The following is a 55,541-nucleotide window of genomic DNA, read 5'->3' as shown; positions in this document are numbered from 1 at the left end:
ACGGGGGAGAACAACAGCCAGGGGAGAGGACGGCGCGGGGGAGGGGCCATGCTGGACCATGTGAACGACGACCTACTGCCCATCGGCCGGTTCGCGCGGCTGTGCCGGCTCAGCGTCAAGCAGCTGCGCCACTACGCCGAGCTCGGCCTGCTGGTGCCCGCGTGGGTCGACCCCGACAGCGGTTACCGCTACTACCGGGCCGATCAGGCCAGAGAGGCGCTGTCCATCGGACTGCTGCGCTCACTGGACGTGCCGCTGAGCGCGATCGGCGAGGTGCTGTCGGGTACGGCTCCCGCCCAGGCGCTGGGACGGGTGCGCGACGACCTGGAGGCCGAGCTCGCCCGGCGCCACCGTACCCTCGCCACGCTGGAGCGGCTGCTGTCGCGAGGGCTGCCCGAGGTGGAGGTAAACCTGACCGGGGAACGGGCCCGCCACGTCGCGCTGGCGCGCGACGTGGCGGTCACCGAGCGGGACATCCCGCGGGCCGTCGCCGGATGCGTGGCCCGGCTGACGGCCTCGCCGACCGGGGCCCCCGGCGGGCGGCGCCCCCCGGGCACCCCGGACGACGCGGATGGCGTAGCCGGAGAGGTGCGGCTGACCGGCCTGTTCCCGGTGGAGCTGGGGGAGCGGATCCCCGTGGCCGTCGCCATCGAACTCGACGACCTAGACGATCCGGTGCCTCCGGGCAGCCGGCCGGGCGTGCTCCCCGGAGGCGTCTTCGCCTGTGCCACCCACGTGGGCCCCTACAACCAGATCAACCTCACCGCCCACGCGCTGCTGTCGTGGTGCGCCGAACGCGGCCACGCCCCCCGCGACCCGTTCCGCGAGGTCTACCTGTCCGACCCGGCGTCCACCCCGCCCGAGCGGCTGGTCACCCGGCTGATGATCAGACTGGAGAACCCTCTCGACCGGTAGCGCCGCCGTTCCCCGGGGTCTCCCCGCGCGTTCAGCCCGGCGGGGGCCGTCACGGCAGGGTGAGCACGCGCGGGCCGTCCTCGGTCACGGCCACCGTGTGCTCGACGTGGGCCGCGCGGCTGCCGTCGGCGCTGGACAGTGCCCAGCCGTCGGGTGCGGTCAGGTAAGCGCCCGCGCCTCCGGCGACGAACATCGGCTCGATCGCCAGCACCAGGCCGGGCCGCAGCACCATGCCCCGCCCGGGCCGGCCGTGGTTGGGCACGTGCGGGTCCTCGTGCATGGCGCGGCCGATGCCGTGGCCGCCGAAGTCGGCGAGGACGCCGTAGCCCGCCCGGCGGCCGGCCAGTGCCACCGCGTGGCCGACGTCGCCCAGCCGGTCGCCCGGCACGCACGCGGCGACGGCCGCGCCGAGTGCGGCCTCGGCCGTGGCGATCAGCTCCAGGTCCTGCGGGCGGGCCCGGCCGACGACGAGGCTGATGGCCGCGTCGCCGGCCCAGCCGTCCAGGTAGGCGCCGCAGTCGACGCTCAGCAGGTCGCCGGAGCGCAGCCGGTAGCCGTCGGGGATGCCGTGCACGATCACCTCGTTCACCGACGTGCAGATCACCGCGGGGAACGGGGTCGGCGCGAAGGCCGGACGGTAGTGCAGGAACGCGGACCGTGCGCCCGCGGCGGAGATCACCGCCGCGGCTGTCTCGTTCAGCTCCAGCAGGCTGACGCCCGCCGCCGCGTGCGCGCGGACCGCCGCCAGCGCGGCGGCCACCACCCGTCCGGCCTCGCGCATCGCCTCTCGCTCCGCCGCGGTCTTGATCTCCACCATGTGCCACACTCCCGAATACCAAATACTTATACCGGTATTGTTATCACGTTTGCTAAGCTCCCGCCCATGGTGAGACCTCCACTGACCGAACTCGACCACGAACGCGGCCACCGCCTGGGCGCGATCCTGCGCCAGGCGCGCGGCACCCGCAGCATGACCGAGGTGGCCGCCGCCGCGGGACTGTCCGCCGAGACCCTCCGCAAGATCGAAACCGGCCGGGTCCCCACCCCGGCCTTCTTCACCGTCGCCGCCCTGGCCCAGACCCTGGGCATCTCCCTGGACGTCCTGGTCGAGGTCTGCGCCGCCGAACGCGCCGCCTGATATCATCGAGACACGCCCTCCCCGCCAACACCGGACGGCCCCGCAGCCCCCGGCCACCCGGCGTCAACCCCGCCACCCCTCACCCGCCGCCGGCATCCCCGCGCAGCAGCGGATGGGACCGCATCGCCACCTCCAGCTCACCGGGCAACTCGTCACGGTAACGCCCCAGCGTCGCCAGGTCACTGTGCCCCAGCACCCGCCGCACCGCGTCCATGTCCACCGCGTCGGCCAGCAGATGAGTGGCGGTGGTATGCCGCAGGCCGTGCGGGGTGACCGAACGCCGCCGATCGGGATCCACCCACCGCTGCACCCGATCGATCACCGCCTGAACATCCCCCCGCGCCAGACGCCTGCCCCGCCACGACAGCAGCAGCGCCTTGTCCGCCGCCCCCTCCCGGCCCCGGGCCAGATACGCCTCCAGCACACGGGCGACATCACCGGGCAACGGCACATCACGGGTCTTGCCGCCCTTGCCGAAGATCCGCCAGTACCGCACCCCGTCGTTGGTGTAGAAATCCTCCACGTCGGCCCGCACCAGCTCCGACACCCGCGGCCCCATCGTCGACAGCAGCAGAACAATCAGCGCGTCACGCAACTCGGTACGCTGATCACGCCGCCGCGCCCGCCGCGGAACCGCCGCCGGCACCGCGCCGCCCTCATCGCGCCCGCCACCCAGCTCACGCGCCGCACCGATCAGCCCCTGAGCCTGCTCACGTGTCAGCGCCCGCCGCTGCGGGCGCAACCCCCCGCGCTCCCTGGCCGTCACCGTCGCCAGCGCCATCGGGTTGATCTGCACCCACCCCGTCAGCGCCGCATGCTTGAACAACGCCGAGATCGACCGCCGAAACCGCGCCTGCGACGAGGCCGACTGCATCCCGCCGCCGGGCTCGGACCTGCGCCCGTCAGGCTTACGCGCGAACGCCAGCAAAATCGCGTCCACATCCTCGCCGGTCAGATCGTCCAGAACCGTCTCCTCACCCGCCAGCCGCACGAACGTGGCCACGTCACGCGCGTAGACCTCCGCCGTCGACGACGACAACGCACCCGTCAGCGTCTTGGCCCGGATCAGCTCCACATAGCGATCACCCGACTCCGACACGGTGAGACGATTCAGATCAGCTGGCCGCATGACCGCACAGACACCCTTCCTCGATCAGCCCGACCGTACCGGCAGGCACCGACAACATCCCCGCCCCAGCCCCGGACGCCCCGCACCCGGACCCACCCCGCAGACACCCACCCGGGCGCCGCACCGGACCCCGGACTCAACCGGCCCCTCCCACCCCCCGGGAGACCTACATGTAGGAGCGGGTGACCGCGACCAGCTCGGGAACGGCGTCGGCCGTCCTGACCAAAACCACCGACGGGGGAGTCCGCTCCCGCACGTCCTCGGTCCGGATGGCCATCACCGCCGGAGGACTGCCCAGATCGCCGTACCGCACGGCCACCGCCCCACTGATCGCCCCACCCGCGTCGCACACCACGTCCTTGACCACCCCGTGCGCACCCGAAACCGACAGATAACCGATCAACGCGGCGAACCTCAGCTCATCGGCCGCCGTCGGATCGCCCTCATCCGGCGGTGGCCGCGGCGAATCCAACCAGAACACCCCACCGTACAGAAACCCCGCATAAGACACGTCACCCCGGCCCAGCGCCCGCACCGCGTCGGCCACCACCCGCCCGAACTCCACCAGATCACCGTCCGGTGGCAGATCGGTGGTGACCAGCAACGGCACTATCAGCGAATCCGCCATCGGCAAGCGTCCCTCCGTGAGTCGGCTCATCGTAGGGCCCGCCACCGACAATTCCGCGACTTCAGCACCACCCGGCGCGCCAGTACCGCGTGGACCGTCACACGCCCCCGACCCCGATCCCGGCACCGTCACCGATCCCGTGACAACGTCCTCCCGAGCCGAAATCCCGCCCGAAACCAGGACGCCGGTGAATCACGCCACATCCGCGGTCACGGCGGAGAGGCCCAGGCCAAGGCATGCGAAGATCGATCGACGGCGGCGGCACCGCAGGCGAGGAAACGTGATCATGCTGATCAGAGCGGCACGGGCAGACGAAGCCGAGATCCTGAGCGAGCTGGCGATCCGCTCCAAGGCGTACTGGGGCTACGACGAGACGTTCATGGCGACCTGCCGGCACGAACTCGTCGTCCCCGCCTCGGAGGTCGAGAACCTGCGAACCGCGGTGGCCGAGCACGACGGCCACATCCTGGGCTTCGCCACACTGGAGGGAGAACCACCGGAAGGCGCCCTGGGCATGCTCTTCGTCGACCCGCGGGCCATCGGGGAAGGCATCGGCCGCCGCCTGTTCGAGCACGTCACCTCCACCGCCAGAGGCCTCGGCTTCGCCCGCCTCACCATCGACGCCGACCCGAACGCCGAGCCCTTCTACCTGGCCATGGGCGCCACCCGCATCGCCTCGACCCCCTCGGACAGCATTCCCGGGCGGATGCTCCCGCTCCTGGTGATCACCGTCGCGGAACGCCGCGCCGGAGGGGAGGATCCGCACTCGCGGGATTAGACGCGGCAAACGCTCACGGTCGGGCAGGCCGCTTGAGACGGCCATGACCACGGACGGGTTAAGTGAGACGCCGGATCCGGCCTGTGCCCGCGAAGTGGTTTTCGCCGGGCGGGGATACACCGGGCGGGGCGTTTGACTCGGGGTGTGAGCCATCAGGCCATCCGGGGATTTAGGGGTTTCTGTTATGAAAAGTCTTTAACCAGACAGAATTCACCTTCTGTCTGGTTAGGGGTTTGATGGGGAAAACATGACCATCGGGCCGGAGGGTGACCGGACGGTTCTCCGGCCGGTACGGAGGAGATTCCCGTGGTCGGCCGGGGCCCGCCGGATGGCGCCCGGGGTGCGCGGGGGCCGCGGGTGCGGGCCGCGGAGTATGGAGCCTCTGCCGCGCGGGTGTTCGATTCAAGATCGCTTTACCCGGATGTTCGATCTACGCCGGTGTTCGATCATCGGAGGCGCCGCGGACGCCGGGGCCCGCAGTGGGTGTCCGCCGGTGCGCGTCCTCGGCTCGGCGCGGTGTCGGTGAGATCTCGGGGCCGGTGTGCGGCTGCTCGGCCGGTGCGCGTGACGGCTGCGGAGGGTTCGCGGTGCGACGCGTTTTCCCTGCCCTTCCGGCGTGTTTGATGCATAATTTTACTTATGCATCGCTTTGAGGCCACTCCCCGGAATCGGAGTCGATGGCGACGTGTCTCGACACGGCCTGGGCCGCGCGGTTCAAGAAGGCGGGCAGGCCGTTTAGCTGGCCCCGGATCCGGATCTACACCAAGCGGCGCGGCCACCGCAGTAAGCACTGGGCTGAGGAGCCTGATGTCGGACTGATGTCGGACTACCGTCCCCGGGACGGGATCGTCGTCCTCCTGCTCACCGCCCCGCTCGTCAAGAGCCCTCCAGGCTCTCCGGCCCCATGTCGATCGCCCATGAGTGAGGGCGCCTCTATCGCCTTCTGGCTGGTCAACGGCTTCACCCACGTCTCTCCGCGTTTCTGTAACACCTGGGTGGCAGACCCTTCGACGGTGGCGTAGCCGTCCGGGGCGGCGCCCGGCCCCGGTGAGGCGGTCCGCCGGCGGGGCCGGGTGTAACGCCGGCCGTCCGTCCGGCGGGGGTGCCGGCGCCCTCCCCCGCCGGATTGGGTCACCGTCCGTGTGCGGTGGGCGGGTCCGCGGTGGCCGGTGCGGTGTGTGCCGGCTCGGATGCGGTCCGCCGGACCGGGCCGGGAAGCCGCAGGGCGGCGAGGACGGCCGCGCCGAGCAGTACGGCGGCCACGGTCAGGGCGGGCACCATGCCGCGCGTGTAGTCCTGCGGGGCGATGGTGCCGCCGGCGGAGACGAACACGGTCGCCAGGACGGCGACGCCGAGTGCGCCGCCGGCTTCGCGGAGTGCGTTGAGCGCTCCGGACGCCTGTCCGGCCTCGTGGGGGTGTACCGCGCCGAGTACCACGCCGGCCGAGGCGGGGAAGACGAGTGCCATGCCGGCGCCGCCGAGTACGGCCGGGCCGAGCAGTGTGGTGAACGGCAGGCCGGGGGTGAGGACGGCGGCGAGCCAGCCGAAGGCGGTGGCCTGCAGGCCGAGTCCGGTGGCCACCAGGGTGCGGGGGCCGATCCGGTCCCCCGCTATTCCGGCGAGCGGGGAGACCAGGAGGGGCATGAGTGTCCAGGGCAGCATTCGCAGGCCCGCCTCCAGTGGTGAGTGGCCTTGGACGGTCTGCAGGAACGGGGCGATCAGGAAGATGCCGCCGAAGGTGCCGAAGTACATGGCGACGTTGGTGATGTTGATCGTGCGGAAGGCGGGGACGGTGAAGAAGCGCATCGGCAGCATCGGTTCGCGGGCCCGGTGTTCCCAGTGGACGAAGCCGGTCAGCAGTGCGGCCGCGGCGGTCAGCAGGGTGATGACGCCGGCTGACAGCCATCCTGTGGAGGGGGCGAGGAAGAGCGCCAGGAGCAGGGTCGTCAGTCCGGTGGTGACGAGTGCCGCTCCGGCCGGGTCGAGGCGGCGTGCGGGGCCTGCGCCGGGGGGCAGGATGTGGTGGGCCGCGAGGACGGCGATCGCGCCGATCGGCACGTTCAGCCAGAACACGTGCCGCCAGGACAGGGCGTTGACCACCAGGCCGCCGACGACCGGGCCGAGGGCGACGCCGAGGCCGTTGGCCGCGGCCCAGATGCCGAGGGCCAGTCCGCGGTCGCGGCCGGGGAAGGCCTCTCCTGTCAGGGTGAGGCTGAGCGGGAGCAGTACGGCGGCTCCGGTTCCCTGGAGGGCTCGGGCGGCGATGAGGAGGGTGGTGTCGGGGGCGAGTGCGGCGGCCGCCGAGGCGAGGGTGAAGGTGGTGAGGCCGAGGGTGAAGACGCGGCGTCTGCCGTAGCGGTCGCCGAGTGCGGAGCCGAGGAGGAGGAGTACGGCGAATGACATGGTGTAGGCGTTGAGCACCCATTCGAGGTGTGGCAGTGAGGTGTTCAGGCCTGTTCTGATGCGTGGCAGGGCGGTGGTCACGACGAGGTTGTCCAGGGTGGTCATGAACAGCGCGGTGCAGACGAGGGTGAGGGTCGGCCAGGGGCGGCCGGTCGTCTCCGGGCCGGGACCGGGTGCCGGTTGGGGTGTCACGGGGTCTGGCCCGGGTGTTCGATCCGTACGGCGCCCCAGAGCATCGAGCGGTCCCGGATCGCCCATTCGGTGGCGGTGGGGTCGTCGGTGGCGGTGAAGCTGCGGCTGACCGCGATGGCGCCGGGGGCGGCCGCCCGGTGTAGGGCGGCGCGGAGCCGGTGGGCGTATTCGGGGCCGGTGCCGTCGAGCACGTTGGACAGGCTGAAGCCGTCGTAGGAGGCCGGTGGCACCGATTCCAGGTGGTGGGCGACGTCGGTGTGGATCAGGGTGATGCGGGCCGGGTCGATGGGTGGGGTGGGGGTGGGGGTGCCGAGCAGGAGGCGGTGCAGGAAGGGGTTGTCGCGGTTGGGGTGGCGGGCGAGTCCTCGTTCGAGGCGGGTGCGGAGCAGGATGTCGAAGCGGGGCGTGGTGCGGGAGGTGAAGGCGGAGAATCCGGTGGCGCGTATTGAGGCCGGGGAGGTGAGCAGGGCGAGGATGGCGCGTAGCCGGCGGGTGTTGAACCGGTCGTGCCACTGTCGTATTTGTTCGGTGGGGTCGTCGAGTGAGCAGAAGCGGGTGAGGGCGGTGTGCCGCCAGCCCGCGAGGGTGAGGGCGGCGCGGGTGAGGCGCTGCATGTGTTCGACCGATCCGTCTTTGGGGGGTGCGCCGGTGATGCGGTCGCGGACGTGGGTGAGTTGGGCGGGGTTGGAGTCGACCGCGGTGACGTCCGCTCCCTGTGCGGCGAGGTGCAGGGCGATGTCGCCGCCGGAGGCGATGACGAGGAGTCGTCCGGTGGCGGGGAGTACGGCTGTTTCGACCGCGTGGTCTTCGTTGACCGTTCCGTAGATCAGCCGGTGGCGTCGGGTTGGGCGGGGTGTGGTGCGGTTGCGGGGTGGTGGTGTGGCCGGTGTGTGGTTGTGGGGGGCTGCGGTCATCTCTGTTCCTCTGGTCGTGGTCTGGCCGGGGGCTCGGAGGGGACGGCGGGCCGGGGGTCAGGGGGTGGGCCGGTGGAATCTCCATGGGGAGCGGACGAAGGCGGCTCGGTCGTGGTGCAGCAGCGGGGCCATTTCCGGGTCGCGGCCCAGGTCGGCGAGGTCGGTGCAGACGGGGGTGGCGGCTATGTCGGCCGCTCGCAGTCGTTGCGCCCATGTGGTCGCGGAGTCGGTGGTCAGCAGTGCGGTCAGGTCGTCGGTGCCGGTGGTTCCGGTTGCCCGGTGCAGGTGGGTGGCCGTGGTGGCGGAGGGTATGGCCAGCCAGCCGTCGGCGGTGCGCAGTGGCCGGTCGAGTGCGGTCCATGCCGGGCGGCCGGCGCGGCGGCCGTGTTCCCGGCCGGTGGCCAGTGCTTCGAGGATCGGGGCCTGCAGGACGTCGGCGGCGGGCAGCAGGCCGGATTCGACGCGGCGGCCGTGGCCGTCGTGTTCGCGGGCGAGGAGTGCGGCCAGTACGCCTTCGGCGGTGAGGAGGCCGCCGAGGAAGTCCAGCAGTGTCATCAGTGACGGGGCCGGTGGTTCGCCGGGTGGGCGGAGGGTCTCCCCCAGGCCCGCGTAGGCCTGCACGATGAAGTCGGTTCCGTGGAGGGGGGCGGGTCCTGGTGTGCCGTTCCAGGCGGAGGCCTGGGCGTATACCAGGCGGGGGTTGAGGGTGGTCAGGGTGCTCTCCCCCAGTCCGAGTTCGGCGGGTTTGCCGGGGGCGAGGTTGTGGAGGAACACGTCGGTGGTGCGGATGAGGTCCATGACGGTGTCGCGGCCGTGTGGGGTGCGCAGGTCGGCGTGTGCGACGTGTTTGCCGCGGTTGAGTGCGAGGAAGGGGGCGGAGCAGTCGCCGGCCATGGGGGGGAAGCCGCGGTGGGGGTCGCCGCCGGGGGGTTCGATCCGGGTCACCGTGGCGCCCAGGCGGTGCAGCACCATGCCGGTTACCGGTCCTTGGATCCGGCGGCCCAGTTCGACGACGTGGAGCCCGGCCAGGGGGTGTTCGCCGGCGGGGGGCGGGTGCCGGTCCGTGGTGGTGGGGGGTGGCCGGTGGCCGGTGAGGGGGGTGATCGACCAGGGTGGGCCGACGCGTGCGCCGGTCCGGCGCAGTCCGAGTTCGGTGATCCGGTCCTGGTGGTCGCGTAGCCGGCTCACGGCGGCTCCCGCCTGCAGGGCCGCGGAGGTTATCTCGGTGAAGGGGTGTGTCCGGGTGGTGGTGTGCAGTTCGTCGGGGAGCAGGGCTTCGGCGCGGGGGAAGCGGATGTCGAAGGTGAGCCAGCTGCGGGCGGCGGCGCGGGCGGGGGCGCCCAGGAGGGTCCAGAGCCGGTGCCAGGAGTCGGGGGTGAGGCATTCGATCTCGAATCGGATGCCGTCGGCGGATTGGAAGGGTGGGGGTGTTCCCCGGGTGATCAGGGCGGGCAGGGGGTGTGGGTCGTCGTCTTGGGCGGTGGCGGTGGCCAGGTAGTGGGAGACGCACAGGAGGGCGGCCTCGGTGACCGAGGTGGCGACGTGGGTCGTCCGCCGGCCGCGGGTCCGGGCGAGGAGGGCGGCGAGGGCCGCGGTGGTGGCGAGTACTCCGGCGGCGGTGGTGGCGTAGTCGACGCCGATGCGTCGTGGTCCGGTGCCTTCGCGGCGGCCGTGTACGGCCATCAGGCCGCAGCGTGCCTGGGTGGTGACCTCGTCCACGGGGCCGGGCCGGAGTGGTCCGGCCCAGTCCACGCCGATGGTGAGCGGGTCGGTGTCGCCGGTGGTCAGGGTCAGGTCCCGGTGGTCGCCCGGGTGGGGTTGGGCTCCCAGGTCGGTGAGGTGGCGGTGGCACAGCCGTTCTGCGGGGGTGCCGGTTCCGCCGCTGATCCGGTGGCCGGTGAGTATGGTGGCGGCGTTGTGCGGGCTGCCGGTGGGGGGTGTTTTCATCGGGTTTTCCGGGGGGTGCGGGGTGTGGGGCGGGTGGTGATGTGGGCGGCCAGCAGGGCGGCGTCGCGGCCGACGCCGGTGAGGAGGGCGGAGGCGCGGTGGGTCTGCCAGGGCAGGCCGAGCACGTAGAGGCCGGGTAGTGGGGTTCTGCCTCGGGTGTGGCGTGGTCTGCCGTCTGTGTGCAGGAGGCCGGGGTCCAGCCAGGGCAGGTGGTGGCGGTAGCCGGTGGCCCAGATCACGGTGTTGACGTCGAGGTGGGTGCCGCCGGTGAAGGTCACCCGGTGGCCGTCGGTGGCGGTGATCGGGCCGAGCCGGGTGAGGAGGCCGCGGCGGGCCGGGGTGCGCAGGTCGGTGCCGATCACGGCTTCGCGGTTGCGTATCCGCCGGCCCAGGGCCGAGTCGGTGTCGAGGGTGAGGAGTCCGAGGCGGTCGAACAGGTGGAAGAGGTCGCCGCCCAGGATGCGCTGGGGCAGGTGGGGCAGGGTTCTGCCGGACAGGAGGACGTGGCGGCCGTGCAGGGTGAGTTCGGCGGCGATCTGCGCGCCGGAGTTGCCGGATCCGACGACGAGTACGGGGCCGTCGGGCAGGGAGGCGGGGTTGCGGTAGTGGGCGCTGTGCACCGTGGTCACCTGGGGGGACAGGCCGGTGGCCGTGGCCGGGATGTGGGGGGTCTGGAAGGGGCCGGTGGCCATGACCACGTGGTGGGCGCGCAGGGGGTGGCCGGTGGTGGTGAGGGTGAGGGTTCCGTTGTCGGTGTGCAGGCCGGTGACGCGGGTGCCGAGTCGTATGGGTAGGTCGAACGTGGCGGCGTAGTGGGTGAGGTAGTCGGCGACGGCGTTTTTGCCGGGGTGGTGGCCGGGGGGGCCGGGGAAGGGCAGGCCGGGCAGGCCGTTGTGGCGTGCGGGGGTGAAGAGCCGTAGTGAGTCCCAGCGGCCGCGCCATGAGGCGCCCAGTTCCGTTGCGGCGTCCAGGAGGAGGAAGTCGCAGCCCAGCCGGGTCAGGTGGTGTCCCATGGCGAGTCCGGCCTGGCCGGCTCCGATCACGGCGACGTGTGTGTCGGTGCTCATCTCGTCGGCGGCGCGGGCCGGCTCTGTGGGAGGGCCGGGGTGCCGCTCCTCCTTCCGGGCGGGGGTGCCGGGTGGGGTGCTGGCGGGAATTTGTCCGTGGTGAACCATCAGAGGTTGGTTGAGGGGAATTGTCGAGCCTCTGTCGTGTTCTCGACATTCTGTGGCGCGGGTCTTATTTCCGGGGATTCCATGGGGGTATGGATACGCCGCTGGATGGTCGGTACTGGCCGCCTGGTCTGCCGTTTTCGCTGGATTATCCCGATGTTCCGGTGACGGCGATTCTGGCGGGTTCGGCGGGGCGCTGGCCGGGGCGTGTCGCGTTCCGGCAGGCGGGGCGGGAAATGCGGTATGGGGAGTTGTGGAGGCAGGCGTGCCGTTTCGGTAATGGTCTGCGCGCGCTGGGGGTCGGCCGGGGTGACGTGGTGGTGTGCCGGTTGCCGAATGTGCTGGAGTTCCCGGTCGTGTATTACGGGGTGCTGCTGGCCGGGGCGGTCTTCTGCCCGGTGAATCCGCTGCTGCCCGGTGGTGACCTCGCCGTTCAGCTCGGTGAGTGCGGGGCTGTGGCGCTGGTGACGGCGGATCTGGGCCCGGCGGTGCTGGAGGCCGTGGAGGAGGCGGGGACGCGGCACGTCGTCGTGGCCGGGGACGGGGCGGGTGCCGTCGTGCCGGGTGGCCGGGCGGTGGGTCTGGCGGCCGTGGGCGCGGGGCGGGGGTGCGATCCGCCGTCGGCGGGGCTGGTCCCCCGGGCCGATCTGGCGCACATCGTCTACACCGGCGGGACCACCGGGCACCCCAAGGGCGCCATGCTGACGCACCGTAACGTGGTGGCCAACACGCTGCAGAACGCCTGCTGGTTCACCGGGACGGTGCCGGGGGCCGGCGCGGGGGCGGGCGGTCATCAGGGGGTGGTGCTGGAGGCGGCCGGTCCGGCGGCGGAGTACGCCCAGCGGCCGGGTGAGACGAGCATCGTGACCGTCGCCCCGTGGTTTCACGCGCTGGGCCTGATCGCCTATCTGGGGTTGCAGGTCGCGGCCGGCTCGACCGTGGTAGTCCATTCGAGGTTCGACGTCGCCGCGTTCGTCGCGGACGCGCGGCGGTTCGGGGTGACCCAGGTGGGGGGTGCGCCCGCGATGTTGCGCGCGCTGCTGGCCGATCCGTCGTGCCGGGCGGGTGCTCTGCCGTCGGTGCGCACGGTGACCTGCGGGGCGGCGCCGCTGCCCGGGGAGACCTTCGCCGGGCTGCGGGAGCGGTTTCCCGGGGCGGCGATCGTGGAGGGGTACGGCATGGCGGAGGTGACGATGGGGGTGAGTGCGAATCCGGTGAACGGTTCGGGGCCGCGTAAGGCGGGCAGTGTCGGCCTGCCGCTCTTCGACACCGAGGTGAAGGTCGTCGGCGCGGGTGGCGCGGTGGTGACCGGTGGCACCCCCGGGGTGGGTGCCGGGCGGGAGGGGGAGATCTGTGTGCGGGGCCCGCAGGTGATGGCCGGCTACCGGAACCGTCCTGAGGAGACCGCGGCGGTGCTCAGCGCCGACGGGTGGCTGCGGACCGGCGACGTGGGGGTGGTGGACGGGGACGGTTACCTGTCTGTGGTCGGCCGGGTGAAGGACCTGCTCATCTACAAGGGTTACAACGTCTATCCCCGGGAGTTGGAGGAGATTTTGCTGGCCCATCCGGCGGTGCGGAACGCCGCCGTGGTCGGCCGTCCCGACGCGGAGGCGGGTGAGGTGCCGGTGGCGTTCGTGGCCGCGGCGGCGCCGGTCGGGGCGGAGGATCTGCTGGCTCACGTCAACGGGCGGGTGGTGCCGTACAAGAGGGTTCGCGAGGTGCGTTTCGTGGACGAGATTCCGGTGTCGGCGTCGGGAAAGACTCTGAAACGCCTGCTGCGTGATCTTCTCTGATCCTGCCGTGTGTTTTCTCCGGGGGGGGGGCGTTCACGGCGCCGGTCCGCCGGTCGGCGGGGGTGGTCCCCCGGCGTCGTTGCCGGGTTTTCGCCGTTGAGTTTTCCGCGTGGGGCGGTTCCGTTCCCATCCGCATCAGAGGGAGTGTCCATGACGGACGGTGTCAGGGTTGATGTCGCGATCGTCGGCAACGGTGTCGTCGGGTTGTCGATCGCGCTGGAGCTGGCCCGGCGTGGCTCTGGGGTCCGGGTCGCGGTCGTCGGGCCGCCGGATCGCGCGGGGGCGGCCTCGGTGGCGGCGGGCGCCATGCTCAACTGTTTCGGTGAGGTCACCGCGAGGACCTCGGCGCACGAGGCGGGCCTGGCGAGGCTGCGGTTGTGCCGGGAGGCGCTCGACGCGTGGCCGGGCTGGCTGGAGGACCTGGCCGAGGAGGCGGCGGAGCCGGGGTTGCCGGGGTATTTCCGGCCGGGCACCTTCGTGGTGCTGAACACGAGGTCGGGGAGGCTGGACGAGGACAACTTCCACGCGACCAGGGCGGCGCTGGCCGGGGCGGGTGAGCCGTACGAGGAGGTGGAGCCCCGTGACATCGCCGGTCTTGATCCGGTTCCCGGCGGCCGGCCGCTCCGTGCGATGTTCCTGCGGCGGGAGGGGGCGATCGACGCGCGGCGGGTGCTGGCCGCGCTCGGCCGGGCGGCCGGGCGGTACGGCGTGCTGGACGTCCCGGCGGAGGCGGAGTCGCTGCGGGTGACGGAGGACCGGGTGACCGGTGTGCGGCTGGCGGGCGGCGGTGTGGTGTCGGCGGGTGCCGTGGTGGTCGCGGCGGGGGCGTTCAGCGGGCGTTTTCTCGGCGTGCTGCCGCCCGGCGCGGTGCCTCCGCTGCTGTCGGGGGTGGGGATCTCCGTGGAGACCCGGCGGGTGCGCCCGCCGGGTTTTGAGCATGTGGTGCGCACGCCCAACCGGTCGGGGTCGTGCGGGCTGCACGTGGTGCCGCTCGGGGACGGGCTGGAGTACATCGGGGCGACCAACATCGTGAGCCGGTCGCCGGTTCACGAGCCGGATCTGGGGATGACGCAGTTTCTGCTGCAGTGCGCCCGTGAGCAGCTTGACCATCGCCTGTTTCACTCCCTGGCCGGCCGGTGGATGGTGGGCAACCGGCCGGTCGCGCTGGATGGTTTCCCGCTGTTCGGCGGCACCTCGCTGGGCGGGCTGTCCCTGGCGGCCGGAACCTACCGGGACGGGTTTCACTGTTCGCCGGTGCTCGCCGGGCGGGTGGCCGGGCAGGTGTTGTCGGCGTCGGCGGTCGTGGAGGGTCTGGAGCTGTTCCGTCCCGAGCGTGCCCCGATCGAGACCATGTCGGTTGAGGAGTCGGTCGCGGAGTTCGCCTATCACGGTGTCTGCGGGGCTTTCGAGGGCGGGCTGGAGTTGCCGTCCTGGATCGACCCTCAGGCGCTCGAACCGGTGTACCGGCAGGCCGCGGAGGGGTTGTACGGCCGGATGGAGGCCCCGGTGGCGTTGCCGCCGGAGATGGTCATGCATCTGTCGCTCAACGCCGCCTCGCAGGACGACGTCGAGTCCGTGGCCGGGTATCTGAAGGCGGCGGCGGCTTATCACGCCGGGCGGTGACGGGGCGCCGGGGGTGGGTGTGATGGGTGGACGGCAGGTGGTGGGTCGTGCGGCGGTTACGACGGTATGGCGTGTTGCCGACCTGTCCGCCCGTGTTTGCTGCATGATCGCACTTATGCAGCAGCTGACAGGGGCGACGCCCTCCCCCGGAGGCGGGGGTCACGATGGATGCCCGTGATCCGCTGGCGCCCATGCGGCTGCCGGAGGCGGCCGGTGAGTTCCTGTCCTCTCTGCGGGCCAAGAAGCTCTCCCCGCACACGGTCGCCGGATACGACAGCGACCTGCGGATCGTCGCGGAGCTGGTGGCGGGGCTGGAGGGGGTGGCCGTGGCCGACCTTGAGGTGCGCGGGCTTGGCGGGCGTGTCGTCCGGGCCGCGTTCGCCGGCTTCTCCGACTCCCGGTCGGCGGCCAGCGTCAACCGGGCTTGGAGCGCGTGGAACCAGTTCCTCACCTTCTGCGTGGCCGAGGGCCTGCTGGAGGGCAACCCCATGGCGGCGGTTCCCCGGCCCAAGCAGCCGGCCAAGGCGCCCAAGCCGCTGCTGGGCGACGGGTCGGCGTCGGCGACGCTGCTGGAGCGGATCGCCGCCGGGGCCCGCAGGGCGCGTGATCCGTGGGTGGAGCGTGACCTGGTGGTGCTGGCGCTGGCGCTGGTCACCGGGATGCGGTCGGCGGAGCTGCTGGGCGTCACCCTGGGCTCGATCGGCGGCTCCGGCGGGGATCGGCGTGTTCAGGTGGTCGGCAAGGGCGGCAGGACCAGGTCGCTGCCGATCGAGCCGCCGATCGAGCGGCTCATCGAGCGGTATCTGCACAGCCGGCTCGTCCGGTTCGGGCTCACCTCGCTCCCCCGGTCGGCGGCGTTGCTGGTCGACGTCCGCAACGAGCCGTTGCAGCGGGGCGGCCTGCAGTATCTGGTGCGGCAGTGTTACCGGTACGCGGGGGTGCACGACCGGGTGCAGCGGGGCACCCTGGTGCACGCGCTGCGTCACGAGTTCGCCACCAGGCTGGCCGAGCGGGGGGCCTCGGCCCATGAGCTGATGGAGTTGCTGGGTCACTCCTCGATCGTGACCGGTCAGGCCTACGTCGCCTCGACGGCCCGTGAGGTGCGCCGGGCCGCGCAGGGAAATCCGGCCTACGGCGTGCTGGACCGGCTGGTGGAGCGCGGGCGGGCTTGAGGCGCGTCCGGGCGGGCGGGTCAGCGGGGGCCGGGGCGGAGTCTCCTGACGACGCGGGCGGCGGCGCGGTGGCTCACGCCGGTCTCACCGCGTACCAGGAAGACGGCCTGGTCGAACTGGCCGGTGGTTTTGAGCTGGAGGATCTGCTCGATGAGCTCGGGGCCGAGGCCGCCGCCGATGAGGGTGTTGCGGGGGCGCCGGGTCAGCCGTACGGCGAGCACGATGAGGCCGATGATCGCCACCGCGAGGAGGGCGGTCAGCAGGAGGACGACGATCACGTTCGACATGGGGTGAGCGTACCGCCGCGAACCGGCCGGTGGGGGTGGCCGCCGGAGCGGGTTTCGCCGCCCTCCCCGGCTTTTTCCAGCGGGGGGCGTCGCCGGGGCGGGCCGGCCGGGTGCGGCGGGCCGGGAATCTGATCGAAACTGTCGCCGGGCTCTGTTACGGTCCAGGGCGTGTCTGAAGATCTTATCCGGGCGCGTGGCCTGGTCAAGCGGTTCGGTGACTTCACCGCGGTCGACGGGATCGATCCGCGGGTGGCGCGCGGTGAGGCCTTCGGCTTTCTGGGGCCGAACGGCGCCGGCAAGTCCTCGACGATGCGCATGATCAGTTGTGTGTCGATGCCGACCTCGGGCGAGTTGCGCGTCCTGGGGATGGATCCGGTGCGTGACGGGCCGAGGATCCGGGCGAGGCTGGGGGTGTGCCCGCAGCTGGACACTCTCGATCCGGATCTGAACGTGCGGGAGAACCTGGTGACCTACGCGCGCTACTTCGGGCTGTCCAGGGCGCGGGCGCGGCTGCGGGCCGAACATGGTGTGGGGGTGGCTGCTGTATGTCCTGTTCCGGGTGGAAAGTGTCGAGCACGAAGGCCACTTCGCGCTGTTGTTTCGGTTTGTGATGATTCCTTCGACGTTGTTCGCCGGGGTGTTCTTTCCGGTGGATCAGCTGCCGCCGCAGGTGCGTCCGCTGGCGTATGTGTCGCCGCTGTGGCACGGGGTGGAGCTGAGCCGGGCGGCGACGCTGGGGGTGGCCGCGCCGGGGCCGGGGTGGGCGCATGCGGGGTGTCTGCTGGTGTGCGCCGGGGCCGGGGTGACCTGGGCGGTCGCCGCCTTCCGTAAGCGACTTCAGGACTGAGGCATGTTTTTTGCGATGTCGGCCGCGCGGGTGTCCCCGGCCCGGGTGGGTGCGGTGATCAACCGTAATGTGGGGGCGCTGAGGTCGGGGCCGTCGTACTGGCTGGTGCTGGTTTCGGGGTTTTTTGAGCCGATGCTGTATCTGCTGTCGATCGGGGTCGGGGTGGGGGCGCTCGTCGGTGATCTGAGGTTGCCGGGCGGGCGGGTGGTGGAGTACGCCGTGTTCGTGGCGCCGGCGATGCTGGCGGTCTCGGCGATGTCGGGGGCGCTGTCGGAGACGACGTTCAACTTCTTCTTCAAGATGCGCTACGCCAAGACGTTCGACGCGGTTCTGGCGACGCCGGTGAAGCCGTTCGAGATCGCGCTGGGAGAGCTGGCGTGGGCGATGGTGCGCAGTTCGGTCTACACGGGGGCGTTCCTGGTGGTGATGGTCGTGCTGGGGCTGACGCGGGTGTGGTGGGCGCTGGCGGCGTTTCCGGCGGCGTTGCTGGTGGGGCTGGCCTTCGGCGGGGCCGGGATGGCGATCAGCACGCTGATGCGGGGCCGGCAGGACTTCGACATGCTGACGACGGGGCAGTTCGCGTTGTTTCTGTTTTCCGGGACGTTCTCCCCGGTGCACGAGTATCCGCCGGTGATGGAGGTCGTGGTGGAGCTGACCCCGCTGTATCACGCGGTGGAGTTGGTGCGTGCCCTGGCGATCGGCGAGCCGGGGTGGGGGTTGCTGGGGCACGGCGGGTATCTGCTGGTGATGACGGCCGCGGGGCTGGGTTTCGCGGCGCGGCGTATTGAGCGGACGCTGTGCGAGTAGGTCCAGGGGTCTTGCCCGCGGTGCCGGCTCGGTTCGCCCGGGCCGGCACCGGGCGGACGCCGGGCGGACCGGGCGGCGTTCAGCGGTCGTCGGCGGGGATGGTGAAGGGGGAGGCGGAGACGACCGAGGTGATCGGGAGGGGGCCGTGGATGTGGGGGAAGGGTTCGGTGGAGTCGGCGGGGATCTCCAGGCGGACGTCGAGACCGGTGGGGTCGACGGTGAGCAGGACCAGCGGGGCGGTGACGTCGCGGAAGAAACGCCGGGCGACCTGCCGTAGCTGGGCCGGATCCGAGCAGGCGTGGATGAACCCCTCCTGTTCGAGGGTGCGGCCGAGGGTGGAGACGCGGTACTCCCCCGCGGCCTGGCCGGCGTCCCAGTCGGAGGCCAGCGCCAGGTGCAGGATGGTCGCCGGGATGGGGGCCGGCGCGAAGTGGCCGGAGCCGCCGGGAGGGGCGGGGAGGGAGCCGCCGGTGACCTGGGGGGTGGTGTCCGGGCAGGAGGCGCGCGGCGGGTGAGGACGGGCGTGCCACTCGTGTCGCAGGATCGCGTAGACCAGTTCGTCGGTCCACTCCCCCTTGACCATCTCGTTGGACACCAGGTGGGCCTCGCGGCGCATGCCCAGTCGTTCCAGCACCCGGGCGGAGGCGGTGTTGCGGCCGTCGAGGCGGCCGACGATCCGGTGCAGGTCCAGGCCGTCGAAGCCCAGGGCGAGCAGCGCCTCGGCCGCCTCCGTGGCGTATCCCCTGCCGTGGTGGCGGGGGTGGAGGACATAGCCGATCTCCCCGCCGCGGTGCAGGCGGCTGTGCCAGATCAGCACGCCGTCGCCGATCAGCTCTCCGGTGGCGGCCAGTTCCACCGCCAGGGCGAGTACCTGGCCCTCGGCCGTCAGCGCCGTCTGGCCGATCTTGGTTTCCAGCGCCTCGGCGGCCTCTTCCCTGTCGCGGGCGGGCCAGTACAGGTAGCGGGTCACCTCGGGTAGTGAGTGGATGGCGTGCAGCGCCTCCAGGTCGCCGCGGGTGAAGGGGCGCAGGATCAGGCGGTCGGTGCGGATCGGGTGGGAAGGTTTCAGCATCCGGCCAGGGTAGATCAGCCGGCGGTGTGTCGGCGGCGCCTGCCGCATGCGCCGGGCGCCGTCCCCGGCCGGCTGCGTCCGCGCGCCGCGCCGGGTGTCCGGCGTGGATCCCCTTGCGGGCGGTGTCGAAAACGTGTTCCACTGATCGGCATGCGATGGGAGGCGCCCGCCCTGCTCGCCGAGCCCGCGGCCGATCCGCGGCCGCGGATCGAACGCACCGCGGTGACCCGGGTCCACGGCGCGCTGACCTGCTACGAGGTGCAGGCCCGCACCGCGCTGGAGCGCGCCCCCGGCGGCTGGTCGGTCAGTCCCTACCGGGGGTGCGCGCACGCCTGCCGCTACTGCGCGGTAAGGCGGGGCCACCGCCGTCTGGGGCTGGACCCCGGCCCGGACTTCGACTCCCGGATCGTGGTGCGCACCGGCATCGCGCGGCGGCTGCGCGCCGAGCTGGCGGTCAGATGGGACGGTGGTCCCGTCGACGTCGGCGTGGCCGGCGACTGCTACCAGGGCGCCGAGGACGTCTACCGGCTGATGCCCGGCGTGGTGGCCGCCCTGCGCGGGGCCGGGGCGGCCTTCACCGTGCACACGAAGAGCACGCTGATCCTGCGTGACGCCGGGCTGCTGGCCTCGGCTCCCGGTGTGGGGGTGGTGGTCTCGATCGCGTTCGTCGACGACCGGATCCGCCGGATCGTGGAGCCGGGCGCGCCCGGGGCGCAGAAGCGCCTGGAGCTGGTGGCCGAGCTCAACGCGCGCGGGGTGGCCTGCGGGGTGGCGATGGCGCCCGTCCTGCCGCTGCTCACCGACTCCCCCGACCAGCTCGCCGCCACCGTGCGCCGTGTCGCGGCCGCCGGCGCCGACGGCCTCACCGTGCGGGTGCTGCGCCTGCCGCCGGGCGCCCGGGAGTGGTACCTCGCCTGGCTCGGTGAGCATCATCCCGCGCTGACCGCCCGGTACGGCGAGCTGTACGGCGCCGGCGCCGACGCCGACCCCGGCTATGTGCGGCGTGTCACCGGGCAGGTCGCGCAGCTGGCCACCCGCTACGGCCTGCGTATGGAGCGGCCCGCGCGGAGGCCGGTGCCGCCCGGCCACCCCCAGCTCACCCTGCTGTGAGACGGGCCTTCGAGCCGGTACGGAGGTCGCGGCGAGGTTGAGGCGGGCTCCCATGTCGAGGTTCACCTCACCGCAGGGCCGGACGTGGGACCTGAGCGGTGCGGTTGTACGGCGTGCCGTCAGTGGCTGAGAGTGCCGAGGATGAGATTGGTCAGGGCGGTGACGGCGTCGTCGGTGGTGGCTCGGCCGCGGTTGATTTCGGCGGCGATGGCCTCTGCGGCGCCGAGGCTGCCGACGCAACGCAGCCGGAGGGCTTCGGCGGTGAGGCGGGAGTGGGGTCGCAGGGCGGTGGCCATCAGGTTCGTGTAGTGGTCGAGCAGGTCGTGCTGGGTTGCCTCCAGGGCTGGGCTTCCCTTGAGGGCGGCGGAGATGGCGGTGAGTTCCGGTAGGTCGGTGGCGCACGTGAAGTAGGCCTCGCTCATGACGCGGGCGACCTCGGGCGCGGTGGGATCGGCGTCCTGCAGGGCCTGGGCCAGCCTGGTCCGGTACTGGTCATCCAGGCGCAGGTAGAGGGCGAGCAGCAGGCCGTGGCGGGTGGCGAAGTGGTCGTAGACGATTGGCCGGCTGACCTGGGCGGCTTCGGCGAGGGTCGGCAGGGTGAGGTCGTCGGCGCCCCGGGCGCGCACGATCGAGGTGGCGGCGTCGAGCAGTTGCCCGCGTCTGGCCGCCTTGGACAGGCGGGTCGATGGGCTGGCCATGGTCCTCCCTTGCGTGTGGACTCCAGCTTAAGCTACAAAATGTAGCTTAATGGGAAGGAGTCACACATGGGCAAGTCAGTGCTGATCATGGGTGGGTCGGGACAGGCGGGCAGGGGCACGGCCGTGCTCCTGCGGCGCTGGTATCCGGCGCTGCCGCTAGCCATCGCCGCTCGCGATCTCGACCGTACCCGGCGGGTCGCCTCCGAACTGGGCAACGCCACGGCCCTCACCTTCGACCTGCGGCGTGGCGATCTCGGGCTCTCGGAGGGGCACGGCTATGCGGCGGTGGTCGCTGCCGTGCGTGATTCGCACCTCAACGGGTTGCGCTTCGCGCAGGATCGCGGTGTGCCGTACCTGAGCGTCTCCAACGGTTTGGTGGACATCGCGCCGGAGGTCGTCGCGGGCGCCCAGCGGGCGGCGGCCGCACCGATCCTGGTGGCCAGCCACTACCTGGCCGGGCTCGTCGTGCTGGCCGCGATGGAGTCGGCCCGGGAGTTCGAGCGGGTCGACACGGTCCGGGTGGCGGCGGTGCTGGACGAACGCGATGGCGGCGGGCCTGCGGCCGTCGCCGATCTGGGGCGGCTGATGGATATCACCTCGGCGGGGCTGGTGCGCCGTGACGGCGATTTCATCTGGGTGGCCGGCGCCGATGCGCAGGTGGAGGTGCCCAGCGTGGACGGGGTCGTGCTGCCCGGCCAGACGATCGCCACCCTGGACGTGCCGAGTCTCGCGCTCGCGACGGGCGCGCCGAATGTCCGCTTCGATTTCGCGGTCGGGGAATCGGCCAGTAGGCGGCGCGGCGCCTTCGACCGAGGTCCGCATCGAGCTGGAGGGAAGTACGGCGGCGGGCGCGCCGCTCAGCAGGAGCCAATGGCTGGTGCATCCTGAAGGTCAGCGTCCGCTGACCGCGCTCGGTATCGCTCTGGGAGTGGAGCGACTGCTCGGCCTGCGCGGCCAACCGGTGGCGCCGGGCCTGTACACGCCCGAGGCGCTGGTCGACCCGGCCTGCGCGGTCGAGCGCATGGCGGAGCTCGGCACGCTGCGGCTCTAGCCGGAGAACGGCAGAACGGGCTGTGGAGTTCGAGTGGTCAGGTTTCGCTCCGGCGAGCTTCCAGGAGGCGGGTGGGCGTCCGGCTCGCCGGCCACCGGCCGGTACGGCTGCACCTTGTTGATCCGCTTGAATGGACGGGGTCAGGTGACGGATTGCGCCACCAAAGCCATGGCCTGCCGCATGGCGTTCCGTACCTCGCCGGGTTCGTCGCCGCGCTGCAGCGCGGTCAATGCGGATGCGCTGATCGCGCCCACCATCGCGCCGACCAAGGCTGAGGCGGTGATCGTGTCGAGCCTGTCGGGGAATGCCCGCTGCAGAGCCTGGGCCAGTTCGGCCTGCGCAGTGAGGTATCGCTGCAGCAGCCGGGCCTGTAGCGCCGGCACCGAGGCCGCCAGCCGTGCCCGCAGTGCCGCGAGCCCGCTGGGGAGGTCGCTGTCCCAGGTATTGGCGATCATCTGGTCCATCGCCCGCACCAGCACCTCGGACAGCCGTTCCCCGGCGCGGCGCTCGGCGATCGCCTGCAACGCCAGATCGACGCGCACGTCGGCGTTGGCCAGAAGCACATCCTCCCTGGTCTGGAAGTGGAGGAAGAAGGTGCGGGGGGACACCTCCGCGGCGTCGGCGATCTCGGCCACCGTCACGTGGTCGTAGCCCTTGTCCTCGAACAGGCGCACCGCCGCCTCGATAAGTGCCTGCCGGGTGCGCTGCTTCTTGCGCTCTCGCAGTCCGTGCTTCTCCACCACACAGGGCAGCTTATTGCATCTTCTGAATTAATGCATACTGTGAATCACTACATAGAGTGCAGTCGGTGAAAGGAGATCATTCATGGGAAGCCTGGACGGACGAGTCGTCCTCATCACCGGAGCAGGGCGCGGCATCGGGCGGGAAGAGGCGCTGTTCTTCGCCGCCGAAGGCGCCAAGGTCGTCGTCAACGACCCAGGTGTCGCCATCGACGGCACGGGCGGCGACGCCGGCGTAGCCGCGAAGGTCGTCGAAGAGATCACCGCCCACGGCGGACAGGCCGTGGCCAACACCGACAGCGTCACCGACTGGGACGGCGCCCGCCGCATGGTGGAGACGGCTCTGGAGTCCTTCGGCGACCTGCACGTCGTGGTCAACAACGCGACCATCGAACGGAACATGGGCCTGACCGGCCTGTCGGCGGAGGACTTCGACGACGTCGTGGCCGTCAAGCTGAAGGGCACCTTCGCGGTAACGCACTGGGCGGCTCGCCACTGGCGCGACCGGTATCAGGCAGGGGTCCACGCCGACCGCGCCGTGGTCAACACCTCCTCCGGCTCCGGGCTGCTCAACCCGCTGCCCGCGCAGGTCTCTTATGCGGCAGGCAACGCCGGGGTCGCGGCGCTGACCACCGTGGCCGCCCTCGAACTCGGCCGGTACGGCGTGCGGGTCAACTGCATCTCGCCCTCGATGGCCCGGACCCGCCTCACTCTCGCCGTTCCAGGCATGAGCGAGGAACCGCCGGCGGGCCGGTTCGACCCACTGCACCCGGCCGCCTGCGCACCTGTTGCCGCCTACCTGGCCGGCGCAGCCTGCCCGCTCACCGGCCAGGTGCTGTCGGTACGGGGCGGAACGGTCGCGGTCTATCACGGCTGGTCCCTCGGCGGCCACATCCGCAAAGACGGGCTGTGGAGTGTGGAGGAGCTGGCCGAGAAGGTGAAGGAGCTGCCGATGGACGACCCGTTCGACAAGCTCGCCCAGGCCCTGACCGGCGCACTCGGCACCGTCGGACGCGACCAACTCCAGGAGATGATCAACACCCTGCTTGACCAGGGAGTCCACTCCGACGCGGCCTCCGCATGACGCGATGAACCACGTCCCGGACCGCGTGCTCAATCACGCGGTCCGGGGACGGATGGGGGTCTGTTTCATAGATGACCGCCTGTGAGACGCATCCGTTCTCTGCGATCTCGCGATCTAGGCACTCCGATCACCACGGGTCGGAGCCCACTGCACGGCCGGGGCCCTCGCGGCCACCGGCGGGAGACGGGGGTGTGAGAGCCGGGCGGGCCGTTCACGACTTGACGGCGCTGCCCTTCCTCCACTCCTTGAAGGGCATCTGCCAAAAGCCCCAGCCGTTGTTCCACTCCAGTGGCCGGCTGGTGCCGGTGACGGTGATGACGTCGCCGCGCTGGACCTGGTCGTAGAACCATCTGGCCTGGTCGGGGCGGGCGTTGACGCAGCCGTGGCTGACGTTCTGGCGGCCCTGGGCCCAGACGTTGTTCAGCGCGTGGACGTACTCGCCGCTGTTGGAGAACCGCACCGCGTGGTTGATCATCAGGTCGTAGTAGCCCGGGTCGCCCTTCTCTCGGCCCGGGGAGATCATGCGCTCGGGGTTGGCCTTGCCCATGGCGAGGTGCACGCCGCTGGTGGTGGTGTACTCCCGGGTGTCGCCCTTGCCGGCGCTGATCAGCATGGTCTGCACGACCTTGCCGTCCCGCCTGACGACCATTCTGTGCCTGCGGGCGTCGACGGTGGCGATCTGGGCCGCGCCGATCCGGATGACCTTGGTGAAGTCCTTCACCCCGTACATGTCCTTGCCGCCTCGCACGCCGTTGAGGCGGGCGGTGAAGGTCACCTTCTGGTGGGCTCGCCAGAACTTGGCGGTCCGGTAGATCACGGTGCTGTCGTTGATCCATCGCCAGGCGCCGGGGGCCGGCTTCTCCGCCTCGATCTCCAGCGCCTTCTCCACGGTGGCCTTGTGGGTGATCCGCTGGTTGAAGGTGACGATGATCGGTGCCCCCACGCCGACCTTCTCCCCCTTGATCGCCGGGGTGACGTCCGCCACCGCCAGCTCGACCTTCGGCTTGAGCGTCCTGAAGGAGCTGCTGACGGTCGTGCCGTCCACCGCGCGCACCGAGACGGTGTACGCGCTGGAGGACTTCAGCGGCATCGTGGACACCCATCTGGTCCGGCGGGCGTCGTAGTCGCCCTCCAGCCGCTGGCCGCCGCTCTCCACGGTGACCTGCTCAAGCGCGCCGTTCGAGGCGGTGACGACCACCTTTCTGTCCGGGCGGACGGGGGCGCCGCCCTCGGCGGGGCTGATCTTTATCACCGGCCCGGCCGGGGTGCTCGGCGCGGCGGAGCCTCCTGGGCTCCCGTCGGCGGGGTCCGTCGTGGGCGACCCGCTGGAGCAGGAGGTGACGAGCATGGCGGTAGCCAGGGTCAGCCCTGCCAGGGGTGTCCTCAAACCACGACTTTCCACGGTTAGCACAGCTTTCTCCCCCATAGCCGCAAAGTGCGTTTAAAAACTTTAATAGGTGATGCGCACGGGGTGTGCATGGTTCATATGACTTAAGTCACGTTTAGGACACTTTTTGGCGGGCAATGCATGCCGGTCGGCGGTCAAGGGAACCGGGGGGTGTCTCGGGCGCGGTGACCTGGGACATCGGGACAAGCCGGGACGGACGCGGAGCCGCGGGGGTTCCCGGGGATCGACCCGGGTGATCCGTTCCGGCGGAACGGTGGCCCCCGCCGGGTACCCTCCACGGCGGAAACGCCCTGCCGCGGGCCGGCGTCACCGGCGAGACCTCAGCCGTTCGGCCATGCCGTGGGGCGGGCGGACTCCGGCCGGTGAGACCTTCGCGGACCACGCCGTGAGGAGGCGGCGGGAATCGGAGCCGGCGACGCCGCCGTCGCGGGGCGGTTCGGGGCCGCCGCCCGCGGCGCTGGCGACATCGGACGGGAACGCGCCGCCCGCCGCCGGGGGGCCGGGGGCCGGCCCGGGTGTCGTCGCAGGCCGACCGGCGGGGCGGCGTCCTTGGAGGCGGGATTGCGGGTTTCCCGCGACGAGCTGCGAGACTTCCTCCGTGCCCGCCTCACGGATCCGGCGGATCGAGGCGGCGCACGGTGCCGGCGCCGATTTGGAGACCTGACGATAGATGCTCGAAAAGACCCCGCTCCGCATCGAGGTGCGGCGCACCCCCTCCGACGCCACCCTGCTGGTGCTCAGCGGTGATCTGGACTACGACACGGCCGCCGGGCTCCTCACCCTGGCGGAGGGCCTGTCCCGCCGGGACGTGCGCCACCTGGAACTGGATCTGTCCGGTCTGAACTTCGTCGACTCCTCCGGGGTGGCGGCCCTGATCAACGTCTACAACGCCGCCCGTGACCACGGCGTCGCCATGCGTATCGTCGCCCTCACCTCCTATCTGCGTCACATGTTCCGCGTCACGGCCCTGGACCAGATCTTCGACCTGCCCCCCGGCTGACCGGCTGACCGGCCGCCCGCGGCACAGGGGTGCGGGGATGCGGGGGTGCGGGAGGGCCCGGGCCATCCGGCGCGGTCGCCGTACACGGCCGACGGGAGAGGGCCACGGCCGGGTGCCGGTGGTCAGGACGGGGGCGCGGCGCGGGGCGGCTCGGCGAGCGGGCAGCCGCCGGGACGGGGGACGTGCTCACCGTCCACTCCCCAGCTGTCCCGCAGCCGCGAGGGAATGTCGAGCCCGACCCGCCGCCCGCCGGTGAGGGTGCGCACGCCGCCCATCAGGAGCAGCCGGGCGGCCCCGTCCAGGACCGTGCGGGCCGTCGCGCTGCTGTCCTCGGCTCGCTCCAGGCCGCGCAGCAGGCGGTTGCCGACCGCGATCATCCGGGTCCAGAAGCGGGCCCGCGGGACCCGGAGCGCGTCGGCCACCCACGGCTCCACCACCCGCCGGACCAGGGCGGCGGCGACTCCGTCGAAGGCCCTTCCGGGGGTCATCTCCCGGTAGAAGTCCAGCAGGCCGCGGGTGAGCTCGATCCCCTCGGGGGACGCCCCGAAGTGGCGTTCGACCACCAGGGCGTTCACCTCCCGGGCCTCGGCCAGGCTCCGGGGCATGATGTCGGCGCGGACGCCGAGCATGGCACCGGTCACCCGCCAGACGTAGTAGTAGTCCTCGGCCTCCTGCGCGGTGACGGTGACGCCGAGCCTGGCCATCCCGTCGAGGACGTGGACCGAGAAGATCAGCATCGCGCCGAGCAGGTCCTCCTGGCAGATCGGGACGCCGTCGCGCGCCTCGTCCCACTGCCCGCTGGAGCGCACGAGATGACGGACCGCGGCGTGGATCAGCCGGGTCTTCTGGATGGTGGGGACGAAGTCGCCACCGGAGCCGAACGGGTCGGGCGCCATCATGTTCATCACGAACTGGCAGGTCTCGGCGAGCCGCCGGTGCGGCCGGTCGAGCCGGTGGGTCAGCGCCAGCACCCGCGAGGGGACCACCGCGGCATAGCAGCTGACCATCGCGCCGTAGCAGAGCACCGAGGCGACGTGCATCCCGTCGTCGAGAAAGAAGTCGTGGGCGTCCGCGATCCGGGAGGTGTCGGCCCACTCGGGCGGGGCGTCGGTGGCGAGCAGGAACGCGCGCACCGAGGGGGGCAGGTTCTCCGGGATCGGCTGGTCGTTGTCGTGGAACTCCCGCAGGACCTGGTTGACCTGGTCGGTCTTTCCGGAGCTCACCAGATCGGCGATCACCGTGTCGGCCATCGGGTCGCCCTCGCGGCGGAGGGCGTCCAAGGTCTGCGAGGTGTGCCGCATATGCATACCACCACCTGGATCCGGGGGGGCCGGTCCGCGCACGCCCGGGGGCGGTCGCGCGCGGCGGCGCCGAGAAGCCCTGTGACTCCTCTGAGTAAAAGTCATGCTACAGAAGGTAAAGGTGACGTGATCGGCGTATGCCCAGGGGGTGTGGCCGCCGCCGATCGACGGTCCCCGCGGACTAGGGGTGGCCTCCCGCAGGTCGGTGCTGTGAGCGCCGGCGAGCAGGCCGATGCGGCGGGCCGCGCGTCCAGGCGGCGGCCGTCGCAGGCGCGGGGCGGCCTGGTCACCGGCCGGCCTCCTTGGGGCCGATCACCGCCTGGTGGGGCACGAGCCGGGCGGCCCGGATACGGGCGCCCAGGGTGCCGTGGTCCGGGGCGGTGCCTCCGGCGTCACTGCCGCGGGTGGCCTCCCGGCGAGCGCAGCCGGTGGGTGAGGCTGGTGTGGCGGCGTCCGGCGCCGCGGGTCCGCACCGCCTGCGCCAGAGCCCGGCGCGAGCCCACGATGACCACGAGCTTTTTGGCCCGGGTGATCGCGGTGTAGAGCAGGTTGCGCTGCAACATCATCCAGGCGCTGGTGGCGAGCGGGATGACCACCGCCGGATACTCGCTGCCCTGGGAGCGGTGGATGGAGACCGCGTAGGCGTGGGCCAGCTCGTCCAGCTCGTCGAAGGCGTACTCGACGTTCTCGTCCTCGTCGGTCAGCACGGTCAGCTTGTGGTCGTCGGGTTTGATGTCGACCACCATGCCCACGGTGCCGTTGAACACCCCCGCCGCGCCCTTGTCGTAGTTGTTGCGCAGCTGGGTGACCTTGTCGCCGACCCGGAAGACACGCCCGCCGTAGCGGCGCTCGGGCATGCCCTCGCGTGACGGGGTCAGCGCCTCCTGCAGTGTGGCGTTGAGGTTGCCCGCCCCCGCCGCGCCCCGGTGCATCGGTGCCAGCACCTGCACGTCCCGGCGCGGGTTGAGGCCGAACCTCCGCGGGATCCGGTTGGCCACCACGTCCACGGTCAGCGCCGCGATCTCCTCCGGCTCCTCACACGGGAACAGGAAGAAGTCGGTCATGCCCTCCAGGGCCGGGGGCAGGCCGGTGTTGACCCGGTGGGCGTTGGTGACCACGCCCGACTCCTGCGCCTGGCGGAAGATGTGCGTCAGCCGTACCCGGGGGATCTCCTCCTCGGCTGCCAGCAGGTCCCGCAGCACTTCGCCGGCGCCGACCGAGGGCAGCTGGTCCACGTCCCCCACGAACAGCAGGTGCGTTCCGGGGGCCACGGCCTTGACCAGCTTGTTGGCCAGCAGCAGGTCCAGCATCGAGGACTCGTCCACCACGACCAGGTCGGCGTCCAGGGGGTTGTCGCGGTCGAAGGTGGCGTCGCCGCCGGGGCGCAGCTGCAGCAGCCGGTGCACGGTGGTGGCCTCGTGGCCGGTCAGCTCGGCGAGTCTCTTGGCCGCCCGGCCGGTGGGGGCGGCCAGGATGACCCTGGCCTTCTTGGCCCGGGCCAGGGTGACGATGGAGCGCACGGTGAAGCTCTTGCCGCAGCCGGGGCCGCCGGTCAGCACCGCGACCTTCTCGCTCAGCGCCAGCCGTACGGCCTGGGCCTGCTCGGCGGCGAGTTCGGCGCTGGTCTGCTCGCGCAGCCATCGCAGGGCCACGTCCCAGTCCACGGATCCGAAGGCGGCCAGCCGGTCGTGCCCGGAGCTGAGCAGGCCGCGCAGTGAACCGGCCAGCGACAGTTCAGCGCGGTGGAAGGGGACCAGGTAGACCGCGGGGACGGCGCCGTCTCCGACGGGGACCTCCTCGCGGACCACGCCCTCCTCGGCGACCAGTTCCTCCAGGCACTGGACGGTCAGCTCGGCCGGGACCTGGAGGATCTTCACCGCGTCGCCGACGAGGTTGGGGGCCGGGAGATAGCAGTGGCCGTCGTCGGCGGCCTGTGACAGGGTGTAGCGCAGGCCCGCCTTGACCCGTTCCGGGCTGTCGTGCGGAATGCCGACGGCCTGGGCGATGGTGTCGGCGGTCTTGAAACCGATGCCCCACACGTCGTCGGCCAGCCGGTACGGCTCGTTCTTGACGACCGTGATGGAGGCGTCGCCGTACTGTTTGAAGATCCGCACCGCGATGGAGGTGGAGACCCCGACCCCCTGCAGGAAGATCATCACCTCTTTGATGATCTTCTGTTCCTCCCAGGCGACGGCGATCATCTTGGTCCGCTTGGGGCCGAGCCCGGGGACCTCGACGAGCCGTTCGGGGGTGGTTTCGATGATCTCCAGGGTGTCTGTGCCGAAGTGGTCGACGATCCGCTCGGCCATCTTCGGCCCGATGCCCTTGATCAGCCCGGAGCCCAGGTAGCGCTGGATGCCCTGGACGGTGGCGGGCAGCACGGTGGCGTAGGACCACACCTCGAACTGCTTGCCGTAGCGCGGGTGGGAGGTCCAGCGTCCGGTCAGCCGCAGCGACTCGCCCGGCTGGGCGCCCAGCAGCGGCCCGACCACGGTGAGCAGGTCGGTTCCCGAGCGTTCGGCGGCCACCCTGGCGATGGTGTAGCCGGTCTCCTCGTTGGCGTAGGTGATCCGTTCGAGCACGGCCTCCAGCACGGTGCCGGGGGTGCGCTCTGCCGGAGGGGTGGTCATGCCGGGTATTCTGCCGCAGACGGGCACCGTCCTGCTTCGGCGCCGGGCATTGCGTCTTCCGGGTGTGCGGCTCCCCCGGTGTGCGTTCCGCCGCGCTCCGGGCGGCCCCGATCACGGAGGCCCGGCTCCGCGTCGGACTCGCCCCCTCACGGGCCTTCATGACCGGTCATGCCCGGTGGGGCGGCAGGTCGGCCGTCCAGCAGGGCCCGGGCGATCGCCACCTGCTCCGGTCGCGCAGGGACGGCAGGGCCCGCGGCACCTGGCCGACCATGGCCGCGGCGATGTCGGCCAGGTGGGGCAGGCCGTCCCCGGCTCCCCGGCGTTCTCCTGGCCGACCGGCTGGAGTTTGAGTGCCGCCGCGGTGCCGTCCTCGCGGATCACCGGCAGGACGAGCGCGGTCGTGCCGTGCGCCGGCGGTCCGTTTCCCAGCCTACGTTCCCCGTCCCGCGGGCGGTTCGGGCGGCGGCGTTCCGGGCGGGCCTGGGAGGCCGGGGATGTCCGGCGGACGGCGCGGCGGGGCGGCGGGGCGGCGCCGAACGGCGGTCAGCGCCGCCTCTCCAGCAGGGGGTCGGTGATACCGGGCGGGCTGATGAGCAGGGCCTCGTCCCAGTGGGCCAGGCGGGCGCCCGCCTGGTAGGCGCTGCCGAGGAAGTCCAGCACGGTGGCGACGGGGTCGTCGTGGGCGCGCGCGTCGTCGTAGCGCAGGACCGCCAGGTGGTTGCCCCGGGCGGGCAGCCAGGCCGCCTGCTCGGGGCGGAGCGGTTCCGCGGCGAGCCCGGGCGGCTCGGGGGCGGTGTAGGAGTAGAAGGCCGGCCAGGGCATGGCGTCGTCGCCGAACCAGAACCCGCTGCTGATCACCTCCTCGGAGTAGGCCTCCCTGGTGACGGGGTCGGCCTGGGGCTGGGCGCCGGCCGGGCGGCCGGAGAAACGGGTCACGGCGATGTCGAAGGTGTGCCAGAAGTGGTGCACCGGGCTGATCTTGCCGTGGAACTCCGCCGCGAACCGTTCCAGCACCAGGTTGACCTGGGACAGGATCCGCCAGTAGCGGGTCACCAGGGCCGGGTCGTAGTCGGCGTGCCCGGTGTCTTGGGTGAAGGGCGTCTCGTCGGTGAGCCCGAACGGCTCGGCTTCGATCTCCACCTCGGCGCCCAGGTCCTCCAGCACCTCGAACAGGGTTCGGTGGAAGGAGGCGACCGACTGGCCGATCAGGCTGAACGTCGCGCTCCGCCCGTCCAGCCGGCTGACGACGAGCCGGTGGCCGACGAAGTCGAAGTCGACGGTGAGGATCGGCGTGTCGTCGAGGCCGCCCATGGGACGCGAGGTGATGCCCCGCCCGGTCAGGTGAAAGGCGACGTTCCACCAGTGGTTGCGGCGGACGCTCAGGGCCAGCCGTACCTTGCCGACGATCTGGGCGAACCGGTGCACCGTCTCCTTCGTGCCGCTCCAGTCCTCCAGGGGCATGGCGGGAAACCACTCCATCGCTGCCTCCTTAACCGTCCGTCCTGCCCAGTGGTCTCCGACCGGCACCCCGCCACGTCAGAGCCACACTTTTCAGCATTATTCCCACTTAAAGTAGTTAAGTAATGACTTTTGGTAGTCTATTCGTGGGTGGTCCCGGGTGGAGGGGCTTCTCGCCATCATCACCGGCCGGGTGGCTGACAGCGTGCTGTGTGCGGTTTGTGAGCGGCGGGTTGGAGGGTGAGGCCGTCCGCGTCACCCATCACCCATCACCCGGAGGAACGGGTATGTCCCCACGTGATTTTTCGTCTGACCGTGCGGTGCGGCCACGTTGGCTGCGCACGCTCACAGCCTCGGCGCCGGCCGTGAGCCTGGCCGTGGCCGCGGCGTTCCCGGCCGCCGCGGCCACGCCGTCCGCGCCCCGGAGCGGCACCAAGGCGCAGCGCGCCCAGCTACAGCAGCTGGCGCGGAAGCTGGTGGAGGCCGGGGCGCCCGGCGTGATCGTGCGGGTCGACGACGGCCGCGGAAGGCCGGTCAAGATCGCAGAGCAGGCCACCTGGACCAGACGGGATCACCTGCTCAAGGCGGGGGACGAGTCCCGCATGGGGTCCAACACCAAGACCATGGTGGCCACGCTCGTGCTGCAACTGGTCGCCGAGGGCGGGCTCGCCCTGACCGACCCGGTGGGGAAGTGGCTGCCGGGCAAGGTGCCCAACGGCAAGGCGATCACGTTGCGCATGCTGCTGAACCACACCGGCGGCCTGTTCGACTACACCGAGGACGCCGCGGTCCGGCCCTCGATGCTCGGCAAGGACCGGCGGCGGTGGACCTCGGCGAAGCTGCTCGCCGTGGGGGTGAAGCACGATCCACTGTTCGCGCCGGGCACGAAATGGTCGTACAGCAACACCGGCTACGCCGCCCTCGGCGCCGTCCTGGAGAGGGTCACCGGGGCGAGCCTGGCCGATCTGGTCCGGGACCGGATCGCCCGGCCGCTCGGCCTCAAACACACCTACTACGCCACGGACTCCACCTGGCACGGCCCCCATGCCCGCGGCTACGAACCGGACGCCGCCCACATGCCGCCGAGTGTGCCGGCCGGGTTCAGGCACTTCGCCGGGGCGCGCCACCACGGTCACGTGCTCGCAGTTGTCCAGCACCAGCACCAGGTCGTCGTCCGTGAGTGTCCCGACCAGGCGGTCCAGGACCGCCTCCGGGGTGGCGGAACGTCTAGATTGCCGGGCGATCGCCGGGAACGGGGAGGTTCACCGCGCAACACCGCCAGGTGGGCCTCCTGGAGCAGCGGCCCGGGATCGCTGCCGAAACCGTCCGCCAGCAGGCCGCGGATCCGCTGGTAGGCGGCCAGCGCCTCGGCGCCGCGGCCGTTCAGCGCCAGGGCTCGGATCAGCTGGGCGTGCAGCCGTTCGCGCAACGGGTGCGCGGCGGTCAGCGATTCGAGGTCGGCGCCCAGCGCGAGCTCGGCTTCGACCCGGTCCTCCAGGGCGGCCAGCCGGGCCCGCTCAAGCCGTTCGGCCTCTCCGCCAAGGCGGGGCCGCGCCACAGGCTCAGGGCCTCGCGCAAGGTGGCGGCAGCCTCGGCGGCCCGGGACTCCGCGTGCGAGCGCCGGCCCGCGCGGGCCAGCCGCTCGAACCGGACGGCGTCGACCGCGTCCGGCTTGACGGCCAGCCGGTACCCGGCCGGGCCCAAGGTGAGCAGCCCGGGGTCGCCCAGGACGCGCCGCAACCGGGACACCAGCGATTGCAGCGCGTGCAGGGGGGCCTCCGGTGCCGCCTCGCCCCACAGCGCCTCGGCCAAGGTCGCCGGCCGGACGGCACGCCCGGCGTCCAGCGCCAGCCGGGCCGGCAACACCCGCAGCCGCGCGCCCCCGACCCGCGTCGGGCCGGCAGCGGTGTCCAGCACCAGGGAACCGAGGACGCCGACGCGCACCCGTCCACTGGCGCCGCACGACTCGACCGCGTCTGCCATGGCCAGGAGTCTGTCAGACGGCAACGTATTACCTGACAATCAGGGTTCGGGCCCCGCCCTCTTTTCCGCCTCCGCCGGCCTCCTGGACTCCCCCGCCGCGGTTCTGACCGTCACCGCCTCGAAAGGGCTGGAATTCGACGCCGTGGTGGTCGTCGAACCCGCCGAGATCCTGGCCCAGACCCCGATGGGCGGCCATGATCTGCAGGTGGCGATCACGCGGCCGGCACGGCGGCTGACCGTGACCCACCGGGGGGATCCGCCGGAGATGCCGGCGAGGCTCCGGCGGCACTAGCCTGGGGACACATGCCGTGTCGGGGAGGGGTCAACTGATGTCGCCGGTTCTGGAGAGTACGGCTCGCGCGCTGCTGCGCAGGATCGCGGTGGAACAGGCCGAGTCGCGACTGCCCTCCCTGACCGCGGCCGTGGTGCGAGACGGGCGGCTCGCCTGGTTCGGCTCGCGCGGCCGGGTGGAGGGGGCCGCGCCGGACCAGAGCACCCAGTACCGGATCGGCTCCATCACCAAGAGCATGGTCGCCACGGTGGTCATGCGGCTCCGCGACGAGGGCCGGGTGGACCTGCTCGACCCGATCGGCAAGCACGTTCCCGGCACGCCGGTCGCCGAGGTGACGGTCGCCCAGCTGCTGTCGCACACCGCCGGGCTGACCGCCGAGTCGCCGGGGCAGTGGTGGGAGCGGACCCCGGGCATGCCGGTGGACGAGCTGATCGGCCTGCTCGGCCCGGAGACCGTCCGGCATCGCCCGGGCCGCCGTTTCCACTACTCCAACCTGGGTTTCGCCCTGCTGGGCGAGCTGGTGTCCAGGCAGCGGGGAGTGAGCTGGGCGCGGGCCGTGCAGGCGGAGGTGCTGGAGCCGCTGGGCATGCGCGACACCACCACCCGCCCGCGCTCCCCGCACGCCACCGGCTACGCCGTGCACCCGTGGGCGGACGTGCTGCTGCCCGAGCCCGAGCACGACGCAGTCGCGATGGCCCCGGCCGGGCAGTTCTGGGCCACCTCCGCCGACCTCGCCCGGTGGGCGGTGTTCCTGGCCGGTGACACCGCGGGCGTGCTGGACCCGGCCACGGTGGCCGAGATGCGCGAACCGGCGATCGTCGACGACGGCGACGCCTGGATCGGTGGTTTCGGCCTGGGCCTGCAGCTCACCCGGGTCGGCGGTCGCCGCCTGGCCGGCCACACCGGTTCCATGCCGGGCTTTCTGGCCACGGTCTGGGCCGACCCGTCCGACAGGGTGGGCGTGCTGTTCATGGCCAACTCCACCTCGGGGGTGAGCCGTACCCTGCTGACCGAGTTGCTGGCCATCCTGGACGCGTATGAGCCGCGCCTGCCCGCCGAGTGGGAGCCCGCCACGGCCGACGCCGACCTGCTGGAGCTGACCGGCCCGTGGTATTGGGGGCCGAGCGCGTACGCGCTGCGACTGCTGCCCGGGCGGGGGCTGTCACTCAACCCAATCGGCGGCGCCGGGCGGGCCTCCCGGTTCGCCGCCCAGGCCGACGGGACCTGGCTCGGCTTGGACGGCTACTACGCCGGTGAGAGGCTGAGCGTGGTCCGCCGGGCCGACGGCTCGCTCAGCCACCTGGACCTCAACACCTTCGTCTTCACCCGCACCCCCTACGACCCCGCGGCGGGAGTGCCCGGCGGGGTGGACGAGGGTGGCTGGCGCGGCTGAGCGGTGAGCACGGCGGGCGGGCCGACCCGGTCGTCCGCGCCGCCGGACTTTTTCGCACCGCCGTACGCTGCGCGTTCTCCGAGCGGCTGACGACCCCGGCAAGAACAAGACTGTTTCTTCAGCGATCCTCCCGGCATCCTGGCGCGGCCGGATCGAACGACGGGAGAACCCAGCAGATGACGACCGCGCAGAACGCCGACACGCCCCTCCACCTGGCGGGGAACAACGCACCGGTCACCGAGGAGACGACGCTGGAACCGGCCGAGGTGATCGGCGCCGTTCCCGGGGAGCTGAACGGCGTGTACCTCCGCAACGGCCCCAACCCGCGGACCGGCTGGTCGCCGCACTACTTCGCGGGCGACGGCATGGTCCACGCGGTGGCCCTGGGCGGTGGGCGGGCCCGCTGGTACCGCAACCGGTACGTGCGGACCCCGCTGTACGAGCACCCGGGCGAGTCGCGCTTCGCCCTGGCCTTCGACCAGGCCACCGGGCAGGTGGACTACCGGGTCTCCACCGCCAACACCCACCTGGTCTCCCACGCGGGCCGGCTGCTCGCCCTGGAGGAGGGAGGCTTTCCCCACGAGATCACGCCGGAGCTGGAAACGGTCGGGCCGTTCACCTTCGGCGGCGCGCTGCGCACCCCCATGACCGCCCATCCCAAGATCTGCCCCGGGACCGGCGAGCTGCTGTTCTTCGGCTCCCGGCTGCGCCCGCCGTACCTCACCTACCATCGCGCCGCGCCGACCGGCGAGCTGCTCCAGTCACAGGTGGTGGAGGTGCCGCGGGCGACAATGATGCACGACTTCGCCATCACCGAGAACCACGCGATCCTCATGGACCTGCCCGTCGTCTTCGACCCGGCGACGGCCGCCGGCGGCGGGATGCCGTGGCGGTGGGACGACGGGCACGGCGCCCGGTTCGGTGTGATGCGCCGGACCGGCGGGCCGGTGCGCTGGTTCGACGTCGAGCCGTGCTACGTGTGGCACACCATGAACGCCTCGGAGGCGGACGGCGCGATCACGGTCACCGGCTGCCGAGTGCCGACGCTGTGGCGGGACGGCCCCGAGGACATCGGCGGCGGCCTGCCCAACCTGCACGAGTGGCGGCTGGACCTGGCCGCGGGCACGGTCGCCGAGCGGCCGCTGGACGACGCGGCGATCGAGTATCCGCGGGTCGCCGACGCCGAGGTCGGGCGGCGCCACCGCTTCGGGTACGTCACCGGTTTCTCGCTGGAGGCCGAGCCGGAGCGCTCGGAGATCTACAAGTACGACTTCGCTAAGGGCGCGACCCGGGAGGTGCATCGGCTGCCCGCCGGGCACACCTGCGGCGAGGCGGTCTTCGTCCCCCGGCGGGTGACGTCGGGGGACGACGACGGATACCTGATGACTTTCGCCCACGACCGCTCCCGCGGTACCGGCTACCTGGCGATCCTGGACGCCGCCGACCTGCCGGCCCGGCCGGTGGCGGAGGTGCGCCTGCCGGTCCGCGTCCCCACGGGCTTCCACGGCAACTGGCTCCCCGGCCCCTGCCCCACGTAGGTGCCCGAGCGGATGCCGCAGGGCGACCGGGGCGTGGTCGAGGATGGTCGGCAGCGTGGCCGGCACCGCGGGGCGGTAAAGGTCGAACGGCGGGGCCGCGGCCGGCCCCGACAGGGCGGTCACCGCCGGGGAGGTCACTTCGGCTCCCCCGGGGGCCCGGGGGCTGGAGGTCACGGTCCCGGTGATCTGCAGGACGGTCTCTTCGGGGTAGCCGCCGACCATGGTCATGGCCTCAGGATCGGTGACCACGGCCTGAGCCAGGCCGGAGCGGTCCCGCAGGATGAGGAAGGCCGTGGATTTCAGAGTTCGCCTGCGGTGGAGCCAACCCTGGACGGTGACCTGCCGGCCGATCCGCCGCGGAAGCTCCGCGGCCAGGGTTCGGCGGACGGGTGAAACGGATGCGGATGCGGAGATCATCACAAACCTCTGGTCAGTGAGTGGTGATCCCTTGGGAGTGCGGGCGAGAAGGGAACTCGCGGTGCCACCGCACTTTCGCCACCGTACGACGGCGGCCTCGAAAGGCCCGGTGACGGGGGCCGGCCGGCGGGGCATCGGGCGCGGACGCCGTTCCTCCCCGCACTCGGGAGGGTCTTCGTCACCGGGGGCGGATCCGCCTTCGCAGCTGCCGGCGGCTCTCTCCCACCCGCCCTGGTCGGTGACTACTCGTCTCCGTCAACGCGTTGCCGGAAGAGTACGTGTGCGCTGTCGCGTACCGCAACTGAATTGCCGTGAGCCGCGTGGGAGCGCTGCCGCGGGACGCCCTCGAACGGGGCGCCCCTGGGCTCCCGGCCGAAAATCCGGTGGCCCCGCAGTCGTGTGGCTCCGGGTCGGGGCCCACGCGTCAGCGCTCGACCGCCGGTCTCCGTGATGTGGCATGATCTCGCAGGTGACCTGCAGGCCCGCCGCGGCGGATCGAGCGCGCGATGGCGCTGCCGCGCCGGGGCGACCTCGGCGGCGTCGAGGTCTGCTTCGCGGTCGGCCGCTCGTCGCCCGGCACCTTCAGCACCCGCTTCACCGAACCGGCCGGCATGCCACCCGGCGCCGGCAGGCGCCGCGTGGCGGGCGCCGCTGAGGGGATGCCGTCGTGCCGAGGTGAACGAGCTGCCCGGCCGCGAGCCGACGCGTGACGGCCGCTGGCTGGGCTGACGCCACCACATACTGGTCGAAGCTGGTCAGATCGAACTTGGCGACGCCGACGGAGGCCGCGAAGGCGGCCCCGCGTAACCAACGGATGGAGACACGATGAGCATGGTCACGAGGACGGACACGCGGCCGCCTGCGCCGCACGTTGCCGACGGCCACGATCTGATCCGCGTTCAGGGCGCGCGGGAGAACAACCTCAAGGACGTCAGCGTCGAGATCCCGAAGCGCCGGCTGACGGTGTTCACCGGCGTCTCCGGCTCGGGCAAGAGCTCTCTGGTGTTCGGCACGATCGCCGCGGAGTCGCAGCGGCTGATCAACGAGACTTACAGCACCTTCGTGCAGGGCTTCATGCCGACGCTGGCGCGGCCGGAGGTCGACCTGCTGGAGGGGCTGACAACGGCGATCATCGTCGACCAGGAGCGGATGGGCGCCAACTCCCGCTCCACCGTCGGCACCGCCACCGACGCCAACGCGATGCTGCGGATCGTCTTCAGCCGGCTCGGCGAGCCGAGTGCCGGGCCGTCGTTCCACTACAGCTTCAACCTGCCCGCCGGCGCCTGCCCGCGCTGCGAGGGCATGGGCAGCGTCACCGATATCGACCTCACCCAGCTCTTCGACGACTCCAAGTCGCTCGCCGAAGGCGCGATCACCGTCCCCGGCTACAAGGCGGACGGCTGGTGGACAGTGCGGATCTTCACCGAGTCGGGCTTCCTCGACCTGAACAAGCCGATCCGCGACTACACCGAGACCGAGCTGCACGACTTTCTCCACCGCGGGCCGACCAAGGTCAAGGTCAACGGCGTCAATCTCACCTACGAGGGGCTGATCCCGCGGGTCCAGAAGTCGTTCCTCTCCAAGGACCGGGAGGCGATGCAGCCACATATCCGGGCGTTCGTGGACCGGGCGGTCACCTTCACCGCCTGCCCCGAGTGCGGCGGCGGCCGGCTCAACGAGGCGGCCCGGTCGTCGCGGATCGGCGGAATCAACATCGCCGACGCGTGCGCGATGCAGATCAGTGACCTGGCCGAATGGGTCCGCGGCGTCGGCGAGCCGTCGGTGGCGCCGCTGCTCGCGACGCTGCGGCAGACTCTCGACTCGTTCGTGGAGATCGGGCTGGGCTACCTCTCGCTCGACCGGCCGTCGGGCACGCTGTCGGGCGGCGAGGCGCAGCGCGTCAAGATGATCCGCCACCTCGGCTCCTCGCTCACCGACGTCACCTACGTCTTCGACGAGCCCACCACGGGTCTGCACCCGCATGACATTCAGCGGATGAACGACCTGCTCCTGCGGCTGCGGGACAAGGGCAACACGGTGCTCGTCGTGGAGCACAAGCCGGAGACGATCGCGATCGCCGACCACGTCGTCGACCTCGGCCCCGGTGCCGGTACGGCGGGCGGCACCGTCTGCTTCGAGGGCACCGTCGAGAGGCTGCGGGCCGGCGACACCCTCACCGGCCGTCACCTCGACGACCGGGCCGCCGTCAAGGAGACGGTGCGGACGCCCACCGGCACGCTGGAGATCCGCGGCGCGACGGCGCACAATCTGTGCGACGTCGACGTCGACATCCCGCTCGGGGTGCTCGTCGTCGTCACCGGCGTCGCCGGTTCCGGCAAGAGCTCGCTCGTGCACGGGTCGATCCCCGCCGGCGCGGGTGTGGTGTCGATCGGCCAGGGCGCGATCCGCGGCTCGCGACGGAGCAACCCGGCGACGTACACCGGACTGCTCGACCCGATCCGCAAGGCGTTCGCGAAGGCCAACGGCGTGAAGCCGGCGCTGTTCAGCGCCAACTCCGAGGGCGCCTGCCCCAACTGCAACGGCGCCGGCGTCATCTACACCGACCTGGCGATGATGGCCGGCGTCGCCACCACCTGCGAGGAGTGCGAGGGGAAGCGGTTCCAGGCATCGGTGCTGGACCATCACCTCGGCGGCCGCGACATCAGCGAGGTGCTCGCGATGTCGGTGACCGAGGCCGGGGAGTTCTTCGGCGCCGGCGAGGCGCGCATACCGGCCGCGCACGCCGTTCTCGACCGGCTCGCCGGTGTCGGGCTCGGCTATCTCAGCCTCGGCCAGCCGCTCACCACACTGTCCGGTGGTGAGCGGCAGCGGCTCAAGCTGGCCGCCCACATGGCCGGGAAGGGCGGCGTCTACGTCCTCGACGAGCCGACCGCCGGCCTCCACCTCGCCGACGTCGAGCAGTTGCTCGGCCTGCTCGACCGGCTCGTCGACTCCGGCAAGTCGGTCATCGTCATCGAGCACCACCAGGCGGTCATGGCGCACGCCGACTGGATCATCGACCTCGGCCCCGGAGCCGGCCACGACGGCGGCCGGATCGTCTTCGAGGGCACCCCCGCCGACCTCGTCGCCGCCCGCTCCACCCTCACCGGCGAGCACCTCGCGGCCTACGTCGGCACCTGACCGGGGCCCTCACCGGCACCGTGAGACGAGGATCCACCCGGCTACCTCACCGCCTGGCCGCGGATCGATCCGCCGGGCCGCCGGAAGGTCCGCCTCGCCTCAGGCGGGCGAACCGCAGGAGGGCTGCTCCGGCGAAGTAGGCGGCCAGCGCCGCCGTGGGAAGGCCGGCGGGACCATGGTGTCCCGGACCGGCCAAGGCGATGCCCAGGAGTCCGGCCAGCACGCCGGTCACACCGACGGCGGTGAGGACGCGGGCGCCGCTTCCCGGCCGGGGACGCGGGCCGGTACGCCGTTCGACTGGCCCGAACACCGCGACCAGCAGGCCGAGGATCAGTGCCAGGACGGCGAGCCAGGGCAGGCGCAGCAGCAACCAGGAGACGGACCCCGCAGGGGGCTGCGGGAGCAGCCCGGTCGGATACAAGGCCAGTACGCCGAGCACGGCGGCGGTCATGTGCCACAGGAACAGGGTCATGATGACCGAGTTGACCGCGACGACGGCCGTCCACGGGCCTATGCCGCGTAGCCACCGGTTGGCCGGGTCGTGGAGCAGCAGCGCGAGCCCGGTCTGGGCCGTGGCCAGCGCCAGCAGGGCCAGGGTGGGCGGCGAGGTGTTCTGGATCTCCTGCCTCGCCGCGCCGACCATGCTGATCGGGTAGGGACCGAACACGGTGAGCGTCACCAGAGCGATCAGCCCGAGGAGAGCCAAGGGCAGCGCGACGGGCCGCCGAGACGGCAGGCGCCCGTCCTGCCAGGCGAAGCCGAGTTGGTGGACGGCCAGCCAGGCGAACAGGAAGTTGCCCTCGCTCGCGTACGGGATCCGCAAGGTCAGCCGCGCCATGTCACCGGCTCCTACCAGGACGGCCAACACGATCGGCACGGCCAGGCCGTAGCGGCGGTGGAGCGCGTGCATCGGCGGGGTAAGGACCACCACGGCCAGATACGCCGCCAGGAACCACAACGGGATCCCGGCCGGCCAGGTCGCCGCGCCGATCAGGGCGGGATCGGCTCCCGCGGTCTCGGCCGCCAGAGCGGCCGTGGTAAGCACGGCCAGCAGCATGGTGGTGGGCCGCACAAGCCGGTCGGTACGGCGCAGCGTCCAGCCGACGGCGTTGCCGCTGTGGCGGCGGTGGGAGGCGAGCGAGGCCGCGTTGGCGAAGCCTCCGACCAGGAAGAAGATCGGCATGACCTGGAACAGCCAGGTCAGCGGGCGGGTCCACGGCACGATGTCCAGGACGTTGGCCCCGTGCAGGCCGCCGTCGTGGGTCACCTGGACGGCCAGCCAGTGCCCGGTCACCACGACGGTGATCGCGACAGCACGCAGCAGGTCGACATGGCGGTCCCGGTCCGCGGGGGTCTGTTCGGCCTTTCGCCGCAGCCTCCTCGCCGCTCGCCGGATGGCTCCCATGACTGTCCGGCCTCACGCGGTACGCGCGGTGGCCCGGGCCTCGTACACCGTGTGTTCTGTCATGTGGGGCCCTTACCCACTCGGGCGCGGAACGCCTGCGATCCTCATGTCATGCTGGCGGCCGACCGGGCTGGTCCACGTGCTTTCGTGGTGGATGTGTACTCCCGGGCGATCGCCGGGGGTGTCCCCCTGGGATTCGTCAAACTGTCCGAACGGTCCGGTACAGCCGCTTTGCCCCCCACTGGTTTCTGCGGTCTTGCGATCCCAGCCCTGGCCCTGGCAAACCGGCATTGCCGTTGGCCGGGGTGAATCACCGCTCCACGCAGGGGCGTGGCGCGATGAACCCGGGCATCACCGGTGATCAGGCGGGCTACAAAGTAGGCGCATAACGGCGCAGCAGAGTCATGCCCAGGACGGCCTGGGCGGGTTCCAGCGTGGTCTTGCCGTCCTCGATGTCCCACAACGCGTTCTGCAGGATGCGGCCAAGCGTCCACCCGGCCGCCCGCTGCCGGTCCAGGCCGAGCACCTCGGTGAGGAGGTCGAAGCGGCGGAGGACCGTGCGGGTCACGTCGCCGGTCGCCACCACCGCCTCTTCCCATCGGCTGTCCAGCGCCGGCCACAGGTCGAACCCGGGGTCGCCGGCCAGCGGTTCGGGGTCGATGGCCAGCCATGGTTCCCGTTGCCCGGCGAGGATGTTGTCGTAGTGCAGGTCCCAGTGCAGCAGGCGGTCACCGGGTTCGCCGATCAATTCGGCCACGGCGGACGCGCAGGTGCGTACCAGTTGTTGCTCGGCCGGGTCACGCAACGCCGACACAGCGCGTGGAACCTGGTCCAGCATGGCGGCGGCGATGTCGGCCAGGCGCCGCAGGCCAGGTGGGGCGGGCACCGCGACCAGGCGCGCCATCAGTTCGGCGAGGATCCGCATGGCGGCATCGTCGTCAGCCACCGACGACAGCGGCCGGGCCGCGTCCAGTCGTTCCAGCAACATGGTGCCGGTGTCCGGGTCGTGGTCGAGCAGGCGCACCACGCCGTTGCCGTCCCATGCCCGCAGACCAGGCGCGGCGCCGGCGTTGTCTTCGCTTGCCTGCTGGAATTTCAGTACCGCGGGCGCACCATCCGCGCGGATCACCGGCAGCACGAGCGAGGCCTGGCCGTGTTCTGCGGGGCCGTCCGGCCGCAGTGTCCAGTGGTCCAGGAAGTCCGCGGCCAGTCGGGGCAATCCGGCGATCCAGGCACGGCCGGACGCATTGTTCTCGCCGTACGCCGCGGCGAACGCGTCGGGGACGTCAACGGGGATCGGCGTGCTCATGTCGGGTGTCTCCTTCGTGGGTTTCGTGCGGGATGCGAAGAAGGTCTCGGGGGTGCCCGGCTTCTGGGCCCTCCACTTCGATTCTCAACGCTCGCGTCATCGGTGGGGCAGGTAGTTGGTGTTGGAGTACGACCCCGGAGTGTCGCCCGGCGGGCTGAAGGCGGGTGCGGAGACGCCCTTCTCGATCAGCTCGATGCCGTGAAACCGGGTGAACCGGTGGTCGTCCAGGCTCTGCGGCCTCGTGTCGGCCACGGCCGGGAAGGCCCTGAGGAGGGGCAGGCGTACGGGAGGTATTCGGCAAGACCACTGGTGTGGTTGATCAACATCCGGACCGTGATCGCATCGCCGCCTTCTCCGGGAATCAGCAGATACGGGCCGCAGGGTGAGATGGTTGCTGGTCAGCGTTGTGTGTGAGGGTGGTTTCAATCCCCGTCACGAACTTGCAGTCGCCGGCTGGGCGGGTGCCAGCCGTGTGTGAGGAGGTCGAAGACCTCTTCGATGGTTGCCCGGGGATCCCGCAGGCCCCGGGTGAGTACCGGTATGTCCAGCACGAACCGGGCGAGTGCGCGGCAGGCGATGTTGTCGTGGCTGACGCCGGCGTCATCGGCGATAGCCACGCTGAGGGCAGCGGTGTGCCGGGTCCACATACGTTCGGCGTACTCCTGCAGCGCAGGCGTGGAGTCCACGAGATCGGTGAATTCGGTCCGTAGCGGGTGGGTCGCGACCTGGAGCCGGGACGCGAGGACGTGTTCGCGGAGTGCATCGACGATGCCTTGACCGGCGGGGCGCTGGCGTACCGCGGCGATCAACTCCGCCTCTCGGTCTTCTTCCTGGTCGAAGACCAGTGCCTCCTTGCCCGGGAAGTGCTTGAACAGCGTTGTGGTCGATACGTCGGCCGCTTCGGCGATGTCTCTGATACTCACCCGGTCGTAGCCCCGCTCCAGGAACAGTCGCAGGGCGGCGTCGGCGATCGCTTGACGGGTTGCCGCCTTCTTGCGTTCACGACGGCCGACGACAGGTGGGGTGTCCATGCACACACCCTACCAAAAGTGGCCGCAGACAATTAGTGGACCAATTGCACTTTTTCACTCGTTCTGCTTTTATGTGGTGGCGGGCTGCCGCCCGCTCCCGGAATCTCGGGGACGACGTGCACGAGCGGCTGCGGTAAGCGACCGGGCGGTGTGAACGGCCCATCGCGGTTCCTCGCCAGGGACCGGCAGGCGAACACGGCTTGCGGCCCCCGTGCGCTACAGGCGGTCGCGTCTGCGATCCCCGGCGCGGCCCGCGCACCGTCATGAACGAAAGGGACCAGTCATGAACTCACCAGTACCGGCCGCCGCGAGGATCAGCATCATCGGGGCAGGACCCGGTGGCCTCACCTGTGCTCGCATCCTGCGAAAGCACGGCATCCCCGTGACGGTCTACGACCGCGACACCCACCCGGAGGCGCGCGACCAGGGCGGCACCCTCGACCTGCACGCCGACGACGGGCAGCTCGCCCTGCGCGAGGCCGGCCTGATCGAGGAGTTCTTCAAGCTGGCACGCCCGGAGGGACAGGAGATGCGCCTATTGGATTCGACGGGGCGCATCCTGGGCCACCACGTCCCGGCCGAAGACGAGCTCTTCAAACCGGAGATCGGCCGGGGCCGGTTACGCGATCTGCTGCTCAGTTCGCTGGAGTCGGGGACCGTACGGTGGGACCACGCCGTCGAGAGGGTAAGCGGCTCGGCCGACGGTCCCCGACGGGTGCACTTCCTCGATGGCACGACCGTCGAGGCTGACCTGGTCATCGGGGCCGACGGCGCTTTCTCCCGGGTACGGCCGGCGGTATCGCCGGTCGCGCCGCAGTACACCGGGGTCAGCTTCCTGGAGGCGTGGTTCCAGGATGTCGAGAACGCGCACCCCGGCCTCGCCGCGCTCGTCGGTCAAGGGAGCGCCACCGCAGCCGACGGCGACCGCGCTCTGTTCGCCCAGCGCAACAGCGACGACCACATCCGGGTCTACATCATTCAGCGCCTGGCCGCCGACTGGATCACCGCGAGCGGTCTGAACGCCGGCGACACCACCGGGATCCGCGCCCGGCTGCTCGACGCCTATTCCGGCTGGTCGCCGCCCATGCTCCAGATGATCACCAACAACGACGGACCGTACGTCGATCGTCCTTTGTTCGCCCTGCCGGTCCCGCACACCTGGGAACCCACACCGACCGTGACGCTGCTCGGCGACGCCGCCCACCTCATGCCTCCGCTCGGCGTCGGCGCCAACCTGGCCATGCTCGACGCCTGCGAACTCGCCCTCGCGCTGGCCGGCTCCACCACGGTCGCCGACGCCATCACCGCCTACGAAAAGACCATGCTCCCCCGTGCGGCGGACACGGCCCGGATCCTCGAAAACGGCGCCGAGGCTCTGCTTGAGCGGCACGACAGCGGTGAAATCGCAGGATTCGGCCCGCCCCGGCGCTGACCGGTCAACCGATACCGACCCCTACCCAGACACCTCAACCGCTCTGGCACCACGTCGTCGCGGACCCTGGTCCGCGCCGTGTGCAACAGGCCGGCGATCAGTGTCAGGCGCTTGTCCTCATCCAGCGTCGTACAACCAGGCGGCTCGCACCGTTCCCGGACCAGCTCCTCCGACGCCACAGGCATGAGCGGGCACGTTAGGGCGCTCAACCAGCGTAAACAGCCGACGTCACCGAACCGTCGTCAAGATCGACTCCCTGGCGCCAAAATCCGGACCGATCCCCCCCCGAAGGCCGCACCGCCTCCGGCAACCGTAGAGGCCGCGTCGCCGCCCGGCGCCCGCCCAACGCCGACAACTTCTTTTGTATTGACAAAAGAAGTTGTCGGTAACTATCGTCAAGGCATGTTCGAAGTCGGGATAATCGAAGAGGCCGGTGCCGCCGAGGTGGCACTCGACCCCATCCGGGCGCGCCTGCTCGCACTGCTGGTGGAGCCGCACTCGGCGACCAGCCTGGCGGCGATCGTCGGGCTGTCCCGGCAGAAGGTGAACTACCACCTGAAGACCCTTGAGACCCATGGCCTCGTGGAGCTGATCGAGGAGCGGCGCAAGGGCAACGTCACCGAGCGGGTGCTGCGGGCGACCGCCGCGTCGTTCGTGATCTCGCCGTCGGCGCTCTCCGAGGTCCAGCCCGACCCGGCCCGCTCACCCGACCGGCTCTCCGCGCGCTGGCTGCTCGCCGTCGCAGCCCGGCTGGTCAAGGAGGTGGGCACGCTGATCACCGGCGCCGCCCGCGCGGGCAAGCCGGCCGCGACGTTTGCCCTCGACGGCAATGTCCGGTTCGCCTCGGCCGCCGATCGCGCGGCGTTCGCCCAGGAGCTGACCGCGGCGGTCGCCGCCCTGGTGAGCCGCTATCACGACGAGCGCGCCCCCGGCGGCCGTGACCACCGGGTCATCGTCGCCATCCACCCGAGCCTCCGCTCGGACACCGCACCGCAGATCGACGCGGGCGGCATCGACACCAAGGAGTCCTGAAATGTCGCATGAATTCCGCCTCACCCACGACATTGACCTCCAGGCCACCCCCGAGCAGGTCTGGGCGGCGATCGCGACCGGCCCCGGCGTCGACTCGTGGTTCATGGGCAAGAACGAGATCGAGCCTCGCGAGGGAGGCAATGCGTCCATGACGATGCCCGGCTTCACCGGCGAGTCCACGGTCACCGCCTGGGAGCCGCCGCAGCGGTTCGGCTACCGCGCGGCGCCCGGCGAGGACGGCGCGTTCATGGCGGCCGAATACCTCATCGAGGGCCGTGACGGCGGCAGCACCGCGCTGCGGTTCGTGCACAGCGGCGTTCTGGCCGGCGACTGGGAGGCGGAGTACGACGCGCTCCGCAAGGGCAACCCGCTCTACCTGCGGACCCTCGCGCGGTATCTGGAGCACTTCACGGGCCGCACCGCCGTGCCGGTCACCGCGTTCGGCCCGCAGCAGCCCGACCAGGACCTGGTCTGGGCCGGCCTCACCCGCGCCGTGGGTCTGCCGGAGCAGGTTGGCGAGGGCGACAAGGTGCACTTCACGGTCGGCGGCCAGACTGTCGACGGGGTGGTCGACACGGTGCTCGCCCCTGGTTTCCTGGGCGTGCGGACCGATGACGCGCTGCTGCGGTTCGTCGGTGGCGGCGGCGTCATCCTGACCGGCCACCACATCTTCGCCGACGTCGACCAGGCCGCGGCCGAGCAGACCTGGGGCGCGTGGCTCGCGTCCGTCTACGCCTGAATCACGGGTTCAGCGCCGACGGCACCCCGGTCACCGGCGCATGGACCCACTCCCGCCCGGATCAACGTCGTGATCATAGAGTTCCGGGACGACGGCCGCCCGGGCGGGGCGGCCGTCATCTGGACTGGTAGAGGAACTCCAGCCCCAGGGGCGTGAGCCGGTGCCGGACGGTGTTGCCGTACCGCTCACTGGCCACGAGCCCGGCGGCGCGCAGGAGTGAGGCGTGCTCGCTCGCCGAGGCCATCGAGATGCCGAGGGTTCTCGCGAGTTCACCCGTCGTGCGGATCCTGTCGCTCAGAGTCCGCAGAACCGAGGCGCGCGTGCGGCCGAACAACCGCCGCAGCACCTCTTCGGTCGGCCCTGTTCCCTGGGCGGCCCGGGTCAGGAACGAGACCGGTTTGTGGCCGACCGGGTACAGGAGCACCGGCGGCAGGGAGGGGTCGTGGAAGGTCACGGGGTTGATCGCGCAGAAGAACGCGGGGATCAGCACCAAGCCGCGGCCTCGCAGGTCCAGGTCCTGGTCGTTTCCGTAGGCGAGCTCCACCGTGGTGCGGGGGGCTCTCCGGACCGACGGCTGATCCTTGAGCCGGAGGATCGCCGACACCGGCCCTTCCGCCGCGCCGCCGATCGATGTGGCGCCGCGCTCGGCGATCTGCGAGATGTAGCCCCAATACGGCCGCAGCGCCACGTCGAAGTAGGTGCGCATGGACCTGCCCAGCGTACGCACGGCCGCGCCGTCCTTCCGCGCCAGCGCGTCCGCCCAAGGCGGCCGCAGGCCTTTGCCGAACCGCAGGTCGAGCTCCTCGGCAACGCGCTGACGTGGGGTGTTCAGAACCGCGTCGATCCCGTCCCGCGGGTCCTCTCCCCCGACGAGAGGACTGAGGAAATCCGGCGAATAACCTTGGGACGGTACGACATCCAGAAGTATCCTGCTCTCCGGCGGTATCCGGGCCAGCGCCCTCTGCCGCCACTGCCCGAAGACCAGTTCGTCGGATGCCGCTCCCAGCATGTACAGGCTGAGGACGATCTCCCACATGGGATCGGGTTTGGAGACGACGCGGAGCCGCTCCCAATCTTGGGAGGAAAAGTGGATGCGCAGCATCTCGCGTTCCGTCTCACTCTCCCCAGAACACATGGACGGAGCGGATCACACGGTCGGCCGCAGTGATCCAACTGGGGCGAACCCCGTGAAAGTCCTCTCTCGTCCACGCTCACCGGCGTCCGGGCCGCCCCGGGTGGCCCTGCACCAGGCGAAAAACTCCGGCTAGACGGATCGCCGTCGAACATCGGAACGTCATGATTTCTGACTCCGGACACCAGTATGCCGAGACGCGGGCGAGATGTCGATCTCCAGGAGGGGGGAGATCACGCCCCCGTGCCCCGCCCGTCACCTCCGTTTTTCGGCGACCACCGAAACAGCGCCCGATCGCCTTTCTGGTCGGCGAGACCCGACCTACCGTTTCCGGTGTGGATCTACAGGGGAATCAGCACCGAAGGGGGAAAGAGCGATGATGCGCGTCTCGAAGAAGATCGCCGCGACGGGACTGGTCGCGGCCGCGATGACCGCGGGGACACTGGTGACGGCCGCTCCCGCGTCCGCCGCCACCTATGGCGGGCAGTGCGGCAGCGGATACGGCGTCGTCAACCACTTCAACCTCCCCGACAGCCGGGGCACGGTGTTCCTGACCTACAGCTCCTCCACCGGCCGGAACTGTGTCGTCACCGTACGGACGAACCCCGGGGCCGCCACGCTGACGGAGGCGTACCTCAGGCGGTCCTCCACCTCCACCTGGACCAGGGACAGCGGCAACTACACCACCTATGCCGGGCCCGTCTACGTGTCGGCTGCGGGTCATTGCGTCGACTGGGGCGGCACCATCGGCACGGCCACCCAGTTCCGCTACGGCACCAACTGTGGCTGATCCGAACGAAGAGCCTGGAACGATCAGGAAGAAGGAAGGCCATATGACGCCCGTCAAAAAGGTCGCCGCCGCAGCGGTGTTCGCCGTCACCGCACTCGCCGGGGCACTCGCCACGGCGTCGCCCGCAGCCGCGGCGGCCTACGGAGGCGAGTGCGGATCCGGCTACAGCGTCGTCAACTCCGCCGCGATCGGTAACAAGGGAACGGTGTTCCTGACCTACAGCTCCTCCACCCGGAAGAATTGCGTGGTCGCCAAGCGGAACACCGCGGGTTCGGCCGTGCTGGTCGAGGCGGGTCTTTCGATCAGCCCGGCCGGAAACCACTGGGATGTCTATGACGGCGGCAACTACACCAGCTACGCGGGCCCGATCTACCTATCCGCGGCGAACAGGTGCGTGGACTGGATGGGCCGGATCACCGGCACCGAGGGCGGCAAGCGCCGGACCAACTGCGGCTGACGCCCGGTCACGGCAGCCGCGCTGACAGCTGACCGAGAGTGGTCGCGGTCGTCGTACCCGCGGCCGCCGATTCCATCAACGAGGGCCGCGGTGTGTCCCGCGGCCCTCGTTGACCGTGCCGGCGTGTCCCGGTCTTCCCCGCGGCCGAGTGGTGAATCCGGTGATCCGTTCCGGGTGGGCGTGCGCATAGCGCAGAGCGGGCGCGGTGCCCGCCGGGTGCCCGATGAGGAACTGGAGGTGTCCGAGGAGATGGCCCGCCCGGCCGGCCTGACCGCGGCACGCTGGCAGGTCGTCGGCGCGGTACTGCACGAACCGCTGCCGGTGGCCGGCATAGCCCGCGTCATGGGCCTGACCCGCCAAAGCGCGCAGCGCACCGCCGACCTGCTGGTGGAGCAGGGGCTGGCCGAATACCGCCCCAACCCCGCGCACCGCAGGGCCAAACTCCTGGTCGCCACCGACCGGGGGTTGGAAGCCGTACGCCGTATCAACCCGGCTCACCGGGCGTTGGCGGATCAACTGACCGACCAGCTGGGTGGAGTGGAGGGGTTTCGGCGGTTAGCGCACGCTCTGGAGAAGTTCTCAGCGGCACTGGACACCGTCGAACGGACTGATCCCCTTCTCCCTGGATCTCACCTTGAGGTGACAGAAGGCAGCGTCACGTAGTCGACGGGGTCTCCGGCGCACTTGTTCATGAGCGCTTACGCCGATGGGCGTCCCGGCGCCCCGTGGTCAGGGCTGTTGTCCGGCACCGGGCCCGGCGAAAGCGAACGGAATCAGGCCGGTTCCGCTCGCGTGGCGGGCGCGTCCGATGGTTGGTAGACGGCGGGGAAAGGCAGTCGCGGTGACAGGTACCGCGGCCGAGCCGGTCGGCCACCTGAACGGTCAGCTGCGTCGCCGTCGCGGATGTGGGACAGCGCCTCCAGATGAACGCCACAGCGGACCGCCTTCCGGTCGTCACTCGGAGGCTGACCCTCCTCGCAGACCGACCCTGGCGCCTGACCGTCGGAAGGCTGACGTTGCCTCCAGCCTTCCGATGGTCAGACGCCGCCGACCGTTCCGATCATCCTCACGAGCCTTTTCGGTTGCTCGGCCGAAATCAGTTGGCGGGCTTGCCGAACCAGCGGGAGAGGTGGTCGTCCAGATCCTGCTGATCGTCGCCGATCCAGGCGACGTGGCCGTCGGGGCGTAGCAGGACGCACGGAACATCCAGTACCGCGGTGGGATCCGCGAGGTAATCGACCCGGTCCGACCAGCCGCCGACGGCCAGGCGTTCGGTGCGGTCCAGCAGCAGGCCGCGGCCGCGACGCAGCAGACCGTAGAGGTGGCCCTGTTTCACGTCGATGTCGCGCAGGCGGCGGCCGAGCAGGTCGGGGCCTGCGCCGAAGTCGTAGCGGATGCCGATCGCGGTGATCTTCTCGATCAGATGGCGGTTCACCTCGTCGAAGTCCATCAGTTCGGTGAGCAGCCTGCGCACGGCCTGCGGGCCCGGCTCGGTGGACAGCAGTTCCATCTGGGCGCGGGTGTTGTCCAGCACGTCCTCGGCGACCGGATGACGTTCGGCCTGGTAGGTGTCCAGCAGTGTTTCCGGGGCCCAGCCGCGGATCTGCGCGGCCAGTTTCCAGCCAAGGTTGAATGCGTCCTGAACGCCCAGGTTGAGGCCCTGACCGCCGATGGGTGGATGGATGTGCGCCGCATCGCCGGCCAGTAGCACCCGCCCGACCCGATAACGTTCGGCCAGCCGGGTGGCATCCCCGAAGCGGGACAACCAGCGCGGGGAGTGCACGCCGAAATCGGTTCCGGCGATGGTGCGCAACTGGTGTTTGAAATCCTCCAGTGTGGGCGGTTCCGCGCGGTCGCTGACTCCCGCGGCGGGGACTACGACGCTATAGACCCCTCCGCCGAAGGGCCGGAGCCAGAATCGCTGACGGGTCTCGCTGATTTCGGTCACCTTGGCGGCGATCTCCTCCTGCGGCACGCCCACTTTCATCTCGCCCATCAGGGTCTCGGCCCGCGAGGGCTCGCCGGGGAAGCCGAGACCGAGCAGTTTGCGCACCGTACTGCGCGCGCCGTCACAGCCGACGAGGTAGCGCGAACGCAGCTGTTCCCCGTCGGCCAGCTCGACGGTCACCCCCTCGTCGTCCTGCTCGAAACCGGCGACCGCGCCACCGCGCCGGACCTGCGCGCCCAGATCGATCGCATGTTCTTCGAGCAGATGAACGATGACCGGCTGCGGGATGCCCAGCAGATAGGCGTGCGCGGAATCCAGGCCCTCGGGCGCGGGTTTGGTGATGGCGGCGAAGAAACCGCCCGCCGGACGCTGTCTTCCGTGTTCGAGAACGCGATCGAGCAGTCCGCGCATCGCCATCAGCTCGATACTGCGAACATGCAGACCGACCACGCGGACGAACGACACGGGCTCGGTTTCCTTCTCCAGAACGAGTACCCGCACATCGTGCAGCCGCAGTTCAGCGGCCAGCATCGCACCGGTCGGCCCGCACCCGGCAATGATCACGTCGAACGTGAGGGGCGCGCGGTCGGCGCCGGAGGCCGACGACCGGAGTCCGGGGACGTCGCCCACGGTGAAGTCGCGCTCGCCTCTGTCGTTCGACGACGACTCGGCGGTGACCTGTAGAGAGTGCATAGGTGTTGCCTTTCGGGAGTGCCCTGTTGGCGAGGCGCTCCCGGCGACACCTACGTCAATCGCCCGACCGTGACGGGAAGAGGGAGCACCCACATCGATACAGCGTTCATGGGTCTCACCTCCTTGGGCGGTGTCACGGTCAACCGCAAGCTACAAGCCCGAGCGTCACCCCGTCCACTCCTTTTCCGGCCACGTGATCACGACTCCGAAGGGGTCCGTGCGGCTGCAGGGCGAATCCGGCGTGGCGGCCCGGCCGGTCCCGGGCCACGGTCGACGGCCTGATTCCGGCCGCCGCCGGGTCGGACCGGATCTCGGAAGGCGCTGCCCTGATGAGGTTCGCTCGTGGCCACTACGCGAACCGGTCGTAGGCGGGCTTGACGACCAGCGCGATGACGACGCACAGCAAGACGACCCGAATGAACCGACTTCCGCGTTTGAGCGCGAAGTGGATGCCAAGCCGGGCACCCGTGAGGTTGCATGCGGCCAGTGTGGTCATCTCGCCAGGCTGATCTTCATAGACTGCCGGGACGGGTTACCGATCGCCGGGTGCCCGCGACGGTGGTCGCAGCACTTACCGGCAGTCCGCCTCACAGCAAATGGTAACCAATAAGATACGTTGCGTCATGTTGAGAGGTGGGGATCACAGCGAGGCACACATCACCCGCGAGAAAGGTCATCCCCTGATGCGCACTCGTATCCGCCTGGCGGCGCTGGCGGCCGGCGCCGCCGTCCTGGCCGTCGGCGGCACGATGCCGACCTCGGCATCGGCCACAACCCCGGTTTCGGCCCCCGGTACCCGCTACCAGCTGCTCGCGCCTTCTGGCATCACCTATCTGCCCGCGAACGTCGACCTGCAGCCCACCGCGTCCGGCACCTGGGCCAACACCGGGTTGCAGGTCACCCTGCCCGTGGCCGGTACCTACGCGCTCGACCTGAACGTCCGGGCACGGCTGCAGGCAGGTCCCCCGGTCAACACGTACATGGTCGCCCGTCTGTGGAACGTCACATCAGGCGCCGCCGTCCCCAACAGCGAGCGGATCCTCAGCCAGCTCATCGACTACACCGCGGCCGGCGCCGGGGCCATCGCCAAGAACACGACCTCCCCGATCAGCGAGCGCATCACCGTGACCGGGCCGACCACGATCCGGTTGCAGGCTCAGCGGGTCAACGCCGCCGGCGCTTCGACCATCGCCGCCATCTGGAGCGACGGCGCCGGACGCACATCCTTCCGCTTCGACAGGATCTCTTGATCGGATCGCGCGCCGGTGGATCCGGCCCCTGAGACCCCCCGAGTGTTCGGTGCGCCGGGCAGGAAAAGGGGCCGCGGGACATCGGCACGAAAATCCGTGCTGAGCGTCTCCGGGGAGGAGCCTGCGAACAGCTGTTAGCACCGAGGACGGCCGTGGAGCCTCGGCACTGCCGGCTGACTGGACACAGCATGAACCCCGTCCAGTCAGCCGGCGGCTTCACCCCGGTCATACGCCTCCCCACCGGTTCCCTCGCCGATTCGGTCCCATGAACCGTCCAGCGGCAGGCCACCGAAACCCGCCCCCACCGGACGGCGCGACGGGCCTCGTGGTGGCACCGTCCGTTGCCTTTCGTCACCCCGGGATACTTCACGGCTGGTGGTTTCGCGGCTGGTGGTACGGACCCGCTTGGAGGGCTCTGGCCGAAGCGAGGTGATCGCCGCGCGGCGACGGCGTCGACCTCGCCGCGGTCGCCGAGGCGTTCCCGTCCACCGTCCGGTTCTCGAATCCGGGCCCCCCGCGCCTACGCCGCCGAACGCCGTCCCGTCCCCGTGTGTCGCCAAGCGGCCGCCGATGTCTGCCCCCACACCGGACGCGCCCGCCTCGGCTATGAAAGCGCCCGCTTCCTGCTCGACCACTACGCCGGACTGGACCTCCACCAGCTTCGGCACTCCGCGGCCACCCAACTCGGCGACGCCGAAGTCCCCCTCAAGCTGATCATGGGCAAGACCCGGCGCAAGAACCCCCGCACCGCCATGCGCCAAGGTCACAGAACATCTCGCCCCATCCTGCTGTCCCCCGAGGGCCGGATCCGGGGCCGCTTACGGCTGTTCCCGGTTGGCTGCCCCGGCCTGACCTGCGACACCCCGAAGCTCCGCGATCACCGCACGCTCCCGCAGCTGAGCGGCCTCCGAACGCGCCGCATCCATCTGCTCGCGCAGATCGGACAGCCTCATCTGCTCCATGGCGAGTTGCATCCGGATCCTGTCCCGCTCCGCCTCCGCCTCCGCGACTTTCGCCGCGGCCTGCCTCTGCGTATCGGCGATCTGCTCGGCGGCCCGCTCCTCCACCTCGGCCAGCTGCCTGGCCATCCGTTTGGCGGCCTGGGCCGCCTGCCGATCCGCGCGAGTCGCCTGCGCCCGCGCCTCGGACGCCTCGGCCACCGCCTGGGCCCGGGCCTGTGCTTCACCGTCGGCCCGGGCCTGCGCCCGATCCCGCTCGGCCGCGAACGCCTGGGCCTTGGCCTCGGACGCGACAACGGCCCGTTCGGCCTCGGCTCTGGCCTCCTGCGCGATCTCCGCCGCACGCTCCGCCAGGTCGCGCTCCACACATGCCTGCTCCGCCTGCCGCTGCTCCTGCGCGGCCACCGCCCGCGCCTGCCCCGCCTCGGCCTCGGCGGCCTCCACCCGCCGGGTCATCTCCCGGACCGCCGCGTCCCTGTCCGTCTCGGCCCGCTCCGCCCGTCGGCGGGCCTCCTGCTCCGCGTGTTTGGCCAGGCGCTCGGTGGCCGCCGCCTCGTGCAGCGCGGCCAGCGCCTGCTCCCTGGCGGTCTCGGCGTCGGCCAGCGCGACATCCCGCTCGGCGTTGGCCTCCTCCACCCGCCGCGCCATTCCATCCCGCTCCCGGCGGGCGTGGCCGGTGGCCTCGCGTGCCAGCCGCACCTGCTCGAACGCCTGCTCCCGCTCGGTGCGCGCGATCGCCACCCGGGTGTGGGCCTCGGCCTGCACCGCGCTCAGCTTGGCCTCCACCCCCGCTGGGCTCAGCTCGTCGGCCAGAACCTGCGCCAGCGGTGCGATCACCGCCGCCATGCCCTTCTCCATGCGCTCGTAGAACTCCTCCGCCCGGGCCAGCGCGCCTTCCAAGCCGGGTGTCGCCCGCTTCAGCTCCCGATCCCGCTTGGCCGCCGTCTGGCAGTCGCCCTGCGGGCAGTACGCCCGGGGACGTCCTCGCCCGGGACGCTGCTCTATCGGCGTACCACAGTGCCTGCACGGCGTCACCGCGCCTGACCTCTGACCCATCTCATCAGGATAGCATTTTTGATTTTCTAGAAAAACAAAATAAATAATTACGATCTGTTGCACGTCGGGCACATACTGCCAACTACCGGGAATGTAAATTCCCGCAAGTTGACCCCTGCCCCGGCCTCGGGGGCCAATGGGACCGCCAGTAACGGCCTTGGGGAACAGCGGTTAACGCCAAGCGGGTGATCATGGACTCGATGCGGGCCGCGGGCGGGTCTACCGCGGCTCGGCGTTCGGGTGGGGC

General features: G+C 71.1%; 48 protein-coding genes and 5 pseudogenes. 28 read left to right on the top strand and 25 right to left on the bottom strand.

Annotated elements, in window-relative coordinates:
• Nucleotides 1–48 precede the first annotated feature (48 nt).
• The gene (locus ABZ194_RS07090; RefSeq protein ID WP_355593261.1) at nt 49–915 is read left to right on the top strand and encodes a MerR family transcriptional regulator; all 867 of its coding nucleotides are present in this window, start codon (nt 49–51) and stop codon (nt 913–915) included.
• A 49-nt stretch (nt 916–964) separates the two neighbouring features.
• Here the strand turns inward: ABZ194_RS07090 and map are convergent, their stop codons facing one another.
• The gene (map, locus tag ABZ194_RS07085) at nt 965–1,732 is read right to left on the bottom strand and encodes a type I methionyl aminopeptidase (RefSeq protein ID WP_355593259.1); all 768 of its coding nucleotides are present in this window, start codon (nt 1,730–1,732) and stop codon (nt 965–967) included.
• A 66-nt stretch (nt 1,733–1,798) separates the two neighbouring features.
• On the opposite strand from map, the gene ABZ194_RS07080 reads away from it, so the two are divergent.
• Nucleotides 1,799–2,053 carry a helix-turn-helix transcriptional regulator gene (locus ABZ194_RS07080; RefSeq protein ID WP_355593257.1) on the top strand — a complete coding sequence of 85 codons (255 nt, stop codon included), beginning with the start codon at nt 1,799–1,801 and terminating at the stop codon, nt 2,051–2,053.
• Between the two features lie 79 nt (nt 2,054–2,132).
• On the opposite strand, the gene ABZ194_RS07075 is transcribed toward ABZ194_RS07080, so the two are convergent.
• Nucleotides 2,133–3,152 carry a tyrosine-type recombinase/integrase gene (locus ABZ194_RS07075; RefSeq protein ID WP_355593255.1) on the bottom strand — a complete coding sequence of 340 codons (1,020 nt, stop codon included), beginning with the start codon at nt 3,150–3,152 and terminating at the stop codon, nt 2,133–2,135.
• Nucleotides 3,153–3,348: 196 nt separating this feature from the next.
• Nucleotides 3,349–3,810, bottom strand: a complete 462-nt coding sequence (locus tag ABZ194_RS07070; RefSeq protein WP_355593253.1) for a hypothetical protein — start codon at nt 3,808–3,810, stop codon at nt 3,349–3,351.
• 286 nt (nt 3,811–4,096) lie between these two features.
• On the opposite strand from ABZ194_RS07070, the gene ABZ194_RS07065 reads away from it, so the two are divergent.
• Together ABZ194_RS07065 and ABZ194_RS07060 are read left to right on the top strand one after the other, a co-directional pair.
• Nucleotides 4,097–4,588 carry a GNAT family N-acetyltransferase gene (locus ABZ194_RS07065; protein WP_355593251.1) on the top strand — a complete coding sequence of 164 codons (492 nt, stop codon included), beginning with the start codon at nt 4,097–4,099 and terminating at the stop codon, nt 4,586–4,588.
• Nucleotides 4,589–5,265: 677 nt separating this feature from the next.
• Nucleotides 5,266–5,610, top strand: a complete 345-nt coding sequence (locus ABZ194_RS07060; RefSeq protein WP_355593249.1) for a hypothetical protein — start codon at nt 5,266–5,268, stop codon at nt 5,608–5,610.
• Nucleotides 5,611–5,719: 109 nt separating this feature from the next.
• Here ABZ194_RS07060 and ABZ194_RS07055 read toward each other — a convergent pair whose 3' ends face one another.
• Genes ABZ194_RS07055 through ABZ194_RS07040 form a run of 4 tightly spaced genes read right to left on the bottom strand, consistent with a single transcriptional unit; the run spans nt 5,720 to nt 11,111 of the window.
• Nucleotides 5,720–7,183, bottom strand: a complete 1,464-nt coding sequence (locus tag ABZ194_RS07055) for an MFS transporter (RefSeq protein WP_355593247.1) — start codon at nt 7,181–7,183, stop codon at nt 5,720–5,722.
• On the bottom strand, nt 7,180–8,097 hold the full coding sequence (locus ABZ194_RS07050) for a DUF3419 family protein (RefSeq protein ID WP_355593245.1): 918 nt from the start codon (nt 8,095–8,097) through the stop codon (nt 7,180–7,182). The genes ABZ194_RS07055 and ABZ194_RS07050 overlap by 4 nt, the downstream gene beginning before the upstream one ends.
• 57 nt (nt 8,098–8,154) lie before the next feature.
• Nucleotides 8,155–10,044 (bottom strand): CoA transferase, encoded by a 1,890-nt coding sequence (locus ABZ194_RS07045; RefSeq protein ID WP_355593243.1) that lies wholly within the window; start codon nt 10,042–10,044, stop codon nt 8,155–8,157.
• Entirely contained in the window at nt 10,041–11,111 is a 1,071-nt protein-coding gene (locus tag ABZ194_RS07040) for an NAD(P)/FAD-dependent oxidoreductase (protein ID WP_355593241.1), read from the bottom strand. The genes ABZ194_RS07045 and ABZ194_RS07040 overlap by 4 nt, the downstream gene beginning before the upstream one ends.
• Nucleotides 11,112–11,380: 269 nt before the next feature.
• Between ABZ194_RS07040 and ABZ194_RS07035 the strand changes: the two genes are divergently transcribed.
• The 3 genes from ABZ194_RS07035 to ABZ194_RS07025 all read left to right on the top strand — a co-directional run bounded on the left by ABZ194_RS07035 (nt 11,381) and on the right by ABZ194_RS07025 (nt 15,804).
• Nucleotides 11,381–13,009, top strand: coding sequence for a class I adenylate-forming enzyme family protein (locus ABZ194_RS07035; protein WP_355593239.1), 1,629 nt, complete (start codon nt 11,381–11,383; stop codon nt 13,007–13,009).
• Nucleotides 13,010–13,159: 150 nt separating this feature from the next.
• A complete protein-coding gene (locus ABZ194_RS07030) occupies nt 13,160–14,632 on the top strand; it encodes an FAD-dependent oxidoreductase (protein ID WP_355593237.1) in 1,473 nt (490 codons plus the stop codon).
• 164 nt (nt 14,633–14,796) lie between these two features.
• Entirely contained in the window at nt 14,797–15,804 is a 1,008-nt protein-coding gene (locus tag ABZ194_RS07025) for a tyrosine-type recombinase/integrase (protein ID WP_355593235.1), read from the top strand.
• Nucleotides 15,805–15,824: 20 nt separating this feature from the next.
• Here the strand turns inward: ABZ194_RS07025 and ABZ194_RS07020 are convergent, their stop codons facing one another.
• Nucleotides 15,825–16,091: a hypothetical protein gene (locus tag ABZ194_RS07020; protein WP_355593233.1), complete on the bottom strand. Its 267-nt coding sequence runs from the start codon at nt 16,089–16,091 to the stop codon at nt 15,825–15,827.
• 168 nt (nt 16,092–16,259) lie between these two features.
• Between ABZ194_RS07020 and ABZ194_RS07015 the strand changes: the two are divergent.
• From ABZ194_RS07015 to ABZ194_RS07005, 3 genes and pseudogenes are all read left to right on the top strand, one after another.
• A pseudogene (locus ABZ194_RS07015) lies at nt 16,260–16,589 on the top strand (ATP-binding cassette domain-containing protein); the annotation flags it as partial.
• 61 nt (nt 16,590–16,650) lie between these two features.
• Nucleotides 16,651–16,938 (top strand): ABC transporter permease, encoded by a 288-nt coding sequence (locus tag ABZ194_RS07010; RefSeq protein ID WP_355593231.1) that lies wholly within the window; start codon nt 16,651–16,653, stop codon nt 16,936–16,938.
• Nucleotides 16,939–16,992: 54 nt separating this feature from the next.
• Nucleotides 16,993–17,745, top strand: coding sequence for an ABC transporter permease (locus tag ABZ194_RS07005; RefSeq protein ID WP_355593229.1), 753 nt, complete (start codon nt 16,993–16,995; stop codon nt 17,743–17,745).
• A gap of 79 nt (nt 17,746–17,824) precedes the next feature.
• On the opposite strand, the gene ABZ194_RS07000 is transcribed toward ABZ194_RS07005, so the two are convergent.
• A complete protein-coding gene (locus ABZ194_RS07000) occupies nt 17,825–18,817 on the bottom strand; it encodes a GNAT family N-acetyltransferase (protein ID WP_355593227.1) in 993 nt (330 codons plus the stop codon).
• A gap of 150 nt (nt 18,818–18,967) precedes the next feature.
• Here ABZ194_RS07000 and ABZ194_RS06995 point away from each other — a divergent pair, with 150 nt between their 5' ends.
• Nucleotides 18,968–19,927: a radical SAM protein gene (locus ABZ194_RS06995; protein ID WP_355593225.1), complete on the top strand. Its 960-nt coding sequence runs from the start codon at nt 18,968–18,970 to the stop codon at nt 19,925–19,927.
• A gap of 119 nt (nt 19,928–20,046) precedes the next feature.
• Here the strand turns inward: ABZ194_RS06995 and ABZ194_RS06990 are convergent, their stop codons facing one another.
• A complete protein-coding gene (locus ABZ194_RS06990) occupies nt 20,047–20,625 on the bottom strand; it encodes a TetR/AcrR family transcriptional regulator (RefSeq protein WP_355593223.1) in 579 nt (192 codons plus the stop codon).
• Nucleotides 20,626–20,691: 66 nt separating this feature from the next.
• Between ABZ194_RS06990 and ABZ194_RS06985 the strand changes: the two genes are divergently transcribed.
• Entirely contained in the window at nt 20,692–21,513 is an 822-nt protein-coding gene (locus ABZ194_RS06985) for a hypothetical protein (RefSeq protein ID WP_355593222.1), read from the top strand.
• Nucleotides 21,503–21,676: a hypothetical protein gene (locus ABZ194_RS06980; protein WP_355593220.1), complete on the top strand. Its 174-nt coding sequence runs from the start codon at nt 21,503–21,505 to the stop codon at nt 21,674–21,676. Before ABZ194_RS06985 ends, ABZ194_RS06980 begins: the two co-directional genes overlap by 11 nt.
• A gap of 140 nt (nt 21,677–21,816) precedes the next feature.
• Here ABZ194_RS06980 and ABZ194_RS06975 read toward each other — a convergent pair whose 3' ends face one another.
• On the bottom strand, nt 21,817–22,419 hold the full coding sequence (locus ABZ194_RS06975; protein WP_355593218.1) for a helix-turn-helix domain-containing protein: 603 nt from the start codon (nt 22,417–22,419) through the stop codon (nt 21,817–21,819).
• Between the two features lie 82 nt (nt 22,420–22,501).
• Here ABZ194_RS06975 and ABZ194_RS06970 point away from each other — a divergent pair, with 82 nt between their 5' ends.
• A complete protein-coding gene (locus tag ABZ194_RS06970; protein WP_355593216.1) occupies nt 22,502–23,500 on the top strand; it encodes an SDR family NAD(P)-dependent oxidoreductase in 999 nt (332 codons plus the stop codon).
• Nucleotides 23,501–23,711: 211 nt separating this feature from the next.
• Here ABZ194_RS06970 and ABZ194_RS06965 read toward each other — a convergent pair whose 3' ends face one another.
• The gene (locus tag ABZ194_RS06965) at nt 23,712–24,887 is read right to left on the bottom strand and encodes an Ig-like domain-containing protein (protein WP_355593214.1); all 1,176 of its coding nucleotides are present in this window, start codon (nt 24,885–24,887) and stop codon (nt 23,712–23,714) included.
• A 691-nt stretch (nt 24,888–25,578) separates the two neighbouring features.
• Here ABZ194_RS06965 and ABZ194_RS06960 point away from each other — a divergent pair.
• Nucleotides 25,579–25,908 (top strand): STAS domain-containing protein, encoded by a 330-nt coding sequence (locus tag ABZ194_RS06960; RefSeq protein WP_355593212.1) that lies wholly within the window; start codon nt 25,579–25,581, stop codon nt 25,906–25,908.
• 122 nt (nt 25,909–26,030) lie between these two features.
• On the opposite strand, the gene ABZ194_RS06955 is transcribed toward ABZ194_RS06960, so the two are convergent.
• The 3 genes from ABZ194_RS06955 to ABZ194_RS06945 form a co-directional block, all read right to left on the bottom strand.
• On the bottom strand, nt 26,031–27,215 hold the full coding sequence (locus ABZ194_RS06955) for an oxygenase MpaB family protein (RefSeq protein WP_355593210.1): 1,185 nt from the start codon (nt 27,213–27,215) through the stop codon (nt 26,031–26,033).
• Nucleotides 27,216–27,601: 386 nt separating this feature from the next.
• A complete protein-coding gene (locus ABZ194_RS06950; protein ID WP_355593208.1) occupies nt 27,602–29,839 on the bottom strand; it encodes an ATP-dependent RecD-like DNA helicase in 2,238 nt (745 codons plus the stop codon).
• Nucleotides 29,840–30,382: 543 nt separating this feature from the next.
• Complete coding sequence (locus tag ABZ194_RS06945; protein WP_355593206.1) at nt 30,383–31,318, bottom strand: DUF5996 family protein; 936 nt, start codon at nt 31,316–31,318, stop codon at nt 30,383–30,385.
• Between the two features lie 299 nt (nt 31,319–31,617).
• Between ABZ194_RS06945 and ABZ194_RS06940 the strand changes: the two genes are divergently transcribed.
• Complete coding sequence (locus tag ABZ194_RS06940) at nt 31,618–32,652, top strand: serine hydrolase domain-containing protein (protein ID WP_355593204.1); 1,035 nt, start codon at nt 31,618–31,620, stop codon at nt 32,650–32,652.
• Here the strand turns inward: ABZ194_RS06940 and ABZ194_RS06935 are convergent.
• Nucleotides 32,628–33,280, bottom strand: a pseudogene (locus ABZ194_RS06935) (AfsR/SARP family transcriptional regulator); the annotation flags it as partial. The gene ABZ194_RS06940 and the pseudogene ABZ194_RS06935 overlap by 25 nt on opposite strands.
• Nucleotides 33,281–33,362: 82 nt before the next feature.
• Here ABZ194_RS06935 and ABZ194_RS06930 point away from each other — a divergent pair.
• From ABZ194_RS06930 to ABZ194_RS06920, 3 genes and pseudogenes are all read left to right on the top strand, one after another.
• Nucleotides 33,363–33,572: pseudogene (locus ABZ194_RS06930) on the top strand (hypothetical protein); the annotation flags it as partial.
• 37 nt (nt 33,573–33,609) lie between these two features.
• A complete protein-coding gene (locus ABZ194_RS06925) occupies nt 33,610–34,965 on the top strand; it encodes a serine hydrolase domain-containing protein (protein WP_355593202.1) in 1,356 nt (451 codons plus the stop codon).
• Between the two features lie 176 nt (nt 34,966–35,141).
• On the top strand, nt 35,142–36,503 hold the full coding sequence (locus ABZ194_RS06920) for a carotenoid oxygenase family protein (protein ID WP_355593200.1): 1,362 nt from the start codon (nt 35,142–35,144) through the stop codon (nt 36,501–36,503).
• Nucleotides 36,504–36,647: 144 nt separating this feature from the next.
• Here the strand turns inward: ABZ194_RS06920 and ABZ194_RS06915 are convergent.
• A pseudogene (locus tag ABZ194_RS06915) lies at nt 36,648–36,920 on the bottom strand (OB-fold nucleic acid binding domain-containing protein); the annotation flags it as partial.
• A 488-nt stretch (nt 36,921–37,408) separates the two neighbouring features.
• On the opposite strand from ABZ194_RS06915, the pseudogene ABZ194_RS06910 reads away from it, so the two are divergent.
• Both ABZ194_RS06910 and ABZ194_RS06905 read left to right on the top strand, forming a co-directional pair.
• Nucleotides 37,409–37,630, top strand: a pseudogene (locus ABZ194_RS06910) (AraC family transcriptional regulator); the annotation flags it as partial.
• Nucleotides 37,631–37,745: 115 nt separating this feature from the next.
• The gene (locus ABZ194_RS06905) at nt 37,746–40,061 is read left to right on the top strand and encodes an excinuclease ABC subunit UvrA (RefSeq protein WP_355593198.1); all 2,316 of its coding nucleotides are present in this window, start codon (nt 37,746–37,748) and stop codon (nt 40,059–40,061) included.
• Between the two features lie 46 nt (nt 40,062–40,107).
• Here the strand turns inward: ABZ194_RS06905 and ABZ194_RS06900 are convergent, their stop codons facing one another.
• The 4 genes from ABZ194_RS06900 to ABZ194_RS06885 all read right to left on the bottom strand — a co-directional run bounded on the left by ABZ194_RS06900 (nt 40,108) and on the right by ABZ194_RS06885 (nt 43,806).
• Nucleotides 40,108–41,466, bottom strand: coding sequence for an acyltransferase (locus ABZ194_RS06900; RefSeq protein ID WP_355593196.1), 1,359 nt, complete (start codon nt 41,464–41,466; stop codon nt 40,108–40,110).
• A 370-nt stretch (nt 41,467–41,836) separates the two neighbouring features.
• Entirely contained in the window at nt 41,837–42,775 is a 939-nt protein-coding gene (locus ABZ194_RS06895) for an aminoglycoside phosphotransferase family protein (RefSeq protein ID WP_355593194.1), read from the bottom strand.
• Nucleotides 42,776–42,871: 96 nt separating this feature from the next.
• Complete coding sequence (locus tag ABZ194_RS06890) at nt 42,872–43,027, bottom strand: hypothetical protein (RefSeq protein ID WP_355593192.1); 156 nt, start codon at nt 43,025–43,027, stop codon at nt 42,872–42,874.
• Between the two features lie 170 nt (nt 43,028–43,197).
• The gene (locus ABZ194_RS06885; RefSeq protein ID WP_355593190.1) at nt 43,198–43,806 is read right to left on the bottom strand and encodes a helix-turn-helix domain-containing protein; all 609 of its coding nucleotides are present in this window, start codon (nt 43,804–43,806) and stop codon (nt 43,198–43,200) included.
• Between the two features lie 283 nt (nt 43,807–44,089).
• On the opposite strand from ABZ194_RS06885, the gene ABZ194_RS06880 reads away from it, so the two are divergent.
• The 3 genes from ABZ194_RS06880 to ABZ194_RS06870 all read left to right on the top strand — a co-directional run bounded on the left by ABZ194_RS06880 (nt 44,090) and on the right by ABZ194_RS06870 (nt 47,009).
• A complete protein-coding gene (locus tag ABZ194_RS06880) occupies nt 44,090–45,238 on the top strand; it encodes an NAD(P)/FAD-dependent oxidoreductase (protein WP_355593188.1) in 1,149 nt (382 codons plus the stop codon).
• A gap of 402 nt (nt 45,239–45,640) precedes the next feature.
• Complete coding sequence (locus ABZ194_RS06875; protein WP_355593186.1) at nt 45,641–46,270, top strand: helix-turn-helix domain-containing protein; 630 nt, start codon at nt 45,641–45,643, stop codon at nt 46,268–46,270.
• A gap of 1 nt (nt 46,271) precedes the next feature.
• A complete protein-coding gene (locus ABZ194_RS06870) occupies nt 46,272–47,009 on the top strand; it encodes an SRPBCC domain-containing protein (protein WP_355593184.1) in 738 nt (245 codons plus the stop codon).
• A gap of 115 nt (nt 47,010–47,124) precedes the next feature.
• Here ABZ194_RS06870 and ABZ194_RS06865 read toward each other — a convergent pair whose 3' ends face one another.
• On the bottom strand, nt 47,125–48,111 hold the full coding sequence (locus ABZ194_RS06865) for a helix-turn-helix domain-containing protein (protein WP_355593182.1): 987 nt from the start codon (nt 48,109–48,111) through the stop codon (nt 47,125–47,127).
• A 457-nt stretch (nt 48,112–48,568) separates the two neighbouring features.
• Between ABZ194_RS06865 and ABZ194_RS06860 the strand changes: the two genes are divergently transcribed.
• The 3 genes from ABZ194_RS06860 to ABZ194_RS06850 all read left to right on the top strand — a co-directional run bounded on the left by ABZ194_RS06860 (nt 48,569) and on the right by ABZ194_RS06850 (nt 50,051).
• Nucleotides 48,569–48,931 carry a spore-associated protein A gene (locus tag ABZ194_RS06860; protein WP_355593518.1) on the top strand — a complete coding sequence of 121 codons (363 nt, stop codon included), beginning with the start codon at nt 48,569–48,571 and terminating at the stop codon, nt 48,929–48,931.
• Between the two features lie 43 nt (nt 48,932–48,974).
• Nucleotides 48,975–49,388, top strand: coding sequence for a spore-associated protein A (locus ABZ194_RS06855; RefSeq protein WP_355593180.1), 414 nt, complete (start codon nt 48,975–48,977; stop codon nt 49,386–49,388).
• A 180-nt stretch (nt 49,389–49,568) separates the two neighbouring features.
• Nucleotides 49,569–50,051: a MarR family winged helix-turn-helix transcriptional regulator gene (locus tag ABZ194_RS06850; RefSeq protein ID WP_355593178.1), complete on the top strand. Its 483-nt coding sequence runs from the start codon at nt 49,569–49,571 to the stop codon at nt 50,049–50,051.
• Nucleotides 50,052–50,484: 433 nt separating this feature from the next.
• Here ABZ194_RS06850 and rox read toward each other — a convergent pair whose 3' ends face one another.
• Nucleotides 50,485–52,029, bottom strand: a complete 1,545-nt coding sequence (rox, locus tag ABZ194_RS06845) for a rifampin monooxygenase (protein ID WP_355593176.1) — start codon at nt 52,027–52,029, stop codon at nt 50,485–50,487.
• A 349-nt stretch (nt 52,030–52,378) separates the two neighbouring features.
• Nucleotides 52,379–52,525: a hypothetical protein gene (locus ABZ194_RS06840; RefSeq protein WP_355593174.1), complete on the bottom strand. Its 147-nt coding sequence runs from the start codon at nt 52,523–52,525 to the stop codon at nt 52,379–52,381.
• Nucleotides 52,526–52,712: 187 nt separating this feature from the next.
• Here ABZ194_RS06840 and ABZ194_RS06835 point away from each other — a divergent pair, with 187 nt between their 5' ends.
• Nucleotides 52,713–53,279, top strand: a complete 567-nt coding sequence (locus tag ABZ194_RS06835) for a hypothetical protein (RefSeq protein ID WP_355593172.1) — start codon at nt 52,713–52,715, stop codon at nt 53,277–53,279.
• Nucleotides 53,280–54,097: 818 nt separating this feature from the next.
• Here the strand turns inward: ABZ194_RS06835 and ABZ194_RS06830 are convergent.
• Nucleotides 54,098–55,294, bottom strand: coding sequence for a hypothetical protein (locus tag ABZ194_RS06830; protein WP_355593170.1), 1,197 nt, complete (start codon nt 55,292–55,294; stop codon nt 54,098–54,100).
• Nucleotides 55,295–55,541 lie beyond the last annotated feature (247 nt).

This window comes from Streptosporangium sp. NPDC006007, from assembly GCF_040614315.1.
Lineage (GTDB): Bacteria > Actinomycetota > Actinomycetes > Streptosporangiales > Streptosporangiaceae > Streptosporangium.
The sequence above is the reverse complement of the archived record's forward strand: the minus strand, read 5'-3'. Positions and strand labels throughout refer to the sequence as shown.

Excerpts from the sequence above, each read along its gene's own strand:
- ABZ194_RS07090 (WP_355593261.1), top strand. The coding sequence starts at position 49 with ATGCTGGACCATGTGAACGACGACCTACTGCCCATCGGCCGGTTCGCG.
- map (WP_355593259.1), bottom strand. The coding sequence starts at position 1,732 with ATGGTGGAGATCAAGACCGCGGCGGAGCGAGAGGCGATGCGCGAGGCC.
- ABZ194_RS07080 (WP_355593257.1), top strand. The coding sequence starts at position 1,799 with ATGGTGAGACCTCCACTGACCGAACTCGACCACGAACGCGGCCACCGC.
- ABZ194_RS07070 (WP_355593253.1), bottom strand. The coding sequence starts at position 3,810 with ATGGCGGATTCGCTGATAGTGCCGTTGCTGGTCACCACCGATCTGCCA.
- ABZ194_RS07065 (WP_355593251.1), top strand. The coding sequence starts at position 4,097 with ATGCTGATCAGAGCGGCACGGGCAGACGAAGCCGAGATCCTGAGCGAG.
- ABZ194_RS07060 (WP_355593249.1), top strand. The coding sequence starts at position 5,266 with ATGGCGACGTGTCTCGACACGGCCTGGGCCGCGCGGTTCAAGAAGGCG.
- ABZ194_RS07050 (WP_355593245.1), bottom strand. The coding sequence starts at position 8,097 with ATGACCGCAGCCCCCCACAACCACACACCGGCCACACCACCACCCCGC.
- ABZ194_RS07045 (WP_355593243.1), bottom strand. The coding sequence starts at position 10,044 with ATGAAAACACCCCCCACCGGCAGCCCGCACAACGCCGCCACCATACTC.
- ABZ194_RS07040 (WP_355593241.1), bottom strand. The coding sequence starts at position 11,111 with ATGAGCACCGACACACACGTCGCCGTGATCGGAGCCGGCCAGGCCGGA.
- ABZ194_RS07030 (WP_355593237.1), top strand. The coding sequence starts at position 13,160 with ATGACGGACGGTGTCAGGGTTGATGTCGCGATCGTCGGCAACGGTGTC.
- ABZ194_RS07025 (WP_355593235.1), top strand. The coding sequence starts at position 14,797 with ATGGATGCCCGTGATCCGCTGGCGCCCATGCGGCTGCCGGAGGCGGCC.
- ABZ194_RS07020 (WP_355593233.1), bottom strand. The coding sequence starts at position 16,091 with ATGTCGAACGTGATCGTCGTCCTCCTGCTGACCGCCCTCCTCGCGGTG.
- ABZ194_RS07000 (WP_355593227.1), bottom strand. The coding sequence starts at position 18,817 with ATGCTGAAACCTTCCCACCCGATCCGCACCGACCGCCTGATCCTGCGC.
- ABZ194_RS06995 (WP_355593225.1), top strand. The coding sequence starts at position 18,968 with ATGCGATGGGAGGCGCCCGCCCTGCTCGCCGAGCCCGCGGCCGATCCG.
- ABZ194_RS06990 (WP_355593223.1), bottom strand. The coding sequence starts at position 20,625 with ATGGCCAGCCCATCGACCCGCCTGTCCAAGGCGGCCAGACGCGGGCAA.
- ABZ194_RS06985 (WP_355593222.1), top strand. The coding sequence starts at position 20,692 with ATGGGCAAGTCAGTGCTGATCATGGGTGGGTCGGGACAGGCGGGCAGG.
- ABZ194_RS06970 (WP_355593216.1), top strand. The coding sequence starts at position 22,502 with ATGGGAAGCCTGGACGGACGAGTCGTCCTCATCACCGGAGCAGGGCGC.
- ABZ194_RS06960 (WP_355593212.1), top strand. The coding sequence starts at position 25,579 with ATGCTCGAAAAGACCCCGCTCCGCATCGAGGTGCGGCGCACCCCCTCC.
- ABZ194_RS06955 (WP_355593210.1), bottom strand. The coding sequence starts at position 27,215 with ATGCATATGCGGCACACCTCGCAGACCTTGGACGCCCTCCGCCGCGAG.
- ABZ194_RS06950 (WP_355593208.1), bottom strand. The coding sequence starts at position 29,839 with ATGACCACCCCTCCGGCAGAGCGCACCCCCGGCACCGTGCTGGAGGCC.
- ABZ194_RS06945 (WP_355593206.1), bottom strand. The coding sequence starts at position 31,318 with ATGGAGTGGTTTCCCGCCATGCCCCTGGAGGACTGGAGCGGCACGAAG.
- ABZ194_RS06925 (WP_355593202.1), top strand. The coding sequence starts at position 33,610 with ATGTCGCCGGTTCTGGAGAGTACGGCTCGCGCGCTGCTGCGCAGGATC.
- ABZ194_RS06920 (WP_355593200.1), top strand. The coding sequence starts at position 35,142 with ATGACGACCGCGCAGAACGCCGACACGCCCCTCCACCTGGCGGGGAAC.
- ABZ194_RS06905 (WP_355593198.1), top strand. The coding sequence starts at position 37,746 with ATGAGCATGGTCACGAGGACGGACACGCGGCCGCCTGCGCCGCACGTT.
- ABZ194_RS06900 (WP_355593196.1), bottom strand. The coding sequence starts at position 41,466 with ATGGGAGCCATCCGGCGAGCGGCGAGGAGGCTGCGGCGAAAGGCCGAA.
- ABZ194_RS06895 (WP_355593194.1), bottom strand. The coding sequence starts at position 42,775 with ATGAGCACGCCGATCCCCGTTGACGTCCCCGACGCGTTCGCCGCGGCG.
- ABZ194_RS06885 (WP_355593190.1), bottom strand. The coding sequence starts at position 43,806 with ATGGACACCCCACCTGTCGTCGGCCGTCGTGAACGCAAGAAGGCGGCA.
- ABZ194_RS06880 (WP_355593188.1), top strand. The coding sequence starts at position 44,090 with ATGAACTCACCAGTACCGGCCGCCGCGAGGATCAGCATCATCGGGGCA.
- ABZ194_RS06875 (WP_355593186.1), top strand. The coding sequence starts at position 45,641 with ATGTTCGAAGTCGGGATAATCGAAGAGGCCGGTGCCGCCGAGGTGGCA.
- ABZ194_RS06870 (WP_355593184.1), top strand. The coding sequence starts at position 46,272 with ATGTCGCATGAATTCCGCCTCACCCACGACATTGACCTCCAGGCCACC.
- ABZ194_RS06865 (WP_355593182.1), bottom strand. The coding sequence starts at position 48,111 with ATGCTGCGCATCCACTTTTCCTCCCAAGATTGGGAGCGGCTCCGCGTC.
- ABZ194_RS06860 (WP_355593518.1), top strand. The coding sequence starts at position 48,569 with ATGACCGCGGGGACACTGGTGACGGCCGCTCCCGCGTCCGCCGCCACC.
- ABZ194_RS06855 (WP_355593180.1), top strand. The coding sequence starts at position 48,975 with ATGACGCCCGTCAAAAAGGTCGCCGCCGCAGCGGTGTTCGCCGTCACC.
- rox (WP_355593176.1), bottom strand. The coding sequence starts at position 52,029 with ATGCACTCTCTACAGGTCACCGCCGAGTCGTCGTCGAACGACAGAGGC.
- ABZ194_RS06840 (WP_355593174.1), bottom strand. The coding sequence starts at position 52,525 with ATGACCACACTGGCCGCATGCAACCTCACGGGTGCCCGGCTTGGCATC.
- ABZ194_RS06835 (WP_355593172.1), top strand. The coding sequence starts at position 52,713 with ATGCGCACTCGTATCCGCCTGGCGGCGCTGGCGGCCGGCGCCGCCGTC.
- ABZ194_RS06830 (WP_355593170.1), bottom strand. The coding sequence starts at position 55,294 with ATGGGTCAGAGGTCAGGCGCGGTGACGCCGTGCAGGCACTGTGGTACG.